This is a genomic window from Rathayibacter sp. AY1D1, from assembly GCF_002932635.1.
Lineage (GTDB): Bacteria > Actinomycetota > Actinomycetes > Actinomycetales > Microbacteriaceae > Rathayibacter.
Genome location: NZ_PSVY01000012.1, coordinates 1 through 57,671, shown reverse-complemented (window position 1 = coordinate 57,671; position 57,671 = coordinate 1). Strand labels below are relative to the sequence as shown.

Sequence of the window (57,671 nt, the reverse complement as noted above, 5' to 3'; positions counted from 1 at the left end):
GCGCCGAGACGATCGCCGCCGCCGCCCTGCACCGCGCCACCCGCCGCGGCGAGGAGGAGGCGGTCGCCCGCCCCATCGACCTCGAGACCGCCGTCGACGTGCTCGGCGGCAAGATCGAGTTCGAGTCGGGGGAGGAGGGCCGCGAGGACGAGATCCTCGACCACCTGCTCCGTCAGGCCACCGCCGAGACCGTCCGCGCCCACCTGCGCGGCGTCGACCTCGGGCCGCTCGTCGAGGCGGTCGAGAACGGCGCGATGATCACGACCGGCGAGCAGGTGACCGCCCGCGAGTTCCTGGCCGGCCTGCCGCTGCTGGGCGAGGCCCGCGTGTACGACGAGGTCGCCGAGCGCCTCGACGCCGTGGGGGAGGGGCGCCGCGCCGGAGCGGTCGAGCTCGCCCTCGAGGGCCTCTATCTCTCGCGCAAGCTGAGCAAGGAGACGGGCGGGGGCGAGGCCGTCTATGGCTGATGCTCCGCGCGGCAACCGGCGGCTGAAGCGCGACGCGCGCTACGCGAAGTACGACGGGGGACCCGATCCGCTCGCTCCTCCGGTCGACCTGAAGGAGGCCCTCGACGCGATCGGCGAGGACGTGATGGGCGGCACCTCGCCCGAGCGCGCCCTGCGCGAGTTCCTCCGCCGGGGCACCCGCGACCGCGAGGGCCTGGACGACCTGGCCGCCCGCGTCGCCGAGCGGCGTCGCGAGCTCACGCAGAGGAACAACCTCGACGGCACGCTCCGCGAGATCCGCGAGCTCCTCGACAGGGCCGTCCTCGCCGAGCGCAAGCAGCTCGCCCGCGACACGCAGATGGACGACGGCGACCGCGCGCTCGCCGAGATCCAGCTCGACAGCCTCCCGCCCTCGCCGGCCGCGGCCGTCTCGGAGCTCCGCGACTACCGCTGGCAGAGCCCCGAGGCGCGCGCCGACTTCGAGCGGATCCGCGAGCTCCTGGGCCGCGAGATGCTCGATCAGCGCTTCGAGGGGATGAAGCAGGCCCTCGAGAACGCGAGCGACGAGGACCGCGCCGCGATCGACGCGATGCTCCGCGACCTGAACGAGCTGCTCGAGGCGCACGCGCGCGGGGAGGACACCCCCGAGCAGTTCGACGCCTTCATGGAGCAGCACGGCGAGTACTTCCCCGAGGGCCCGGAGTCGGTGGACGAGCTGATCGACGCGCTCGCCGCCCGCGCGGCCGCGGCTCAGCGGATGCGCAACTCGATGACCGCCGAGCAGCGCGCCGAGCTCGACGCCCTCGCCCAGGAGGCCTTCGGCACGCCGGAGCTCATGCAGTCCCTCGGCCGCCTCGACGAGACCCTACGGGGGCTCCGTCCCGGCGAGGACTGGGGCGGCTCCGAGCGGGTGGACGGCGAGCAGGGGCTCGGCCTCGGCGACGGGACGGGCGTGTTCCAGGAGCTGGCCGACCTCGACGCCCTCGCCGACCAGCTCGCGCAGACGGACCGCTCCTCCCTCGACGACCTCGACCTCGACCTGCTGGCGAAGCGCCTCGGCGAGGACGCCTCCGTCGACGCGCAGACGCTGAAGCGCCTGGAGCGGGCCCTGCGCGACTCCGGGACTTTGCGCCGCGGCTCCGACGGCCGCCTCGCCCTCAGCCCGAAGGCCATGCGCCAGCTCGGCAAAGCGCTCCTGCGCGACATCGCCGAGACCGTCTCCGGCCGTCAGGGCGCCCGCGACGTCCGGCGCGCGGGCGCGGCGGGCGAGCGCTCCGGAGCGACGCGCTCGTGGGAGTTCGGCGACACCGAGGCCTGGGACATCCCCCGCACGGTGACCAACGCCCTCACCCGCACCGCCGGCGAGGGCCGGCCGGTCGGCTCGGGGGTGCGCATCCTGATCGACGACGTCGAGGTGCAGGAGACGGAGGCGCGCACGCAGGCCTGTGTCGCGCTCCTCGTCGACACCTCGTTCTCGATGGCGATGGACGGCCGCTGGGTGCCGATGAAGCGCACCGCGCTCGCCCTGCACACCCTGATCAGCAGCCGGTTCCGCGGAGACGCGCTGCAGCTCGTCGCCTTCGGCCGACGCGCCGAGGTGATGGACGTCGAGCAGCTGGTGGGCCTGGACGCCGAGTGGGACAAGGGCACGAACCTGCACCACGCGCTGCTGCTGGCCAACCGGCACTTCCGCAAGCACCCGAACGCGCAGCCGGTGCTGCTCATCGTCACCGACGGCGAGCCGACCGCGCACCTCGAGCCCGACGGCGGCGTCTTCTTCGACTACCCGCCGGACCCGCTGACGGTCGCCGTCTCGGTCCGCGAGCTCGACGCGTCGCTCCGCCTCGGCGCGCACACCACGTTCTTCCGCCTGGGCGACGACCCGGGCCTCGCCCGCTTCATCGACTCGCTCGCCCGCCGGGTCGGCGGCTCGGTGGTGAACCCGGAGGCGGAGGACCTGGGAGCGGCCGTCGTCTCCTCCTACCTCGGCGCTCGCGGCGCGGGTCCGGGAGGCGGCGGGACGCCGGGCGAGGAGCTGTTCGGCCGCGGCTGGAGCTTCTGAGCCGCTCAGGATGCAGGAGGGACCCGCTCCCGCGCCTGAGGATCAGCGCGTCTCCGCCGCTCCGGAGGCGTTCGTCCTGAGTTCCGACCGCGCCCGGCTCAGAACAGCGGCCAGGGCACCGCGGGCATCCCGCCCCGCGGGCCCGGGAAGCGGCCGAAGGAGCCGAGCCGCTCGCAGCGCTTCGCGAACGCGGCGACCTCGTCCTCGGTGAGCAGCTCCGAGAGCGCCTCGCCGAGCGGTCCGTCGATCTGCGCGCGCAGGAGCGCCAGCGCCGTCAGCTCCTCCTCGAGCAGCGGTTCGCCGATCCAGCCCCAGAGGACCGTGCGCAGCTTGTGCTCGGAGTGGAAGGTGAGGCCGTGGTCGACCCCGTAGCGGTGGCCGTCGGGCAGCGCGAGCACGTGCCCGCCCTTCCGGTCCGCGTTGTTGGCGACCACGTCGAACACGGCCATCCGGCGCAGCGCCGTCGAGTCCTCGTGCACGAGGGAGATGTCGCGGTCCTCCTCGTCGCTGCCGTCGAGGACGTGCCGCCATCCGTCGGGCACGGCGTCGGCGGGCACCAGGTCGACCGCGTCCTGGTCCGGATCGATGTCCTGCCAGAGCTGGACCATGCCCGGCCCGAGAGGACCGTCGCGGAGCCACGTGCGCGGCACCACGTTCCAGCCGAGCGCCTCCGAGACGAGGTACGCGGCGACCTCGCGGCCCGCGAGCACGCCGTCCGGGAAGTCCCACAGCGGCTTCTCGCCCGAGATCGGCTTGTAGACGACGGACGTCTCGCCGAGCTGCGCGAGGAACGTCGCGTTCGAGGCGATCGTGATCCGGCCGGCCAGCTCCAGCTCGCCGTCGAGCCCGCCCGGGTCGCTCATGCGAGCGGGCAGTCGTGCCCGTCGGGATCCATCGGCTCGCCGCAGCGGGGGCAGAGCGGACGTCCGGCGCCGACGACCTCGAGGGTGCGCTTCGCGAAGGCGCGCGCCGTTCCGACCGGGATCTTCACCTGCAGCATCTCGGTGGGCTCGGGCTCCTCCTCGGAGTCGTCCTCCGCCTCGGTCAGCGGGTAGGCCTCGATCACGATCTGCGCGGTGGACGGGTCCCAGCCGAGGCTGAGACCGCCGACGCGGAACTCGGGCTCCACGGGCTGGTCGAGCGGGTCGTTGTCGACGAGCTCCGGGGGAGTGCCGGCGGGGACGCTGACCGGGTTGCCCTGGGCGGTCATCAGCTGGTCGAGGATCTCGTCGATCTTCTCGGCGAGGAGGGCCGACTGCTGCTTCTCGAGGCCGACGCTGACCACGCGGGGCCCGGTCTTGGCCTGGAGGTAGAAGGAGCGCGAGCCGGGTGAGCCGACGGTCCCCACGACGACGCGATCGGGCCAGTCGAATCCGTGCACGATCGGAGGCATGCCCCCAGTCTACGAGCGCCCGCCTCCGCAGTGGCTGCGCGCGTCGGGCTCGGGCGGCCTGCTGATCGAGCCGCCGTCTCTTCTGCTGGCCGAGCCCCCCGCGGAGCGGGCGCATCGAGATCCACCGCCGCCGAGCACCCGCATCCCTGCCGCTCGATCGAGCCCTGAAGCGGCCCTCCCGAACCCGCGCCTACTCGTGCCCCGCCCCGCCACCCACGGCGGCGTCCGCCACGGGGGCCGCCTTCCGCAGCCAGCCCAGGTCCCCGGCGTCCGTGTTCATCGCGACGACCTCGGGCCGACCCGCGCCGTAGCGGATGATCGACACCGACGCCGGTCCGACGCTGAGCCTCTGGAACAGGTCGAGGTGCATGCCGAGCGCGTCCGCGAGGATCGCCTTGATCGTGTCTCCGTGGCTGACCGCCGCCCACACCGCGCCGGCCCCGTGCTCCTCCGCCACCGCCGCGTCGTGCCGCCGGATCGCCGATACGGCCCGGGCCTGCATCGCGAGCATCCCCTCGCCGCCGGGGAACACCACCGCGGAGGGCTGGTTCTGCACCGTCGCCCAGAGCGGCTCCGTCGCGAGATCCCGCAGCGAGCGCCCCGACCAGTCGCCGTAGTCGCACTCGGTGATGCCCTTGTCGATCACGGTCGCCGGCGATCCCGTCTGCCGCTCGAGGACGAAGCGCGTGGTCTGCCGGCACCGCTCGAGCGGGCTCGACACCACGGTCGCGAGCTCGACCGCCGCCAGCCGCTCCCCGGTGCGCGCCGCCTGCGTGCGTCCGACGTCGTCGAGCCGCACTCCGGCGGTGCGTCCGGCGAGGATCCCCGCGGTGTTCGCGGTGGTGCGTCCGTGCCGGACGAGGAGGAGCGTGGGCATGGGGCCAGCGTAGGCGGCCGTGCTCCCGCCCCGCCCCGTCGAGCCGCCGGGGCCGCGCCGGCGCGTTCAGCTTGACTCCATCGCGGGACGGATGCCCCGACCGCAGCGCCTGCCTAGGGTGGAGGAGCGGCCGCCCACCGCGGCCCGGAAGGGACACACATGGACGGGACGACGCCCCCCGGCATTCCCCAGGACGGCACGGATACCGAGACCGCCGCCGCGCGCACCGCCGCCGACGGCACCGCTGCCGAGCACACCGACTCCGCGCGCACCGACCCCGCGACCCCCGCGTGGGCCGCCCCCGAGGCCTCCGGCCGCCACGGCGAGGTCGCCCTGCGGATCCGCGGCCTCCGCAAGCGCTTCGGCGACAAGGAGGCCGTGAAGGACATCGACCTCGACGTCCCCGCCGGGTCCTTCTTCGGGCTCGTCGGCCCCAACGGCGCGGGCAAGACGACGACCCTCTCGATGGCCACGGCCCTGCTCCGCCCCGACAGCGGCGTCGTCACGATCCACGAGGTCGACGTCTGGAAGGACACCCTCGAGGCGAAGCGGCTGATCGGCGTCCTGGCCGACGGCGTCAAGCTGTTCGACCGCCTCACCGGTCTCCAGCTCGTCACCTACTACGGCCTGCTCTGCGGGCTCGAGCGCTCCGTCGTCGTCGAGCGGACCGACGACCTCCTCGCCCTGCTCGGCCTCGATCCGGCCGACCGCACGCTCGTCGTGGACTACTCCGCGGGCATGACCAAGAAGATCGCGCTCGCCTGCGCGCTCGTGCGCGCCCCGCGCCTCCTGGTGCTCGACGAGCCGTTCGAGTCGGTCGACCCGGTCTCGGCGGCGAACATCCGCGACATCCTGACCGGCTTCGTCGCGTCGGGCGGCACGGTCATCGTCTCGTCCCACTCCATGGACCTCGTCGAGCGGATGTGCGACCGGGTCGCCGTCATCGCCGACGGCCGCGTGCTCGCCTCCGGCACCCTCGAGGAAGTCCGCGCCGGCTCCAGCCTCGAGGAGCGCTTCGTCGAGCTGGTCGGCGGCCGCACCCACCAGGAGGGACCGGCATGGTTGCGCATCTCCTGAGGCTGCGGCTGCTCCTGCTCCGCAACTCGCTGACGCGGAACGTGTGGCAGCTGATCGGCGTGATCCTCGGCGGTCTCTACGCGATCGCGGTGCTCGGCCTGGTCGCGGCCGGCCTGGTCGCGCTCGGAGGCACGGACCCGGCGTTCGCGAACGTCGCGATCGTCCTCGGCGGCTCCGCTCTGATCCTCGGCTGGGTGCTCGGGCCGATCTTCCTGTCCGGCTCCGACCAGAGCCTCGACCTGCCCACCCTCGCGACCTTCCCGATCCCGCTGCGGACCCTCCTCCTCGGGCTCGCCGCCGCGGGCCTCGCGGGCATCCCCGGCGTGGTGACCACGCTCGGGGCGCTCGCCTCCGCCGCCGCCTGGTGGAGCCGTCCGATCGGCATCCTGCCCGGCCTCGTCGCCGCGGTGATCGGCGTCGCGACCTGCGTGGTCGCGTCCCGCCTGATCGGCGCGCTCACCACGGGCCTGGGCTCGAGCCGCCGCTACCGCGAGGTGATCGGCGGCGTCGTGCTCGTCGTCGTCATCCTGCTCGGACCGCTCTTCTTCGGCCTGACCAACGTGATCCGCGACGGCCTGGACGTCCTGCCCGTGATCGCGGGCGCCCTCGGCTGGTCGCCGCTCGGCGCGATCTGGGCCGTCCCCGGATCCGTCGTCGCGGGCGACTGGGTCGCGGCGATCGCGCGCCTGCTGATCGGGCTCGCGACGCTGACCGTCCTCGTCTGGGCGTGGGCCCGGGCGCTGCGGCACGCGCTCGCGGAGCCCGCCGCGTCCGGCGCGCACTCCGCCTCCGGATCCGCGGGCCTCGGCCTGTTCGGGCGCTTCCCCGGCACCCCGACCGGCGCCGTCGCCGCGCGTGCCCTCGGCTACTGGTGGCGCGACCCGCGCTACAGCCGCGGGCTCCTCGTCATCCCCGCCGTCGTCGTCCTCGCGGTCTTCTACTCCGCGATCGGCAGCGGCGGCGACACCTTCGTGCTGCTCTCGGCCGTGCTCGTCGGCCTGATCTTCGGCGTGACCCTCTGCGCCGACGTGTCGTACGACGGCACCGCCTGGGCGGCGCACGTCAGCTCCGGAGTGACGGGGTCGGCCGACCGCGCCGGTCGCGTCGTCGCCGCCGCGATCATCGGCGTCCCTGCGGTGGTCGTCGTGGCGGTGGGCACCGCGCTGTACGCGGGACGCGCCGACGCGATCCCGGCCGTGCTGGGCATGGCGCTGGCCCTCGTTCTCAGCGGGTTCGGGGTGTCGAGCGTCGCCTCGTCGCTCGTCGTCTACCCCGTGCCCGGGCCGGGGGACAGCCCGCTGAAGACGCCGCCGGGCTCCGGGATGATCTCGAGCGTCGTGATGCTGGGGAGCATGGCCGCGACCGGCCTGCTGGCGCTCCCGTCGATCGTCCTCGGCGCGATCTCGCTCATCGGCGGCGACCCGGCCTTCGGCCTGATCGGACTGGCGGCCGCCCTCGTGCTGGGCACCGTCTTCGCGCTGGTGGGCATCCGCGTCGGCGGTCGGATCGTCGACCGCCGAGCGCCGGAGCTGTTCGCCGCCCTCGTGACGATCGGCTGACGCGGGTGGCGGGGCGCGGGTGGGCGGTGCCCGCCCGCTCCCCGTCTCCGCCCCGCTCCCCGCCCCCGCGAGTGCGCGGAAGTCGTCGCACTCGAGCTCGAGTGCGACAACTCCTGCACACTCGCGGGAGCGCCGAATGCCGAGTGCCGAGCACTCAAGAGTCGTCGTAGTCGAGCGCGAGCACGATGACTTCTGCGCACTCGAGGGTCGCTCGAGTGGACGAGTGTCGAGTCTCCAAGAGTCGTCGCAGTCGAGGGCGAGTGCGACAACTCCTGCGTGCTTGCGAGTGCGACGACTCCTGCGCACTCGCGGGAGCCGACGAGGACCGCGCGCACTCGCGAGTGGCCGCGCGCCCGCGAAGGCCCGCACACGGGAGCCGCGGCAGAATGTGGACATGCGCAGCCTCGAAGTCCTCCTCGATCCGGAGTCGGAGGCTCGCGTCCGCAGCCAGTGGGAGGCGCTCGAGGCGGCCGGCATCCCGAGCCTCGCACTGCACACGTCCGCCAGCAACCGCCCGCACCTCACCCTGGTCGCCGGGCCCGAGCTGACCGCCCCGGAGCCGGGCGCGCTCGGTCCGCTGCCGGCGACGGCCGACCTCGGTGCCGTCCTCCTCTTCCCGCACGCCGGGCGCTTCGTCCTCGCCTGGGGAGTGGTCCGCTCGCCCGCCCTCGACGCTCTGCACGACCGGGCCACGCGCCTCGTGCCGGGCGGCGTCGACACCTCGCTGCCGGACGCCTGGACGCCGCACATCAGCGTCTCGCGCCGCCTCCGCGCCGAGCAGCTCGGCGACGCCGTCCCCCTCCTCGGCGAGCCGTTCACCGTCGGCCTCGCGGGCGTCCGCTTCTGGGACGGCGACACCCGCACCCTCACCGACCTCTGATCCGGGCGCCGCAGAAGACCCCCGACCTCCCCGCAGCCGCCTCCCCAGCTCCCTCCCTGCGGCCCTTCTCCACAGTTCCCCGGACCCCCGGGGCGGCGTCGGAGGCGGCGGGTAGAGTTCCCCGGGTGACAGAGCCCACCGCGACAGCCCTCCCCGCCCCGCCGCTCGCCGACCCCTCGGCGGAGTCCCGCGGCGGCGTCCGGAGCGACGCGGCGAGCGGCGCCCCGGGATCCGGATCCTCCGAGGCGCAGGCGATCCTCGAGAAGGTCTTCGGCTACGGCTCCTTCCGCGGCGAGCAGCAGGCCATCGTCGAGCAGGTCATCGGAGGCGGCGACGCCGTCGTCCTGATGCCCACCGGCGGCGGCAAGTCGCTCTGCTACCAGATCCCCGCCATCGTGCGCCCCGGCACCGGCGTGGTCGTGTCCCCGCTCATCGCGCTGATGCAGGACCAGGTCGACGCCCTCCGCGCGAACGGCGTCCGCGCCGAGTTCCTCAACTCCACCCAGGACGCGGGCGAGCGCAGCCGCGTCGAGCGCGCCTACCTCGACGGCGAGCTCGACCTGCTCTACGTCGCCCCGGAGCGCCTGGGCAACGAGGGCATGAAGCAGTTCCTCGCCCGCGGCCGGATCGCCCTCTTCGCGATCGACGAGGCCCACTGCGTCAGCCAGTGGGGCCACGACTTCCGCCCCGACTACCTCGCACTGGGCGAGCTCGCCGAGCGCTGGCCCGACGTCCCGCGCATCGCCCTCACCGCGACCGCCACCGAGGCGACGCACCGCGAGATCACCTCGCGCCTGCACCTCGGCGCCGCCCGCCACTTCGTCTCGAGCTTCGACCGCCCGAACATCCAGTACCGGATCGTCAACAAGGTCGAGCCGCGCAAGCAGCTGATTGACTTCCTGCGGCGCGAGCACGCGCACGACGCGGGCATCGTCTACGCCCTCTCCCGCAAGAGCGTCGAGGCGACGGCCGAGGCGCTGCGCTCGGCGGGCTTCGACGCCGTCGCGTACCACGCGGGCCTCGACTCGCGGGTGCGCGCCGCCGCCCAGTCGCGGTTCCTCCGCGAGGAGGGCGTCATCGTCTGCGCGACCATCGCCTTCGGCATGGGGATCGACAAGCCGGACGTGCGGTTCGTCGCGCACATCGACCTGCCCAAGTCGGTCGAGGGCTACTACCAGGAGACGGGTCGCGCCGGCCGCGACGGACTGCCGTCCACCGCCTGGCTCGCCTACGGCCTGCAGGACGTGGTGCAGCAGCGCCGGATGATCGACGAGTCGCCGGGAGACCTGGCGCACCGTCGGCGGATGTCCGCGCACCTGGACGCGATGCTCGCGCTCTCCGAGACGGTCCAGTGCCGCCGGGTGAACCTGCTCGCCTACTTCGGCCAGGAGAGCACCGCCTGCGGCAACTGCGACACCTGCCTCGAGCCGCCCGCCTCCTGGGACGGCACCGTCGCGGCGCAGAAGTTCCTGTCGACGGTCGTCCGCCTCAAGCGGGAGCGCAACCAGCAGTTCGGCGCCGGACACATCATCGACGTCCTCCGCGGCAAGACCACGCCGCGCACCACTCAGCACCAGCACGACGGCCTGGCCACCTGGGGCATCGGCGCCGAGCTCAGCGACACCCAGTGGCGCGGAGTCGCCCGCCAGCTCCTCGCGCAGGGCCTGCTCGGCGTGAACGACGACGGCTTCGGCACTCTCGTGCTCACGCCCGCGTCCGGCTCCGTCCTCAGCGGCGAGCGGAAGGTCGAGCTGCGGCAGGAGCCGGAGAAGCCGGCCCGCTCCAGCGGATCCTCCCGCTCCGGGCGGTCCACCGTCGCCGAGCTGTCGGGCGAGGCTCAGCCGCTGTTCGAGCGGCTCCGGGAGTGGCGCGCCGCGCAGGCCCGCGCGCAGGCGGTCCCGGCCTACATCGTCTTCAACGACGCGACCCTCCGCGAGATCGCGACCGCCGAGCCGGCGACGATGGACGCGCTCAGCATCATCGGCGGCGTCGGCCAGAAGAAGCTGCTCACCTACGGCGAGGCCGTGCTCGCCGTCGTCGCGGGGGAGAGCCCCGAGATCGCCGTCCCGGAACCCGGTGAGGAGGCTCCCGCTCCCCGCCGCGCGCCGGCCGCCCGTGGCGGGTCGTCCCGCTCGCAAGGGGCGAAGCCCTCGTTCGGCCGCGAGTCGTCCGGTCCGCCGGTGTCCGCCGCGCAGCCGCCGGAGGACGACTGGGTGCCGCCGGACGAGCCCGACTGGGAGCCCGGCTGGGACAGCTACTGATCCGTCGCTGAGGCGCGCGATTCACCGCCCGCGACGGAGGCGGGCGTCGGCGCGGGCGATCGTGTCCCGGCGTCCGCGTCGACGATCGTCCCCACCTCGTCACCGACGCGAGCGTCCTCGGCCCGACGCACCGACGAGCGCCCTCAGCCGTTCGCGCCCGTCGACGCCATCCACCCGCCGAGCAGCGTGCAGCAGAACGACACCGCGAGACCCGCCACCGGCACCCAGAACGCGATGCGCCGCCGCACCAGCAACACGATCGAGACGACCAGCGCCGCGACGAACGGGACCCACACTCCTCCTGCGGCGAGGACCATCCCGCCCTCGATCAGGCCGATGTCGCAGGCGTTCGATCCGCCGCACGAGTCGCTGGCCATCGCGAAGAACAGCCCGAAGAACGACAGCAGCAGCGTCACCGCGGAGGCCACGAGGATCAGCACGATCGTCAGCACCAGATCCCAGACGCGGACCGGGCGCCGATGGGGCACCCCGGATCCCGGCGCGGCCGGAGGCGCGGGAGGCGCGGCCGCGACGTCCACGGGCGGCGCACCCGGAGTCCGGGGAGGCGCTGCCGCGACGTCCGCGGGCGGCCCGGCCGCCGGCTGTCGGGCGGGCGGAGGGGGAGGCAGCGGCGGCTCGCTCATGCCGAGAGACTAGCGAGGCGGCCTCCGGTGCGGCGTCCCTCCTCCGCAGAAGCAGCCCGCAGGGACAGTCCGTTCAGCACACGGACGAGCCTCCCCCTCCTCCGCTCCCGTCGGCAGGGACAGCCCGTCCAGCGCACAGACGAGGCGCCCCGCCTCCGCCTGGTCGGTTCCGACAACGCGCTTCCGCCTCCGCCCGGCGCAGTTTGTGCCCGGGCGACGGAACGTTTCCGCCGCGCCGCCGCGCGACCTACCGTGCGAGGACCGCCTCCGCTGCCGCGCCCGTCGGCGCACGACGCACCGGGAGCGGCCCGAACCGCAGACGGTCGAAGGGACACGAACACCATGGTCAGCACCGCTCCCCACCCCCGCTCCGCCGCCGACGCCGCCGACCGGGCGGCCACCGGGCGCACGCGGGCCCGGCGCTCCCGCTCGGGCTCCATCGCGCCCACGCCGCCGGTGGACTCCCTCGGCTCCGAGGTCGACGCGCGCCTGGACGAGGACGGCGCCCCCGCCGTCGAGGTCGCCGCCCTCGGCGAGACCCTGCTCGGCGCCTGGCGCGAGCAGCGCCTCGCCAGCCGCGCTCTGACCGCCCGCCCCGAGCTGCACCGCACCGACGGCCTCCCGATGAAGGAGCACCGCCTCCGCGTCTCGGAGCAGATGCGCGTGCTCGCGGCCGAGGGCGGCGTGCACCGCGCCTTCCCGGTCGACCTCGGCGGCGAGGCCGACCACGGCGGCAACATCGCCGGCTTCGAGGAGCTGGTCACCGCCGACCCCTCGCTGCAGATCAAGTCCGGCGTGCAGTGGGGGCTCTTCGGCGCCGCGGTCCTGCACCTGGGCACCCGCCCGCACCACGAGAAGTGGCTGCCGGGGATCATGAGCCTCGAGATCCCGGGCGCCTTCGCGATGACCGAGACCGGGCACGGCTCCGACGTCGCGTCGATCGCCACGACCGCCACCTACGAGGACGGCGAGTTCGTGCTGCGGACGCCGTTCCGCGCGGCCTGGAAGGACTACCTCGGCAACGCTGCGGTGGACGGGCGCGCGGCGGTCGTCTTCGCGCAGCTGGTCACCCTCGGCGTGAACCACGGCGTCCACGCCTTCTTCGTCCCGATCCGCGACGAGCAGGGCGCGTTCCTGCCCGGCATCGGCGGGGAGGACGACGGCCTCAAGGGCGGTCTGAACGGGATCGACAACGGCCGCCTCCACTTCGACGGGGTCCGCGTCCCGCGCGAGAACCTGCTGAACCGCTACGGCGACGTCGCCGCCGACGGCACCTACTCCTCGCCGATCGCGAGCCCGGGCCGCCGCTTCTTCACCATGCTCGGCACGCTGGTGCAGGGCCGCGTCTCGCTCGACGGAGCCTCGGTCGCCGCGGCGAAGATCGCGCTGACGGTCGCCGTCACCTACGGCGACCAGCGCCGCCAGTTCACCGGCGGCGGCGAGCGGGAGGAGGTGCTGCTCGACTACCAGCGGCACCAGCGCCGCCTCCTGCCGCGCCTGGCCACCACCTACGCCGCCGCCTTCGCGCACGAGAAGCTGCTGACGGCGTTCGACGAGGTCTTCTCCGGCGCGAACGACACCGAGCAGTCGCGGCAGGACCTCGAGACCCTCGCCGCGGGGCTGAAGGCGCTCTCGACCTGGCACGCTCTCGACACGCTGCAGGAGGCGCGCGAGGCCTGCGGAGGCGCGGGCTTCCTCGCGGAGAACCGGCTCACGCAGCTGCGCGCCGACCTCGACGTGTACGCGACCTTCGAGGGCGACAACACCGTGCTCCTCCAGCTGGTCGCCAAGCGCCTGCTGACCGACGTCGGACGCCGCTTCAAGGGCGCCCAGCCCGCGGAGCTGGCGCGGTACGCCGCCTCGCAGGTCGCGGGGGCGACCGTCGACAACTCGGGTCTGCGCCGTCTGGCCCAGGTCGTCGCCGATCGCGGATCGACGGCCCGCTCGGTCGGCCAGCTGCGGGAGGACCAGCGCGAGCTGCTCACCGGCCGCGTCGAGAGCATGGTCGCGGGGATCGCCTCACGGCTGCGCCCGGCGTCGAAGCTGCCCTCCGACGAGGCGGCCCGCCTGTTCAACGCGCACCAGAGCGAGCTCATCGAGGCGGCGCGCGCGCACGCCGAGCTGCTGCAGTGGGAGGCGTTCACGGAGGCGCTCGCCGGCGTCGAGGACGCGGGCACGCGCACCGTCCTCACCTGGCTCCGCGACCTGTTCGGCCTGGGCCTGATCGAGAAGCACCTCGACTGGTACCTCATCCACGGGCGCCTGTCGTCGCAGCGAGCGGTCGCGGTGACGTCCTACATCGACCGGCTGCTCGCCCGCATCCGCCCGCACGCCGCCGACCTGGTCGCGTCGTTCGGCTACGGGCCCGAGCACGTGCGCGCGGCGATCGCGACCGGCGCCGAGGCGGAGCGCCAGGAGGAGGCGCACGCCTGGTACGAGGCCGCCCGCGCCTCCGGCACCCTCCCCACTCCGGAGAAGCGCCGCTGAGCCCCTCCTCGAGATGCCGCTCCGGTACGCGACACGTCGCGCGAGGCGCACCGGAGTGGCATCCCGTGGCGACAGGACGGGGAGGGGCGCGTCAGGACGCGAGGAACGCCAGCGCCTGGTCGCGCTCGGCGCGCAGCTCGAGCACGGACTCGTCGATCCGCGCGCGGGAGTGCGCGTCGATCTCGAGCCCCTCGATGATCCGCCACTCGCCGTCGACGGAGCGGACCGGGAACGAGGAGATCAGCCCCTCCTCCACCCCGTAGGAGCCGTCCGACTCGACGGCGGCCGAGGTCCACGACGTGCCGTCGACCCAGTCGCGCACGTGATCGATCGCGGCGGAGGCGGCGGACGCGGCCGAGGAGGCTCCGCGGACCTCGATGATCTCGGCGCCGCGCTTGGCGACCCGCGGCTCGAACTCCGTGTGCAGCCACTCCGCGTCGACCAGCTCGGGCACCGGCCGTCCGCCGACGGTGGCGTGCGTCGCGTCGGGGTACTGCGAGGCGGAGTGGTTGCCCCAGATCGCGACGCCCTCGATCGCGTCGACGGGGGCGTCGAGCTTCGCGGCGAGCTGCGCGACCGCCCGGTTGTGGTCGAGGCGCGTCATCGCGGTGAAGCGGCCGGCGGGGATGTCCGGGGCGCTGCGCCGCGCGATCCAGGCGTTGGTGTTCGCCGGGTTGCCGACGACCAGCACGCGGATGTCGGAGGCGGCGTGCGCGTTCAACGCGGCGCCCTGGGGCCCGAAGATGCCCGCGTTCGCGGCGAGCAGGTCGGCGCGCTCCATGCCCGCGCTGCGCGGCCGGGCGCCCACGAGGAGGGCGACGCTCGCGCCGTCGAACGCCGCGGCCGGGTCGTCCGTCGCCTCGATCCCGCGGAGGAGGGGGAAGGCGCCGTCCTGCAGCTCGAGCGCCGTGCCCGCGGCCGCGCGGAGGCCGGAGGGGATCTCGAGCAGGTTCAGGCGGACGGGGACGTCCGGCCCGAGGAGCTGACCCGAGGCGATGCGGAACAGGAGCGCGTAGCCGATGGCGCCTCCCGCTCCCGTGACCGTGACCGTGACCGGAGTGCGCTGCTGGTTCATGCGCCGAGCGTATTCCCGCCGGCTGGGGGAGGGGGAGGAGTCAGCCGGACGGCGGGCCCTCGGCGGGAGGCGCCGTCGACCCGCGGAGCACGAGCTTATTGCGCAGCCGCACGTGCTGCTCGGCCACGCTCCCGCCGTCGATCAGCGTCAGGAGCGCCCGGGCGGCCGCGCGCCCCACGCGGTGCAGCGGCTGCCTCACCGTCGTGAGCGCGGGGACCACCCGGGAGGCGTCGGGCACGTCGTCGTAGCCCACGACCGACAGCTGCCCCGGCACCGAGAGGCCCAGCGCCCGGGCCGCCTCGATCACGGCGATGGCGGAGGCGTCGTTCGCGGCGAGGACCGCCGTCGGGCGGTCGGGCAGCAGCAGCAGCTCGTGGGCGGCGGCGAGGGAGGGGTCGTGCCGGTAGTAGCCGACCCGTACGAGCGCGGGGTCGTAGGGGAGGCCGGCGTCCGCGAGCGCCCGCTGGTAGCCGGCGCCGCGCCGGTGCGACGACTCCAGGTCGGGGCGGCCCGCGACGAAGCCGATGCGGCGATGGCCGAGCCCGATCAGGTGGCTCGTCGCCAGCTGCGCTCCGCCGAAGTCGTCGGTCGCCACCGAATGCAGCTCGGTCTGCGCGGTCAGCGGATCCACGACGACGAGCGGCAGGTCCGACGAGGGGATCACGCCGGAGGGAGTCACCAGGATCGCTCCCGCTACGTGCGCCTCGGTGAGGCGCCGCAGGGACTCCTGCTCCCAGCCCGCCCGGCCCCGGCGGCTCGCCCCGCTGCCGGCGAGGAGGTCGAACCGGGTCCCCCGGAGCGCCGTCGCCACTCCCTGCAGCACCTCCGTGCCGAACGGCTCGAAGTCGCCCAGGAGCACGCCGATGACGCCCGAGCGCTCCGCGCACTCCGTCGTCACGACCTCCTGCTCGGCCTCCGCCGTCGCCGCCCCTGCGGACATCCTCGTCCCCTCCCGCCGTCCCCGCCCGGCCGCGGCGGAACGCGGTGATCGCCTCGCTGCGCTGCTCCGGACGGTTGAGAACACGTCCTTGCAATCGGGAATGTTCCCGGTAACATTGCCCGCAAGACTAGCTGAGGGAAAGCTCAGCAGTCGAGAGAGACGAGTGTCGGGCAGCCTTTCTCCCCTCAGTGCTGAGGGGGTCGAGAGCTGGAGCTCGCGTGGCCACGCTGTGGAAGCCGCCGCGCACGAGCCGTCCGCCGCTCTCCGCGCGTCCTGCGCTCCAGGCGCGGCCGAACGCCCCTCGGGCTGCGCCGCGCTCCGTCCTCTCGCGGCCTCGGGCCGCGCCACCACTCCGCGCCGTCCGGCGCTCGACCTGATCGGCGACGATGCCGATCGAGTGAGGAACACCATGTCCACGCGACGCACCCCCCGACCCCTCTGGCTCGTCCGCTCGGGCGCCGCTCTCGCCGGCTGCCTGCTCCTGTCCGGCGTCGCCGCCGCGGCTGCGGCCGCCGACACCGAGTACGGCTCCGACGACGTCGACGTGAACGTCAGCATCGAGGAGCTGGAGCAGCCCGGCGCCCTCTCGATGTCGATCGACGGCACCTCCGCCACGCTCGCCGAGGAGGGCTCCACCCCGACCGTGCGCGCCTTCACGGGGCAGCTGCCCGACGTGACCGTGACGGACACCCGGACCGTCGACGAGATCCCGGCCGGAGCCGGCTGGTACGTCCTCGGCTCGGCGAGCGCCTTCACCGGCGACGCGGACCAGGAGGACATCTCCTCCGACCACCTCGGCTGGACGCCGGTCCTCGTGGACGGCGGCGAGTCGGGCCTCGTGTCCGAGGGCGACCCGGTCGACACGATCCTCGACGAGGGTGCCGACGCCGTGGGCCTGTTCGACCAGGAGCTGCTCGCGCTGTCGCTCGACTCGCAGGAGACCGCGACGGACGGGTCCTGGACCGTGTCCGCGGGCCTCACCCTGAAGACCGAGGCCGACGTCGCCCCCGGCGACTACTCCTCCGTCCTGACGCTGTCGCTGTTCGAATGACCCCGATGCGCGCAGTCGCCTCCACGGCGATCGGCGCCCTCCTCGCGGCGGGCCTGCTCGCCTCCGGCGCGGCTCCGGCGACCGCGGCCGGCGCCTGGTCGCCGAAGGCCTCCTACACGTCGACGGACCGCGGCGACGGCACCTACTCCGTGCCGCTGCTGAACGCCGACGTGCCCGACGTCAGCGTCGAGCGCGTGCCCGCGTCCGAGAACGACGAGGGCCGCGACATCTACTACATGATCAGCACCACGATGCACCTCAGCCCGGGCGCCCCGATCATGAAGTCCTACGACCTCGTCAACTGGGAGATCGTCAACTACGTCTTCGACCGGCTCGAGATCGGCGACCGCTTCTCGCTCCGGAACGGGCAGAACTCCTACGGCAACGGCCAGTGGGCCTCGTCGCTCCGGTACCACGACGGCCGCTACTACGCGGTCTTCAACACCAACAACCTCGGCGGCTCCTACCTCTACTCGACCGACGACATCGAGGACGGAGCCTGGACCCGCACGGCCCTCGGCCGCGCCTTCCACGACCCGTCGCTCTTCTTCGACGACGCGGACGGCGGCACGCCGTACATCTTCTACGGCTCCGGATCCACCAGCGCCGTGAAGCTGAGCGAGGACCTGACGACCGTCGTCGCCGAGTACCCGAACATCCTCCGCACCTCGGACTACCCGGGAGCCGGCTACCTCGGCGGCCTGTTCGAGGGCGCGCAGGTGCAGTACATCGACGGGCAGTACTACATCGTCATCATCACGTGGCCCTCGGGCCAGGGCCGCCAGGTGGCGCTGTTCCGCTCGTCCGAGCTGCTGGGCCGCTACGCGACCGCCGACGGCAGCAACCCCTACGAGGGAAAAGGCGTGCTGAACTCCAGCGGGTTCGCCCAGGGGAGCCTCGTGCCGATCGCGAAGGAGGACGGCTCGACCGCCTGGCACGGCATGTTCTTCCGCGACAGCTTCCCGACCGGCCGCATCCCCGGGCTCATCCCGGCGACGTGGAAGGACGGCTGGCCGACGTTCGGGACGAACGGCTCGGTGCCGGTGGGCGGGAGCTTCCCGAAGCCGATCCGCCTCAGCCCCGAGGAGGAGCTGTTCGAGCGGCAGAAGAGCATCGTCGTCTCGGACGACTTCGACAACGACGCCCCGGCGAAGGCCTACCAGGACGAGTCGTGGACGATCCCGCCCGCGCCCTCCTACGACGCGTCGCTGCTCGGCGTGCAGCTGCTCCAGAACCCGGGAGCGGAGTCGGGGACGGCGCCGTGGGCAGGCCAGTTCGGCGCGACGCTGTCGGCCGACACGACCGACCCGGCGTCCGGCACCGCCGCGCTCCGCGTGGGCACCCGCACGCTCAACGGCTCAGGCCCGAGCCAGGTGCTCGCGAACAAGCTGCAGCGCGGCGTGACCTACACCGTGTCCGCGAAGGTGAAGTACACGACCGGCCCCGCGTCGGTCCGCTTCAACCTCTGCGCCGACTTCGGCGCGGGACCCGTGACGATGGCCTCCGCCGCCGTCACGCAGGGGCAGTGGACGACGATCACGGGGACCTACACGGTGCCCGAGACCGCGAACGTCGGCAGCGTGAAGTTCGCCGTCGAGACGCCGTGGGGCAATCCGCAGCCGGCGTCCTCGAGCACCGAGTACCTGCTCGACGACGTCTCGCTCGTCGGCGCCGCTCCCACCCTCGAGCGCCCGACGGCCGCCGAGATCGAGCCGAACGGCTCGACCCTCGCCCTCCCCTGGCAGTGGAACCACGCCCCCGACAACCGCTACTGGTCGCTGACCGAGCGCGAGGGCTGGCTCCGCCTCACCAACGGGAAGGTGCTCAGCGGAACGGCCGCGCACACGCGTCTCTCGGGCTCGCCCGAGATGACGTACCTGGAGGAGGCGCGCAACACGCTCTCCCAGCGCATCGTGGCTCCGAAGCAGTCGGCGGAGGCGGCGTTCGACGTCTCCGGGATGAAGGACGGCGACGTCGCCGGCCTCGCGGCCTACAACCGCGGCTTCTCCTACGTCGCGGTCAAGCGCGTGGACGGCGTCACCACCGTCGGCGTCGTGAACCGCAGCCAGCCGTTCGCGACCACGTTCGACCAGGCGGCCGTGGAGTCCTTCCTCCCCGGCACCACCGCCGCCCTCGGCGACGCCTCGCAGGTGCGCCTGAAGGCCGACCTCGAGCTCTCGGCCCCGGCCGGACAGCTCTGGACGACCTTCTCGTACAGCCTCGACGGGACGAGCTGGACGAAGCTCGGCAGCCGCGTCGGCCCGCAGACCCTCGACGGTCAGCTCACGCACTTCATGGGCCACCGCCTCGGGCTGTTCAGCTACGCGACGAAGACCGCCGGCGGCCACGTCGACGTCGACGAGTTCCTCCTGAGCGACACCCTCTCCTCGGAGGGGAAGGCGCTCGACCGCTCGCAGCTCGACGCGGCCGTCGCTCACGCGGCGACGCTCCGCTCCGACGACTACCCGGCCGACGCCTGGTCCGACCTCCAGTCGGTCCTCGCGAAGGCGCAGGCGGTCGGCACCGCGGGAACGCAGAACCAGATCGACGCCCCGGAGCGCGCGCTCAGCTACCAGCTGGCCCGCCTCGGGACGCTGAAGGAGGCGTCGCTCGACGTGACCGCCGCCGCCGCGACCCGCTGCATCGCGGGGAAGGTCGTCGTGACCGTGCGGGCGACCAACGCCGACGACGTGCCCGTCGCCCTCCGGATGGAGAGCGCCTCCGGCACGAAGACGGTCGCCGCGCTCGCACCCGGCGCCACGACGAGCCACGCCTTCACCACGCGGGCGGCCTCGGTCCCCGCCGCCGAGGTGGTCGTGACCGCGACCGCCACCCTCGACGGCGAGCCGGTGACGACCACGGTGAGAGCGCCCCACCCGGCCGCGTCCTGCGGCTGAGCACTCCGGGGGCGGCCCGCGCGGCCGCCCCCGCCCCCGAACGCGTCAGCGGCACCCGTCGCCGACGATCTCCTGCACGACACGATCAAGGAGGATCCGTGAGATCACCACAACGAGAAGCCGCTCCGAAGGGGCGGTTGCGGCTGAGGCTGCTGGCCACGGCCGCGCTGACCGCGCTCCTGGTGGCCCCCTTCGCCGCCCAGACCTCGTCCGCCGCTGAGGCGGAGCTCATCGTCAACGGCGGCTTCGAGAGCGGCATCAGCAGCTGGTTCGTCAACAACGGCAACGCCGCCGACGCCGGCACCATCGCGACGACCACGGATGCGCGCACCGGCACCGCCGCAGCGCTCGTCACCGGCCGCACGACCACCGGCGCGGGCGCCATGCAGGACCTCAGCGGCAAGGTCGTCGCCGGCCAGACCTACCAGGTCAAGGCGCAGATCAAGTACGAGAACGCCGCGAGCCCCGCGACCAAGCAGTTCTTCGCCACCATGCACTACGGCGGAGGCACCTACACGAACCTCGCGAGCGTCACCGCCACGAAGGGGCAGTGGGCGACGATCAACGGATCGTTCACCATCCCCGCCGGGCAGAGCGTCGCGACCGCGCGCCTCTTCTTCGAGACGCCGTGGACCGCGACTCCCTCGGCCGCGCCCGAGACGCACCTCATGGACTACAAGCTCGACGACGTCTCGCTGGTCGGAGCGGCGCCGCCCGCGCCCGCCTCGCGCACCATCGAGGTCGTGGGCAAGATCCCGGGCGACCACAACCCGCTCATGGGCTGGAAGTTCGGCGCCGACGGCTTCGGCTTCGTCGAGAACGGCCGCGTGTACATGTACATGACGAACGACACCCAGGGCTACGCTCCGAACCCCGCCACGGGCGTCTCGGCGGGCATCGACTACGGCAAGATCAACCAGATCACCGTGATCTCCTCGGACGACCTCGTCAACTGGACCGACCACGGCGAGATCCAGGTCGCCGGCTCCACCGGAGTCGCGCCCTACACCGGCAACTCGTGGGCTCCCGGCATGGCGAAGAAGACCGTGAACGGCGTCGACAAGTACTTCCTCTACTACGCCAACGGCGGCGGCTCCAGCAACGTGATCACCGGCGACTCGCCGGTGGGCCCGTGGACCAGCCAGCGGACCTCCACGCTCATCAACGCGTCCACCCCGGGCGCCGAGGCGGTCGCGTGGAAGTTCGACCCGGCACCGCTCGTCGACGACGACGGCCAGGGCTACCTGTTCTTCGGAGGCGGACCCGCCTCGACCGCGCTCCCCGCGGCCGAGCGTTTCAACAACCCGAAGAACATCCGCGTGATCGAGCTCGGCGACGACATGATCTCGACCCAGGGCACTTCCGCCGTCGTGGACGCGCCCGTCGCGTTCGAGGCGGCCCAGGTGTTCAAGCGCCAGGACAAGTACTACCTCTCGTACTCGTCCCACTTCGGCGGCAACGACTTCGGCGGCAACCAGACCCGCGAGCCCGGCTACCCGGGCGGCGGCGAGATCGGCTACATGATCTCGGACGACCCGATGTCCTGGCCCAAGGAGAATTACGCCGGCGTGATGTTCCCGAACCAGAGCCGCTTCTTCGGAGCCGGCACCGGCGGCAACAACCACCAGTCGGTCTTCGAGCTGGGCGGCAAGTACTACTTCACCTACCACGCGCCGACGCTCAACAAGCGGATCAACGGCGACACCACCCAGGGGTACCGCAGCCCGCACATCCAGGAGCTGCAGTTCAACGCCGACGGCACGGTGCAGCAGGTGGTCGGCGACTACAAGGGCGTCGACCAGGTGAAGGACTTCGATCCGTACCGCACCTTCCCGGCCGAGACCATCGGCTGGAGCAAGGGCATCGCGACGGCACCGCTCGGCACCCCCGCCGCGGGCGCGACCCAGAACCTCGTGCTGAAGGACCTCGACAACGGCGACTGGACCGCGCTGTCGGCCGTCGACTTCGGGGACACCGGAGCCGCGACGTTCACCGCGAAGGCCAAGGCGCTGCAGGCCGGCGGCACCGTCACCGTCCGCCTCGACTCCGAGACCGGGCCCGTCGCGGGCACCGTCGCGGTGAACGGGACGACCGGTGAGTGGACCGACGTCAGCGCAGCGCTGACCGGAGCGACCGGAGTGCACGACGTGTTCTTCAGCTACTCCGGACCCTCCGGCGACCTGTTCGAGCTCGACACCTTCGCCTTCACCGAGGGCGAGGCGGCTCCGGCACTCGACATCACGGCGAGCGCGGCGACCCGCTGCATCGCGGGCAAGGCGATCGTCACCGTCCAGGCGAGCAACGGCTCCGACGTCCCCGTCGGCGTGACCTTCACGTCGACGTCCGGCACGAAGTCGTTCACCTCGGTGGCGCCCGGCAAGACCGTGTCGCACGCCTTCACCACCCGTCAGGCGAACCTGCCCGCCGGTGCGGTGACCGTCGAGGCCACGGCCACGATGAACGGCGCCCCCGTCGAGACGGAGGTGAGCGCTCCGTACGCGGCGCGCCCGTGCTCGTAGCGCACGGCTGAACCACCGGGGAGCGCCCCCGGCCCTGCGGGGCCGGGGGCGCTCCTGCGCGTGCGGGGGAGATCTCGATACGCCTCCGGGGCTGCTCGATCAGCATGTTCGCCGTACTGCTGGTCGAGCAGCGGCGCCTCGAGACCCCAGCTCGGTCAGCGGGCGTCGGCCAGGCGCATCGTTCCGCCGGCCTGGGCGGCGAAGGCGCGGGCGGTCGCCGCGATGGTGCGCTGCATGACCCGCGCCGCGGCGGTCGGCGCGAGGTCCGCCGGGCGCGCAAGGCTGATCGTCCGGGTCAGGGTGGGCTTCTCGAGCGTCGGCTCCTCGAGGCGGATCGAGCGCAGCCCCGGGCGCCCCTGCAGCACCATCGCCGGGACGACCGCGACGCCGAGGCCCCGCTCGGCGAAGCGCAGCACCGCGTCCATCTCGGCGCCCTCCAGCACCACGTCCGGCTCCAGGCCCGCGGCGGCGAACGCGGCGTCGGTCGTGCGGCGCAGGTCGTAGCTGGAGTTGAAGACGATCTGCGGGAGGCGGGCGACCGCCGCCAGGTCGAGCGCACCGGTCGCGGCGAGGGGAGGCTCCGCGGCGGAGGAGACCACGACGAGCTCCTCGACGAGCAGCGGCGTCACCGTGAAGGCGCCGGGAGCGGCCGCGGTCGAGGTCGTCACCAGCGCCAGGTCGAGCTCGCCCCGTGCCAGCCGGTCGAAGAGGCTCCGCGACCCGTCCTCGGCGAGGTGCAGCTCCACGGCGGGATGCGCGGAGTGGAACGCGTGCAGCACCTCCGCGACGAGGCTGATGCAGAGCGTCGGCGTCGCGCCGAACCGCACCCGGCCGCGCTCGAGTCCGGCCAGCTCGGCCAGCTCGCGGCGCACCGATCCGGCGTCGGCGAGCATGCGCCGGGCGAGCGGCAGCAGCAGCTCCCCGGCCGGTGTGAGGGTGCTGCCGGAACGCGCCCGGTTGAAGAGCTCGGAGCCGAGGTCCTGCTCCAGCGCGGCGATCCGGCGGCTCAGCGAGGGCTGCGCGAGATGCAGCTCCTCGGCGGCGCGGGTGAAGCTGCCGAGGCGGGCGACCTCGATGAATCCGGTGAGCTGCTCGAGATCCACATGCATACCCTATGCGCATGGCCGTGCCCAGCATTATGCATTGGAGTAATCGAAGTGCCGTGCCTAGCGTGGAGGCATGACCACTTCAGAGACCACCGCACCGGAGCGCCGGATCTCCACCTCCGTCCTCGTCATCGGCACCGGCGGATCGGGCCTGCGCGCCGCGATCGAGCTCGCCGAGGCGGGCGTCGACGTCCTCGCGCTCGGCAAGCGCTCGAAGTCGGACGCGCACACCTCCCTCGCCGCCGGCGGCATCAACGCCGCCCTCGCCACGATGGACCCCGACGACAGCTGGCAGCAGCACGCGGCCGACACCATCACCGAGTCCTACCAGCTCGCCAACCCGCACACGGTCGAGATCGTCACCTCCAACGCCGCCCGCGGCATCCAGGACCTCGAGCGCTACGGCATGCCGTTCGCCCGCGAGGACGACGGCCGCATCTCGCAGCGCTTCTTCGGCGCGCACACCTACCGCCGGACCGCCTTCGCGGGCGACTACACCGGCCTCGAGATCCAGCGCACGCTCGTCAACCGGGCCGCCCAGCTCGAGATCCCGATCCTGGACACCGTGTACGTCACGCGCATCCTCGTCAACGAGGACGGAACAGTGTTCGGCGCCTACGGCTTCGACCTCGTCGACGGCACCCGCTACCTGATCCACGCGGATGCGGTGATCCTCGCCGCGGGCGGCCACAACCGCATCTGGCGCCGCACCTCCTCCCGCCGCGACGAGAACACGGGCGACTCGTTCCGCCTGGCCGTCGAGGCCGGCGGCCGCCTGCGCGACCCCGAGCTCGTCCAGTTCCACCCGTCGGGCATCATCGAGCCCGAGAACGCGGCGGGCACGCTGATCTCCGAGGCCGCGCGCGGCGAGGGCGGCATCCTCCGCAACGGCCTCGGCGAGCGCTTCATGGGCAAGTACGACGCCGAGCGCCTCGAGCTCTCGACCCGCGACCGCGTCGCCCTCGCCTGCTACACCGAGATCAAGGAGGGTCGCGGCACGCCGAACGGCGGGGTCTGGCTCGACGTCTCGCACCTGCCGCGCGAGACGATCATGACCCGGCTGCCGCGGGTGTACCAGACGATGCTCGAGCTGCAGATGCTCGACATCACGAAGGACCCGATCGAGATCGCGCCCACGGCGCACTACTCGATGGGCGGGGTCTGGGTGCGCTCGGACGACCACAGCACCGACGTCCCCGGGCTCTACGCGATCGGAGAGGCCTCCAGTGGACTGCACGGCGCCAACCGCCTCGGCGGCAACTCGCTGATCGAGCTGCTGGTGTTCGGCCGCATCGTCGGGCAGGCGGCGGCGGAGTACTCCGCCTCACTGACCGCCCAGACGCGCTCGGCCGCGTCCGTCCAGGTCGCCCGCGACGAGATCGCCGGCCTGCTCGCGGCCGACGGCACCGAGAACGTCCGCGCCCTGCAGCGCGCGATCCGCAACACGATGACCGAGCACGCCGGAGTCGTCCGCGACGAGGAGGGCCTGCTCGCCGGGCTCGCCGAGCTGGACGCGATCGAGGCGCGCATCGCCGACATCGGCGTGCACCCGGACATCGCCGGCTTCCAGGACCTCGCCCACGCCTTCGACCTCAAGTCGGCCGCGATGGCCGCGCGGGCCACCCTCGAGGCCGCCCTCGAGCGCCGGGAGAGCCGCGGCTGCCACAACCGCAGCGACTACCCGGACATCGACCCGGCCCTCCAGGTGAACCTCGTCTGGTCGCCCTCCACGGGGATCACCCGCGAGGAGATCCCCGCGGTGCCGGAGGAGATCCAGGCGCTGATCAGCGGCGAGGTCGCCACCGCGGGCAAGCTGCTCGAGTAGCAGGAACCGCGAGGGCACGACGCCGGCTCCCTTCCGAGGGGCCGGCGTCGTGCTGTGCGCGGCGCTCGCCGTCCTGATCGTCACCGCTGACCCGCCGGCGCCGCGCCGGTCCACGGTGAAGCCGCGGAGCATCCGTCGAGGAGGAGCGGACGATGCAGCCCGGAGGCCGGCGCCCGCGTCCGCGCGGGAGGCGGCAGCGCATCCCCGCCGGACGCCCGGCCGCTCTCGACTCGCCGACGGCGCGGTCCTACAGTGGCTGCGACGACCCTCGACTCCCGCCGCGGGACCGACGGCGCCGTCGCGAGCGGAGGGAAGCCGTGTCCTCGACCGCCCCCGTGCCCGGAGCCGACGCCGACACCTCGACGAGGCTCCGCGACTTCCACCAGATCCTCCTCAACACCGCCGTCGCGAACGTGACGACGAGCTTCCTCTGGTTCGCGCTCACGTTCTGGGTGTACCTCGAGACGCGCTCCGTCCTGGCGACCGGGATCATCGGCGGCGCCTACATGCTGCTCGTCGCGGTCTTCGCGATGGCCTTCGGCACGATCGTGGACCGGCACCGCAAGTTCCGCGTCATGGTGTTCGCCGGCGCGGTCACGCTGGTGTCCTTCGGCGTCGCAGGCGGTCTCTTCCTCGCGCTGCCCGAGGCGGCGCTCCTGGACTTCCGCGCCCCGTGGTTCTGGGTGTTCTCGGGCACGATCCTCTTCGGCGCCGTCATCGAGAACATGCGCAACATCGCCCTGTCCACGACGGTGACCCTGCTGGTCCCGGTGGAGGGGCACGCCCGCGCGAACGGCCTCGTCGGCACGGTCCAGGGCCTCGCCTTCGTGGTGACGAGCGTCTTCAGCGGGCTCGCCATCGGCCTGCTCGGCATGGGGTGGACGCTGGTGATCGCGATCGGCCTCTCCGCCGCCGCGCTCCTGCACCTCCTCTTCCTGCGCATCCCGGAGGACCGGCCCGCACCGACGGGGGAGAGGGCGCCGCTGATCGATCTCCGCGGCAGCATCACCGCGGTGCGGGCGGCGACCGGGCTGTTCGCGCTCATCGTCTTCTCGACGTTCAACAACCTGATCGGCGGCGTCTACATGGCGCTGATGGACCCGTACGGCCTCGAGCTGTTCCCGGTCGAGCTGTGGGGCGTGGTGCTCGGAGTGACGGCGACCGGTTTCGTCATCGGCGGTCTGCTCGTCGCGAGGTTCGGTCTCGGGAGGAACCCGATCCGGACGATGCTGCTGCTCGTGATGGCGATGGGCCTGATCGGCGCGGTCTTCACCCTCCGCGACTGGTGGTGGCTCTACGCCGGCGGCATCTGGATCTACATGACCCTGATCCCGGCGGTCGAGGCCGCCGAGCAGACGGTGATCCAGAAGGTCGTCCCCTTCGAGACCCAGGGGCGCGTCTTCGGCTTCGCGGCGGCGTTCGAGTCGGCCGCCGCTCCGATCACGTCGTTCCTCATCGCCCCGATCGCCGAGTTCGCGCTCATCCCGTACATGGAGTCGCCGGCCGGGCGCTCGGCGTTCGGCGGGCTGCTCGGCGACGGCATCGGCCGGGGGATCGCGCTGGTGTTCCTGGTCGGCGGAGTCGTCATGATCATCGCGGCCGGCGCGGCGATGCTCACCCGCTCCTACCGCGTCATGTCGGCGCAGTACCTGCGGGAGGCCGCGGCGAGCGGGGAGGCGGAGCCCGTCCGCACGGAGGCGCCGGAGACGCACCGGACCGCGCCGAGCACCGTCGAGCAGAACCGCTAGCGCCCGCAGACGCCGCCCGTCATGCGCCTCCGGGGGGTCCGGCGGACCGGACGGCGCGGACACGAGGGGGACGTGCCGGACGCCCCCTCCCCAGGGTGCGGCGTCCGGCACGTCGGCTGCGACCACCCGGTCGAGGGGCCCTCCTCGACTCCCGAGCGCTCCGCTGCCCCGCGCCTCCGGAGGGAGACATCGGGGCATGCGGCGCCGGCGGGGGGGAGGGCTCTGGTTCCCCGCCCCGCCGGCGCCGGCCGCCCGCGAGGGGCGGCGAGGATGCTCGTTCGGGCGTGCCTCGAGTGACGGCTACATGCCGTCACTGAGCATGGACTGCACCAGCTTCACGTGGCGCTCGAGGTTCAGCTGGCTGAACTCGCTGTTGTAGTTGAGGCCGTAGTTCAAGATGTGACCCGGGGTGCACTGGATTGTCGCGTCCGGTCCGTCCCAGGTGCGCAGCAGTGCCAGGGCCGAGTCCCAGCTGCTGTTCTCGCAGTTCGTGTTGAAGGTGGTCGACGTGCCCAAGCCCACGGTGTGCGAGATCTCGTGCATGGCGGTGCCCTCCACCATGTAGACGCGCTCCTTGCCGAAGCGGATCTGGCCGTAGATGTTCGCATCGGCCGTCGGGGTTCCGGGGCTGTACGAGACGGTCAGGGAGCGGGAGATGTTGCTGAGGCGGTTGTAGCGCGCCACGGCGCGGTCCATCGCGTCGGTGATGCGGGCGTAGGCGTCGGCCTCGTCCGCGGTCGGGCTCGCGACGCGGTTCAGCGTCCAGGTGATCTTCTGCACGGTCGGATCGGTCAGTGCCCAGCGCTGGGCCTTGGAGCCGGTGCAGGTCCACTGCTGAATGGGGGAGCCGTCGATCTGGCGGAAGTCCTTGTTGTCGAGGCAGAGGTCGCTGTGCCGATTGGCGATCTCGGCGTAGCCTCCGCCGACGGAGGTGATCCGCCACTGCTGGGCGGTGCTGCCGTTGCAGCTCCACTGCCGCACCTCCGAGCCCGGAGTGGTGCCGAAGTCGAAGTTGTCGAGGCAGAGGTTGCTGAAGGTGTTCTTGATCTCGGCGTAGCCGGTGCCGAGGTCGGTGACCTGCCAGCGCTGGTTGCTCCCCTCGGTGCAGCTCCACTGCCGCACCTCGGCTCCGGGCTGAGTGCCGAAGTCGAAGTCGTCGAGACACATGCTGCTGTGCTGGTTGCGGATCTCCTGCGCCGATCCGAGGCCGACCGGGGCGGTGGCTGCAGAGGCGGGCGAGCTGATGCCGAAGGTCGTGATGCCGACGACGGCCGCGATCAGGGCGCCGATCAGGCGCTTGGAGGGGTGGGACTTCGTTGTCCGGGACATGGGTGCCTTTCACAGACATCCGGCGTCCCCGAAGGGACGCGGATGAGGGTCGCAGGAAGGAGCCGTGTCCGAAGGGATCGGAGCACGGCAGAGGATGCGCCGGAGCGACCGGGATGGTGATCCGGTCGTCCCGCCGCGGGACGCGTCAGCGCCGACGCTCCGAGTGGGATGGGAAGCTGATCACGACCTGCATGTTGACGTGGACAACCATCGACCGGTCGCGGAGCCGGTGTCAAGTGCCGGTCTCGAGCGGATCCGGTCCGAGCCCCGCCGGGCGAGGGTGATCCGTCCACGCGGATCCCCGTGCTCGCAGGGAGAGAGCGCTCACACCCGCCGTCGCTGCGGCATCGCCCGGGAATCCGCCATTGTTACCGTTAACAAAAGTCGGTACGGTGTCACCTGAAGTGGGCAAGCGCGTCCTCGCGCCTCGCGTCCCACTCCGACCGGTTCGAAGGCGAACCTGAGAGGAACGTCGATGATGACGACAGCACCACCCTCCCGCCGCACCCTCCCGCCGCAGGCCCACGCCCGGCCCCGATGACTGTCGGCCCGGCCGACACCTTCCACGCGGTGACCGCGGTCGGCGCCCGCAGCGCGCGACGTCTCGTCCTCGCACCCACGTCGACCTCCGCCTCCGGATCACGGGTCGCCAGGCCCGCGTCCCGGGCCGCCTTCCGGCGATTCCCTCCCCGCCAGACGGACGCCGGACTCACCACTCCGCCGGCCGATCGCGCGGGCTCCGTCCTCCCCCTCCGACCCCTCACCTGAAGGACCCCCCATGTCACGAACCCCCCGGCAGGAGCGCACCCGGCGCTCACGCCTCCCCCGAGCGGGCGCCGCGCTGACGCTCGCCATCGCCTGCCTCGGCGGCGTACTCGGACCGATCGGCGCCGCCGGCGCCGCAGAGACCGTCCCCGCTCCCGCGCTGCAGTACTCGTTCGACGGCATCGGCGCGACGCTCGCCAATGGAGCCGTCGTCGCCGACTCCGCTCCGGGCAACCACCCCGGCACCCTGATCAACTCCGGCGCGACCAGCGTCGCGGGTCCCTCCGGCGCCTCCACCGACCGCGCTCTCTCGCTCCCGGGCGGATCGAGCACGTCGGCCGCGCCGCACGTCCGGATCGCCCCGGGCCTGATCCCCGCCGGCACGCAGGACGTCACGATGTCCGCCTGGCTGCGCTGGAGCGGTGCTCCGGACTGCACCTGGCCCTTCACGCTCGGCTCCAGCGTCGACTCCCACGTCCTCTCCACCACGAAGTGCGGACCGGCCGGCTTCGGCGCGATCAAGAGCGGCTCCGAGGTGCGGGCCGCAGGCAACACTCCGGTCGCCGCGAACCGCTGGGTGCACATGGCGGTCGTCGTCAAGGGCGGTCAGTCGGTCTCGACCTACTTCGACGGAGCTCTCGTCGGCCAGGGCAGCACGACCTTCACCGCCGCGTCCGCGATCGGCACGTCCACGTTCTCCGGCTTCCTCGGCAAATCGTTCTACGGCGCGGACGCCTACTGGGCCGGTGCCATCGACGACATGCAGGTCTGGACCTCCGCGCTCACCGCCGGCCAGGTGCAGCAGAGCGCCGCATCCGTGCACTCGGTTCTCGCGAACCAGGACGCCGCCGTCTCGCTCGGCGACACCTCGAACGTGACCTCGAACCTCGCCCTCCCCACGACCGGCGCCAACGGCTCCACGATCACCTGGACGTCGAGCGCCCCCGGCGTCGTCAGCACCAGCGGCGTCGTCACCCGGCCCGCCGCGGGCAGCCCGGACGCCACCGTCACGCTGACCCCGACCGCCGTCCACGGCGGCATCGCCGTCGTCGGCCGTGCCACCACCGTGTTCGTCCCGGCGTACGCCGCCGGTGACAGCGCCGAGGCCGAGCTCGCCCGGGCCGTCGCCGACGGCATCAGCAACGATCCCGCTCTCGCCGGACCGGTGCGCGGCAGCCTGAACCTGCCCTCGACCGGAGCCGACGTCGCCGCCACCGCCGCGCGCGCGAACAGCTCCAGCGCCGTGGTCAGCTGGACCTCGTCGAACGAGGCCGTCATCACCTCCGCCGACAAGGGCACCGCGCCGAACGTCGTCGCGAAGGGCTCGCTCACGCGCCCGTCCGCCGACACCACCGTCACCCTCACCGCGACGGTCACGGTGCCCGGCACCACGCCCCTCGTGCGGACGCTCACGCGCACCGTTCCGGCCGCGGCTCCCGTGGCCGCGAGCGACCTCGACGCGTACCTGTTCGCGTACTTCACCGGCGACAGCATCGAAGGCGAGAAGATCCGCTTCGCGACCTCCGACGGCAACGACTCGCTCACGTGGAAGACCCTGAACGACGCCCAGCCGATCCTCACCTCCACCATGGGCACGAAGGGGCTGCGCGACCCGTTCGTCTTCCGCTCGAAGGAGGGCGACCGCTTCTTCCTGATGGCCACCGACCTCTCCGTCGGCACCACCGGCTTCGGCGGATCGACCAACCGCGGCAGCCGCTACCTCGAGATCTGGGAGTCCACGGACCTCGTCAACTGGGGCCAGCAGCGCCACGTCGAGGTCAACCTGCCCAACGCGGGCATGACCTGGGCACCGGAGGCCACCTACGACCCCACCATCGACGCCTACGTCGTCTACTGGACCTCGGCCCTCTTCACCGACAGCACGCGCAACGTCGAGGACGGCAACGGACCGCAGATCCTCACGTCCACCACCCGCGACTTCCGCGACTTCACCACCCCCGAGGTCTGGTTCAAGGCCGCTGACGTCCCCTCGCTCAACAAGAGCAACGGACTGATCGACGCCACGATGCTCAAGGACGGCGACACCTACTACCGCTTCACGAAGGCGACCCAGACCAGCGGCTGCCCCTCGCCCGACATCATCGGACAGAAGTCGACGAACCTCCGCGCCACCACCGCCTCCGGTGCGTGGAGCCTCATCGACACCTGCATCGGCCGCACCGCCGGAACGCCGGAGGTCGAGGGTCCCGAGATCTTCAAGACCAACGAGGGCGACCGGGCGGGGTACAAGTACTTCCTCTGGACCGACAACTACGGCGGACGCGGCTACATCCCGCTCGGCACGAACTCGCTCGAGGGCGACATCCAGTGGACGATCCCCAGCAGCTTCTCGCTGCCGACGTCGCCCCGCCACGGATCCGTCGTCTCCATCACTGCGAAGGAGCGCGACGGGCTCGCCGCGAAGTGGAACCCGTCGCTCCTGGTGACCTCGATCGACGCCGTGGCGCGGACCGTTCAGGCCGGATCGACCACCGTCGACCTGCCCGCCACGGTGGGCGCGACGTTCAAGGACGGCCACCGTGAGACGGTCGCCGTGACGTGGGCGACCGCCGATCTCAGCTCGCTGAAGAAGGCGGGCGACACCGTGCAGGTGCGCGGACAGCTCGCCAACTCGGCAGCGACGCCGGCCATCGCCACCATCACCGCCACGGCTCCTCCCGGACCGTCGCTGACGGCCTCGGCCGCGAGCCGCTGCGTCGCCGGCAAGGTGACGGTCACCGCGACCGGCACCAACACGAGCGGCTCCACGGTCGAGATGACCGTCGGCTCGCAGTGGGGGAGCAGGACCTTCGCCGGGGTCGCTCCCGGCAAGTCCGTGTCCGCCGCCTTCACCACCCGGGCGACCTCGGTCACCGCGGGCGAGGTGAGCGTCGCCTCGAAGGACGCGAACGGCACCAGGACGGCCACCGCGCCGTACTCGGCGCTCACCTGCCGCTAGGCCGGTGACAGGGGAGGGGCGGCGTCCAGCCGCCCCTCCCCTGACCTCCTCCGTTCCGGGGCCTCCGGCCACCGGAGCAGGGGAGCATGGACCCTGGGTCCGTGCTCCCCGCATCCACCTCTCCCACGGAAGTAGACGAACAATGCGGTTCCGACGCACGACGGCCCTCCTGGTCGCCGCGAGCCTGACAGCGGGAGGGGCTGCGCTCGGCGCGGCACCCGCACAGGCCGCGGTGCCCAGCCCGGTCCTCTCCTACGACTTCTCCTCGTCCGCCGCCGTCGGCTCCGCCGTGGGCGCGGGCACGACCCTGACCGACTCCGCTGCCGGCCGCTCCGCCACCGTGCGCGGGACCGGAGCGACGACCGTCGCCGGTCCGCGCGGCGGCACCGACCGCGCACTCCGCCTCCCCGGCGGCGCCGCAGGCAGCTCCGCCGCCTACGCCGAGATCGCGCCGGGACTGACCACGGCGGCCACCACCGACGTGACCATGTCGGCCTGGCTGCGCTGGGAGGGGAACCAGAACTGCAGCTGGGCGTACGCGCTCGGGCAGTCGACCGAGCGGTACCTCTTCACCACGCCCCAGTGCGGAAGCAGCCTGATCGGTGCCGTGAAGAACGGCTCGGAGCAGCGCGCGGCCGACTCCGGTCCCGCCGCCACCGGCCGCTGGAGCCACGTCGCCGTGGTCCTGCGCAGCGGCGTCAGCGTCTCGACCTACGTCGACGGCCGGCTCGCCCAGACCACCCCGACCTCCGCGACCGGAGCGGCGACTGTCGGCACCTCCGCCTTCTCCGGCCTCCTCGGCAAGTCGTTCTACGGCCCCGACCCTCTCTTCGCCGGGGCGATGGACGACGTGCACGTCTACTCCTCCGCACTGACCCAGGACCAGGTGCGCGAGGACGCGGCTCCGGCCGCTGCCGCGATCGCTGCATCGGACGCCGCCGCGGCGACCATCGCCGTGACCGGACCCGTCACCAGCGACCTCTCCCTCCCGACCCGCGGCGCGGGCGGCTCCGTCCTCACCTGGGCGAGCAGCGACCCCGCGGTGATCGGCACCGACGGCTCCGTGCGCCGCCCGGCACCCGGCTCGGCGAACGCCACCGTGACCCTGACCCCGACCGCGACGTTCGCCGGATCCGCCGCCACCGGCACCGCGCGAACCGTCACCGTCGCCGCCGACACCGAGGCCGACGCCACGGCGCGCCTGCGCACCGCCCTCGTCGTCCCGCCGACCGTCGCCTCCGGAACCGCTCTTCCCACGGTCGCCGGCTACACCGTGTCGTGGAGCGCGGACGGTGCCGGCCTGTCCGGCAGCCGCCTCGTGAACGACTCGGCGACCGACCGGGCACTCGCGCTCACCGCCTCCGTGAAGGTCGGCGCCACCACGCTGACGAAGACCTTCCGCACCACCGTCCTCAGCGCCTCCACGGCGAAGACCGTGGTGTCGTACACCCGGACGCCGACCGGCGAGGACAAGGCGAACCAGGACACGATCGCCCGCGGCCTCCACCTGGCACTCGGCTCGTCCGTCGCCGACGCAGCACCGCTCTCGGGCAACTCGGGAGTCCTCTTCGCCGACGGGGTCTTCCTCGGAACCGACAAGGCCGACAACCGCGGCCTCGCGAACCCCTCGCTGTTCACCTTCGCCGACGGCACCGTCGGCGTGATCGCCACGCGCGTCCTGCAGTCGGGCGCGTCCGACGGCACCGGGGCCTCGAGCGCTCTGATCTTCAAGGCCACGGACGCCACCGCGTCCGACTTCACCGAGCTCGGCCTCATCGACCTCGGCACCACCGGCGGCGTCGTCGCGCCGAAGGCCGTCTTCGACACGGACCAGAACCGCTACCTCGTCTCCTGGACCGATTCCTCCGGGGCGGCGAAGTACACGACCGTCACTGACCTCGCCCGCACCGAGCTCCGCGCGCAGGCGTTCTGGCCGAAGGACGGCGGCCGTCGCAGCGTCGTCGTGACCGACGGGAACCGCGGTGCGGTCCTCGGAGGAAGCCCCGCCACCGTCGCCGCTCCCGACCTCTCCGGAGTCCCGGGCCGCGTCGCCGACGCTCTGCCGGGCGGCGCGCTGACGGTCTCCGGCTCCGTCGCCGACTCGCTCGTGAAGAAGTTCGGCCGCACGGTCAACACCGGATCCTCGGTCGCACCGCAGACGATCGATCAGGGCGACACCTCCGCCCTGTCCGGAGTGAAGGCGCAGCTCTCCTACAACGACGGCTCGACCGGCAGCCTCGGCATCGACTGGAACCAGCAGCAGCTCGCCGACCTCGCCGCGAAGGGCCCGGGAACGTACGACCTCTCCGGGACCGTCCGCCAGCGGCAGTACAACGAGCCGTTCGCCTACAACCGCGCGGATCCGACGATCTACCGCTACGAGCGCAACGGGAAGACGCAGTACCTCTTCACCGCCACGGACGACACGAACAACAACAACGTCGCCTCGCAGCACCTGCCGATCCGGGTCGCCGACAGCATCGACCAGCTCAGCGACGACAACGGCGGACGAGCCCGTGAGGTGGACCTCCTCAACCGCACCACGCGGATGGACCGCACCGCCGAGGGCAAGGTGATCGCGGGCTGCTACTGGGCCCCCGAGATCCACGAGATCGGCGGCAAGCTCTCCATCCTGTTCGCCCCGTGCTTCAACCCGGACAACGACCAGTCGAACCAGAACGGTCAGTGGTTCACGGTGCAGGCGCACATCATGCAGCTGCGCGACGGCGGAGACCCCGCGAACCCCTCCGACTGGAGCGCGCCGCGCGCCGTCGTGAAGAGCGACGGGAGCGCCCTCGGACGCCCCGGCACGGGACGCAACATCAGCCTCGACATGACCTACTTCGAGTCCGGTGGAACTGCGTACTACGCCTGGTCCCAGCGCTACGTCGACAACGGAGTGAGCGACCCGGCGACCTGGATCGCCAAGGTCGATCCCGCGAACCCCACCCGCGTCATCGGCGAGCCGACCCCGATCATCGTGCCCTCGCTGACGTTCGAGGACCACCTGTCCGAGGGAGCGTTCGCGATCCAGCGCGACGGGAGGATCACGCTCGTCTACTCCAGCAGCGGCGTCAGCCCGAAGTACATCGTGGGCGGCGCCTGGGCGAAGGAGGGCAGTGACCTGACCGACATCGCGAGCTGGACCAAGTACGACGCCCCGCTCCTGCAGAGCGTTCCCATGCCCGACGGCGTCCTCGACTACCGCACCTACGAGCAGGGTCCCGGCCACGGAGCCGTCACCCAGGACGAGGACGGCAACGACGTGTACGTCTACCACACCTGGGGCAACGGAGTCGGGGGTGACGGCCGCGACACCCGTCTCGCCCGCATCCACTACGCCGCCGACGGCCGGCCGGTCTTCGATCTGACGCCGACGGAGGAGGTCGCACCCGCGAACCGGACTGTGACCGCGAAGGTCACCGTCACGTCGCCGCTGACCGTGACCGCCACGGCGTCGACCCGCTGCGTCAGCGGGAAGGTCGTCCTGACCACTGTGGTCAAGAACGACAGCCGCTCGATCATGGACATCACGACCGTCACCGCCTTCGGCTCGAAGACCGTGACCGGAGTCGCTCCGGGATCGTCCGCGTCGAGCGCCGTCACCACCCGAGCGGTCTCGATCCCCGCGGGGTCGGTGGCCGCGACAGGAAAGGCCGTCGTCGACGGGAAGACCATCAGCACGCAGACGAGCGTCGACTACTCGGCACGCAGCTGCCGTTGAGAAGGCGGGGGAGCGGGCGCCACGATCGCCCGCTCCTCCGCTGTCCCGCCCCGACCGGCACTGCGCCCGACCTGCAGCGCCGCCACCTCTGGAGGACGACCGACGAGATGCACCACAGAGTGAGAACCAGGACCGTCCCGACCACCGGGCTCGTGCTGACGAAGGTCGTGCAGTCGCACCCCCTCACCGAGGAGAAGGACGACGGAGCGGCCGGGAGCGCAGCTGCCGTCGGAGGACACGACCTCCTGCTGATCAACGGCAACGCCCTCCCTCTCTCCTGAGCCCCCCTGCGCCGTACGGACGGGTCCTCGACCCTGATCGCCCGACGATCCCGCCGCGGCGGCATCACCACCGGCTGCGGACCGGGGCGGCGATCGGGCCGTATCCTGCTGTCCGGACCGATCGCTGATGTGCGAACCTCTCCTGAGCGGACTCCCGGATGCGGGCCGACCGTGACCGGTCCGGCCCGTTCCTCTCGTTGCAGCAGGAGACCGCCGTTCCCCAGGAGATACCCGTGATGCGCCTCGATCGATTCCTCGTGTCCCTGGCACGCTCTGCGCGGTGCACGAACCGCTGCGGAGCCTGCGGGCTCGACTGCAGCATCGACGTCTTCATCCTGATCGCGCTCGCGACCGGAGAGAACCGCGACGAGACCCGCCTGCGAGCAGTCCTCGACCTCCGCTCCGGCGACCGTGTCGAGGTCCTCGAGGTGCGCAAGCGGCTCCTCCGGCTCTCCCGCCGGGGCCTGGTGCTCCTGGAGAGAGGCAGGAGGACCGCACTGCAGCGCATCGAGCGCTTCTCGATCACGCGCGACGGCCGGGCCTTCCTGGCGTCCCACGCGAGAGCGCTGGACCTCCTCGCCGAGGAGATCCACGTCGCGCTGCTGTCCCGCTGACGAGCGGAGTGCCTGTGCGGGCGCACGCGGGACGTCTCCTGGTCGGCCGTCGTCGGACCGGTCGTGTCGGTGACGCTCCGCGTGGCGCGACTTCGACATGGACGTCGCCTCCGGCTGCGTCCTGAGCGCTCCGGGGCAGCACGAGGCGTCGCCGACCATCCTGGGCGCCGCGTTCGCGACCGTGCTGCCGTGGCGCGACGCGATGGCGGCGCTCCTCGAGGAGGCCGTCCCTGCTGCATCCTCAGCAGTGCGAGGCCGGCCTGGGGCTCGCCTCGACCCAGGAGCCGGGTCCGGGGACAGGCCTGTCCTGATCCTCGACCGCAGAAGGAAGAGTCTCGGTCCCGGTCGAGCTCCTCCGACCGGGATCCGCCTCGCGCCGGAAAGTGCCCTTCGTGCATCACCCCGTGCTGGAGAGCTGGATGATCTCGGAGATCACCGCGGCTCGAGTGTCGTCCGGTATCCGATCGCCTCCGAGGGAGTGGTGTGACCACAGGCCGTCAGCGGCAAGACAGGCGATGAACTGGCGGAGAGCGATCGGATCGGTCGCGGTCTCCTCTGCGGAGGGCGTCCACCTTCGGCGCACCTCCGCTACCGGCGCTCGGAGAGCGGTGTCGCTGCCCGTGGCCTGGAGGAGTCCGATCTGCATGTGCGTCGACGGCGTCAGGGCGACGGTGACGTAGGCACTCACGCGCTCCGTCAAGGTGGCCTCGTCCGCCGTCTTCCCCGCGACGTCGATCAGCTGGGCTTCCCAGCCGGCCGCGACGTGCTCCTGGAGAGCATGGGCGAGATCGGCTCGATCGCGGAAGTGGTACATCATTCCGCCGCGTGTCAGCCCAGCCTCTTCGGCAGTCGCTTCGAGCGTGACGCGGACAGATCCTTCCCGCGCCGCGGCGCGTACCGTGGCGTCGAGGATCCGAGTCCGGTTGTTGGGTCGCGTCGCGCGAGGAGACGTCCGAGGAGAGGGCAGGACCTCCTCACCGCTGGGTGGGTTCGATTCCATGTCGTGATCGATTCCGCCGCTCCCTCGGTCCGAGTGAGCGGCTAGGGACGGCGGGTGCTGACGCGGCCCGGAGGGTGTCGACGCGGCCGCACGAGCGGGTGCGACAGCGTCGGCCGCCAGTCTGCCATCCTCTCCTGCCGACGTCGGAAGGTGAGGCCCGACCCCCTCGGTGTCGAACTGTCCTGACGACGGCGCTGGTGCCTCTTCGTCAACCTGGTCTTCGTCGCCTTCGGCCTCGTCGGCGGGGCTCTCGTGCTCCGCGAGAGCAAGGCGGAAGGAGACAACCGCTACGACGTCTGGGGAACCGTCACGGTGACCCTGGGACTGGGCGCGATCGTCTACGGGTTCACGCGGGCTGAGCACGGATGGGGCGCGATCGACACCGTCGCCTTCCTCGCACTCGGCATCGTCCTGCTGACCGTCTTCGTGCTCATCGAACGCAAGGTCGACCAGCCGTTGCTGCCCCTGCGCGTCATCCTGCGTCGTGTGCGAGGCGGCGCGATCCTGATCCAGGCCGCCAATGGCGCCGTGATGATCGGGGCCATCCTCTATCTCGCGTTCTACTTCCAGATCGTGCTCGGAATGGGACCGCTGATGGCAGGGCTCGCGAACCTCGCCATGACCGTCGCGATCATGGCGTTCTCGCCCGTCACCACGAAGATCCTCAACACGTTCGGCCCCCGACCCCTGATGATCGTCGGGCCGCTCGTCTCGGCAGCAGGGCTCTTCCTGCTCCTCGGCATCACCCCGGACGGAAACTACTTCCTCCAGGTCCTGCCCGCCCTGGTCGTGCTCGGAATCGGACTCTCCATGCTCTTCGTGCCCGTCCAGAACCTCGCCCTTCTCGGGGTCGAGAACGAGGACGCCGGAGTGGCCTCCGCCGTCGTCAACTCCGTCTTCCACATCGGCGGGTCCATCGGTCTCGCGGTGTTCACCGTGTTCTACGCGAGCACCGCGGACTCCGCCATCGCGTCCGGAACGGCCGAGCTCACCGCATTCACCGACGGCTACAAGGCCGTGTTCCTGGCCGCAGCAGTGACCATGGTCGCGGCCTCTCTCACCGGATTCCTCCTCACCCGAGGGAAGAAGGAAGACCTGAACCCCGCCTGGGACGAGGCGGAGGCCGCCCTCGTCCACTGAGACGATGCCGAAGGGGCGGGCCGGTTCGTGCAGCAGCGGCAGACCGGCTCGCCTCTTCCCGTCCGACTCACGACACCCCGTACGTCGCCGACCGACGACCTCCCCTCGATGGGGAGTCGTTCGTGGATCGCAACGGTCCGGTCGTCCGACGCGGCCGCGTCATCCGGTGGGTCCTCTCCCGCGATGCCGGCTGCACCGCCGAGATCATCGAGGGTCGCGACCCGGTCGCCCGGCACATCACCGCAGACCGGAACGACGACGCCCGGCCGCCCTCAGGTGAGAGGCGGCCGGGCGTCGTCGGTCGGAGGACCCGGTCAGGTCAGCCGCAGCGGAGCGCCGGGTAGGCGGCGCTCACGGGAGCGGAGGCGCTGCCGACGGTGGCGACCCCCTGGACGGTGCCGGCGGCGACCGAGGCGGCCCGCGTGGTCACGGCCAGCGAGGCGGTCCGGCCCGCATCGATCTGCTGCGTCTTCGCGCCCCACAGGGTGTTCCAGCGGAGGTCGGCGGTCGACGCGGCCTTGTTGACAGTGGTCAGCGTGACCACCACCTTGCCCGCGACGCAGCGAGCCGCTGCAGTGGCGGTGACGGGCACAGCCGGCGCCTTCACGGTGATCGTCGCCGTGACGGTGCGGTTGGCCGAGGCCACCTCCTGCTCCTTCGAGAGCGAGAGGTCGAGCCGGCCGCTCGCGCGGATGTTCACGCCCTTGAACCAGGTGTTGCGGTCCGAGTCGAACAGGCCGCCCGCGTTCTGCGGGTCGGTCGCCGTGTGCGGGTCCGGGTAGGGGCGGGCGTGGTAGGCGAGGAGCAGGTTGCCCGACTCGTCCTCGACGAACGAGTTGTGCCCGGTGCCGGCCTGCTGGCGCGAGAAGTACTGCGTCTCGTCCGCGCCGAGGCGGCCCAGGTAGGTGTCCTCGGTGTCCAGCACGGGGAACGCGGTCTGCGTCCACGTCGCGGGGTTGAGGAGGTCGGCACTCGCGTCGGCCGTGAGCAGGCCGAGCGAGTAGTACTTGTCGACCGTTCCGCCCGAGTAGGTGAGGTACATGCGTCCTCCCTTGGACACGATGAACGGCGCCTCGACGACGCCCTGGTCGTTGCCCTCGGTGGTGTCGGACGGGGTCGGCGAGCGCTTGCCCGACTCCCACGGCTGGCTCTCGCCGTAGATGCGGGTGACCGCACCGGTCACCAGCGGGACGGTGCCCTTGGGCCCCATCGTCGCCTTGGCGAGGGAGAGCGTGTTGCCGTTGGGCAGGACCCAGTAGCCCTGGGTGGCGCCGTTCTCCTGGCGGTCGATGTAGCTGACGTCGAAGGCCGCGCCCTCGAGGACGACCGGCTCGCCCCACTTCGTCTGGTCGAGGAATCCGCCCTCGGCGATCGAGGCGTCGGTCCCGGTGTAGGGGATCAGGACGGTGTTGTCGCACCAGCCGCCCACAGGCGCGTAGCCCTTGTTCATGCCGGCGACGATCCACCAGGTGCCGTTGATCTTGTGGAACTCCTGCGCCCAGATGTATCCGCCCCAGCCGTAGAAGGTGTTCGGGTACTGGCTCTGGCGACCGGGCGTGCCGGCGTCGGGGTCGATCACGATCTGCTCGGGAGCGGAGTCGAGACCGGCGATGGTCTTCGAGCGCTTGAGGCCGATCTTGCGGTAGCTGGAGCTCTCCTCGATCGGGCCGAGCGAGTCCTGACCGTAGTGCGAGCCCGTGAGGTAGTAGTAGCCGTCGTCCTCGTTGAAGAAGACGTGCGGATCCGCGCGGGCCTCGTTGACCATCGCCTCGGGGTCCTGCTGGACGGAGCCGGTGACCCGGTAGGTCCCGGGACGCGAGGTGTCGACGGCGGTGGTCAGATCGTCCTGCCAGTCGACGTTGAGCGACTTGGTCGAGCCGTCGTTGTACTCCATCACGGCCTGCCCCGGGAGCGCTGCGGCGATCGCAGCGGATCCGGCGCCGGAGTCGACGGAGCCGCTGAGCGACTTCACACCGGTGTTCTTCAGGTCGACGTACTCGCGGTAGAACGTGCTGAACTCGGTCGAGGTCAGCGCCGTCTCGCCGGCCTGGCCCTGGGTGAACCCGGCGGGGAGACCCGAGCCCTGGACACCGGGGACGCGGGCGTCGGCGCGGGTGGTCGCTCCGGGAGCGGTGCCGGAGGCGAGGTCCGTGAACAGCGTCACGCGGCCCTCGGTGGTGAGCAGATCGGTCCAGAACAGCTTGTAGACGCCGAGGGCGGAGTCGAAGACGATCCGCGGGTCGGTCACGACCGAGCCCGGCGCGACCCGGAGGACGCGCTGGTCGCGGAACGTGCGGCCGTCGGCGGAGCTCCAGAGGTAGACGGAGTCCGTGGCGTTGTTCTGCGACGAGACCGCGCCGAGCGAGCCGTCCTTCGAGCGGAACAGCAGCGGCGAGCCCATCTGGGCGTTCGGGCGCTGCGCCTGATCGCCGTCCTTGAGGACGGAGAGGATCGACTGCGAGCGGTTCAGCGGCTCCCAGGTGGTCGCGCCGGCGGGCAGTGCGGCCGTGAAGAGCGAGTCCGCGCGACGGTCGTCGTTGTACGCCAGCGGGTCGTCCTTCACTCCGTTCGTCGTGGTGACGGTCTTGACGGAGGTGGCGATGCGCCCGCCGGGCACGGCGAGGGTGCTGTCCCACGCGTAGGTCTGCCCGGCGACGGCTGCCTGGAGGCGGACGGCGACGGGAGCGGTGAGGCCCGAGAGGTTCACGGCGCCGGTGGAGGAGACGCGCGCGGCGCCGGCGCCGGAGGCGGTCCACGTCACGGTGTTCCCGAGGACCTGCGCGGGCAGGTCGCCGAGCACGGTCGTGGGGACGTCGAGTGCGGCGCGCAGGTCGGTCGCCACGGTGCTGCTCGTCGCGCCCAGCTCGGCCCCGGTCAGGGCGCGGTCGTAGACGCGCAGATTGTCGAGGAGTCCGGTGAAGTACTCCCCGCCGCCCCAGTTGGCCTTGCCGATCTGCAGGACTCCGCCGGTCGATCCGAGGACCGTCGCGAGCGAGGGGCCGGCCGTCGTGACGGCGACGGGCTTCGCGTCGACGTAGAGGCGGGCGGTGCCGGCGCTCAGCACGAGATCGACGTGCTTCCACTCCGTGCTGCTCGGGCCGGTGAGGTTGCCCGAGGAGTCGCGGGCGCCGCTGTTGGCGTACCGCTCGACGGTGATGCCGTTCGTCCTGTCGAGGACGCCGACGTACTTCTCCTGGGCGTAGTCCTGGGTCGCGGCCGAGCGAGCGGCGAAGACCGACCAGCCGACGTTGTCCGCGGCGGCGGGCTTGGAGTCGTACGACAGAGTGACGGAGTCGCGACCCTTCAGCAGCGGCTGCCCGTCGGTCGCAGTGAGGTCGAGCCAGAACGAGGACGACAGCGAGACGGCGCTGCCCTGCCCGGTGCGGCCGGCGACGAGGGTCGGCGTGCCCTTCACGGCGGCGCGGGTCGACCTGTCGGTGAAGGCGCCTCCGCTCGGGGCGGTGTCGAAGGTGAAGTCCGCGAGCAGGCTCTGCGCGGGAGTGGTCGCCGCTGTCGCGGCGACGGCGACCGGCACGGCGGCGCCGGCGGCGAGGGCGATCGTCGCGGATGCGGCGAGGGTGGCGGCGAGCAGGCGCGAGGGCCTGCCTCCGCCCGGGGGTCGTGACGTCATCGTCGACGTGTCCTCTCGGGTTCTGCAGCGAACCGGTGGGCGGACGGGGGATCCCGCCTGCGGTGTGGTCTTCGCACGGTACCGGCGATTGTTCACGGTAACAAGGGAGCACGACCGACAGTTGCGAAATTCCCACACCCGTCGGTCGGCCCTTTCATGCAGAAAGCCGTAGCGGGCGGACCGACAGCTCCGCGCCCGCCCCCGCCCCCGCCCCGCCCGGTCAGTGCCCGCGCGCGATCCACTCCTCGCGGTGCGGCGCCTCCGCTCCGATCGTCGTCGAGTCGCCGTGGCCGGTCCGGACCACCGTCGCGGCGGGCAGCGTCAGCAGGCGCTCCGTGATCGAGTCGATGATCGTCGGGAAGTCGCTGTACGAGCGGCCGGTGGCCCCCGGCCCGCCCTGGAAGAGCGTGTCGCCGGTGAACACCGTGCCGAGCGCCTCGGCGACGAAGCAGACGGCGCCGGGGGTGTGGCCCGGGGTGTGCCGCACCTCGAGCTCGACGCCGGCGACGGGCACGATCCGCCCGTCGACCAGGGCGCCGCTCGGGGCCGTACCGGGGTGCACGGCGTCCCACAGCATCCGGTCGGCCTCGTGGAGCAGCACCGGGGCGCCGGTCGCAGCGCGGACTCCCTCGACCGCGTCGAGGTGGTCGTCGTGCCCGTGGGTCAGCAGCACGGCGAGGAGTCGGCGCTCGCCGACGGCCGCGAGGATCGCGTCCGCGTCGTGGGCGGCGTCGATGACGACGCACTCGGAGTCGTCGCCGACGATCCAGACGTTGTTGTCGACGGCCCAGGTGCCGCCGTCGAGGCTGAAGGTGCCGCTCGTGACGAGCTGCTCGATCCGCGCGCCCATCAGAGCACCACCACCGAGCGGAGCACGTCGCCGCCGGCCATCGTGGCGAAGGCCTCCTCGATGTCCTCGATCCCGATCCGCTCGCTCACGAACTCGTCCAGGGGCAGGCGGCCCTGGAGGTAGAGGCCGGTCAGCATCGGGAAGTCCCTCTCCGGCAGGCAGTCGCCGTACCAGCTCGACTTCAGCGAGCCGCCGCGGCCGAAGACGTCGAGCAGGGGGATCTCGAGCGTCATCTCAGGAGTCGGCACCCCGACCAGCACCACGGTCCCGGCGAGGTCGCGGGCGTAGAACGCCTGGCGCCAGGTCTCGGGGCGGCCCACGGCGTCGATGACGACGTCCGCTCCGAAGCCGTTCGTCAGGGCCTGCACGGCGGCGACGACGCCCGCCTCGTCGAGGCCGCTGGAGTCGATGACGTGCGTGGCGCCGAGCTTCTCGGCCGCGACCAGCTTCTTGGGGTCCCGGTCGATCGCGATGACCGTGCCGGCGCCCGCGAGAGCGGCGCCGACCACGGCGGCCGTGCCGACTCCTCCGCAGCCGATGACCGCGACGGAGTCGCCGCGCGTCACGTTCCCGGTGTTCATCGCCGCGCCGAGGCCGGCCATGATCCCGCAGCCGAGCAGGCCCACCGCGGCGGGGTCCGCCTCCGGATCGACCTTCGTGCACTGCTTCGCGTGCACGAGGGTCTTCTCGGCGAAGGCGCCGATCCCGAGGGCGGGGCTGAGCTCGGTGCCGTCCTCCAGGGTCATCCGCTGAGTCGCGTTGAAGGTGTCGAAGCAGTACCAGGGCTCGGCCCGGGTGCAGGCCCGGCACTCGCCGCAGACCGCGCGCCAGTTGAGGACCACGAAGTCGCCGACCGCGACATGGGTGACTCCCTCTCCGATCGCGCTGACCCGTCCGGCCGCCTCGTGACCGAGGAGGAAGGGGAAGTCGTCGCTGATCCCGCCCTCGCGGTAGTGGAAGTCGGTGTGGCAGACACCGCAGGTCTCGATGTCGACCACGGCCTCGCCCGGGCCCGGATCGGGGACGACGATGTCGACGAGCTCCACGGGAGCGCCCTTCGACCGGGCGATGACGCCGCGCACAGTGGTGGGCATGGGGGCTCCTTCGACGGGGGCGTGCAGGTCCGCTCCACAGTAACGACCGCGGGAGGCGGGTGCGCCGGGTGGACGCGGGCGCTCCCGCCCACTCCGGGGCCGGGCCGCCCGCCTCGCGGACCGCGACCCTGACAGTCGGTAGGGTGCGGGCCATGCGCACTCTGTACCCCGAGATCGAGCCCCACGACTCCGGCATGCTCGACGTCGGCGACGGCCACTCGCTCTACTGGGAGGTCTCGGGCAACCCCGAGGGCAAGCCCGTCGTGTTCCTGCACGGCGGCCCCGGAGCCGGCACCTCGCCCGCCCACCGGCGGCTGTTCGACCCCGAGAAGTACCGCATCGTGCTGTTCGACCAGCGGATGTGCGGCCGCTCCACCCCGCACGCCGGCGAGCCGGAGGCCGACCTCTCGACCAACACCACCTGGTACCTGGTCGCCGACATCGAGCGCCTCCGCGAGCACCTCGGCGTCGAGCGCTGGCTCGTGCTCGGCGGCTCCTGGGGCTCGACCCTCGCCCTCGCCTACGCCGAGACCCACCCCGAGCGGGTCAGCGAGATCGTCCTCCGCGGGATCTTCACCCTCCGGCGCGCCGAGCTCGAGTGGTTCTACGAGGGCGGCGCCGCCGCGGTCTACCCGGACCTCTGGGAGGGCTACACCTCCGTCGTCCCGGCCGGCGAGCGGGGCAGCCTCATCGAGGCGTACTACCGCCTGCTCCACGACGCGGACCCCGCCGTGCACGGCCCCGCCGGCGTCGCCTGGACCACCTGGGAGGCGTCGACCATCACCCTCGTGCAGAAGCCGGAGCTGATCGCGGACTGGTCCGATCCCGTCTTCGCGCTCGCCTTCGCCCGCATCGAGAACCACTTCTTCGTGCACAGGGGCTGGTTGGAGGAGGGGCAGCTGATCCGCGACGCCGGCGTCCTCCGCGACATCCCGGCCGTCATCGTGCAGGGCCGCTACGACATGTGCACCCCGGCCTTCACGGCCTGGGACCTGCACCGGGCCTGGCCCGAGGCCGACTTCCGGATGATCGCCGACGCGGGCCACGCCTTCGACGAGCCGGGGATCCTCGACGCGCTGATCGAGGCGACGGACCGCTTCGCGTCCTGACGGGCGGGGCGGTCCGCGCCTCGCGGCCGGGATGCCCGGGCGCCCTTGCCTGAGCGTCCCGCGCCCGGTGCCGTCGTGTCCCGGGAGCGGGTCTACCCTGATCAGATGCGCGCGGACGACGCCTCCGGGATGGAGGACTGGCCCACCGGCCGGCTGCTCTCCACCGCCTCCCGGATGGTCGAGCACGCCTGGCACGGCGCCCTCGCCGAGATCGGCCTCACCCACGCCGGCCTGATCGTGCTGCACCTCCTGCAGGCGGGTCCCGTCGCGCAGAAGGAGCTGGCCGCCGCGGCCCACGTCGAGGTGCAGACCATGTCGCGCACCATCGAGCGCCTCGAGCGCGAGGGCCACGTCTCGCGCACCACGGATCCGTCGGACCGCCGCCGGCAGCTCGTCGCGCTCACCGACGTGGGCAGCGAGGCCTGGCGCCGGGCGCACCGCCTCGAGGTCGACATGTTCCCGGGCTCGCTCGAGCACGGCCCCCTGCGCGAGGCGCTGCTCGAGATCATCCGCTCGGCCAGCGAGTCGCGCTGGGGCTGACCGCAAGCCCGAGCGGAGCCCGTCCGCGGAGCGCTAGCTTCGTCGGCATGACCTTCAACGACGACTCCCAGCTCAGCGGCGGCAAGGTCCGCCGTCGCGGCCGCACCACCGGCATCGCCGTCGGCGGGGGCGCGGTGGGCGTGGTCGTGCTCGCGCTGCTCTCGCAGCTGCTCGGCGTGAACCTCTCGGGCCTCGGCGAGGTGTTCGGCGGAGGCGGGTCCTCGCCGGAGGGCGTCACCTCCACCGCGGTGGCCTGCGACAGCGGCGCCGACGCGAACACGCAGGTCGACTGCCGCCTCGAGGGTGCGGCGGAGTCGCTCGACCGCTACTGGGGCGAGCAGACGCCGACACTCGGAGTCGCCTACACGACCCCGACCGGCGTCGACCTGTTCGAGGACAGCACCACCACCGGCTGCGGGAGCGCGACCGCCGCGGTCGGCCCGTTCTACTGCCCGCCGGACCGGACGATCTACCTCGACACCGACTTCTTCGACGAGCTGCGCACCCGGTTCGACACCTCGGGCGGATCGCTCGCGCAGATGTACATCCTCGCCCACGAGTGGGGCCACCACATCCAGAACCTGACCGGCGCGATGGAGTCGGCGGACCGCTCCGGCACCGGCCCCGAGTCGGACTCGGTGCGCCTCGAGCTGCAGGCCGACTGCTTCGCCGGAGCCTGGGTGGGCGACGCCTCGACGGTGCCCGACGAGACCGGCACGCCCTACCTCAAGCCGGTGACGGCGCAGGAGTACCAGGACGCGCTCGGCGCCGCGGCCGCCGTCGGCGACGACCGCATCCAGGAGCAGGCCACCGGCACCGTCGATCCGGAGGGATGGACGCACGGCTCGGCCGAGCAGCGGCAGCGCTGGTTCCAGGCCGGCTTCGAGGGCGACGCCACCAGCTGCGACACCTTCGCGGCCGCGCAGCTCTGACCGGGCGCCGCTGAGGGCTCCTCGCCGCTCCCTAGGGACCCGCGCGGGTCAGGACACGGAGTCGGCCGGCTCCTCCATGTACCACTCGGTGAACGAGCGCGCCCGCCCGTCGGGGGCGAAGCGGATGACCCAGAGGTTCAGGTAGGTGCGGTCGCCCGGATAGACGGTGCGCGCCTCCACCACGGCGGTCTCCTCCGTCAGCGCGACCAGGCCCCACGCGAACGTCGGGCCGGCGGGCTCCTCCTCCGCCAGCCACCACTCGACGATCGCGTCGCGCGGAGTGATCGCGTCGCGGTGCGGCGCCGTGAAGTACTCGGCGTCCTCGGTGAACAGTGCGGCCACGTCTGCCGCGTCGTCCGTGGCCCAGGCCTTCTCGTAGCCGGCGATCCAGCTCTCGATGTCGATCATCCGCCCATCCTCGTCCTGCCCGACGCGCGCGGGAAGGAGGAGGAGGGAACAAAGCGGCGGCCCGAGCTGTTGAGCCCCGAGCCGGTCGAAAGCAGAGCCGAGCGATACGATCCCGCCGACGACGGCCCGCCCGCCGCCGCGGTCCGGGTGCGCGTCCGCCGCCGACACGAAGGACCGCCGTGACCGACTCCGACAGACGCTCCCTGACCCGCTCGCCGGACCCGCGCCTCATCACCGCCGTCCTCGCCTTCGCGGGCATGAGCGCCTCCTTCATGCAGACGCTGGTCGTCCCGATCCAGTCCGAGCTGCCGACGCTGCTCGGCGCCGACCGCACCGAGACCGCGTGGGTGATCACCGCGACGCTGCTGAGCGCCTGCATCCTCACCCCGGTCTCGGGCCGCCTCGGCGACCTCTACGGCAAGCGGCGGATGGCCGTGGCCGCGCTGGTCGTGCTCGTGATCGGCTCGATCGTGTGCGCCTTCGCGGGGGACGTGTGGACGCTGGTCGTGGGCCGGGCCCTCCAGGGCGCGGTGATGGGCGTCATCCCGCTCGGCATCTCGATCCTCCGCGACACACTCCACCGCGACCGGCTCCCCGGCGCGATCGCCCTGGTCAGCGCGACCCTCGGCATCGGCGGCGCGCTCGGCCTGCCGCTCAGCGCCCTCATCGCGCAGAACACCGACTGGCACGTCCTGTTCTGGATGTCCGCGGGCCTCGGTGTCCTCGACATCGTCCTCGTCCTCCTGGTCGTGCCGGTGTCGACGCTGCGCTCGCCGGGCACCTTCGACGTGGTCGGCACGATCGGCCTCGCCCTCGGACTGAGCGGCGTGCTGATCGCCGTCTCGCGCGGCAACGACTCCGGCTGGACCAGTCCCGCGATCCTGGGCTCCGGCCTCGGCGGCATCGCCGTCCTGCTCCTCTGGGGCTGGTACGAGCTGCGGCAGGAGAGCCCGCTCGTCGACCTCCGGGTGGCCGCCCGCCCCGCCGTCCTCTTCACCAACCTCGCCTCGGTGGCGGTCGGCTTCGCGTTCTTCGGCGCCCAGATCACGCTGCCGCAGCGCCTCGAGCTGCCGACCGCGTCCGGCGTCGGCTTCGGCCTGAGCCTGATCGTGGCGAGCCTCGTGCTCGCGCCCTCGGGCCTGGCGATGATGGCGACGTCCCCGCTCGCCGCCCGCCTCTCGGCGCAGTCCGGGCCGCGGCTCGTGCTGATCGCCGGCTCCGGGCTGATCGCGGTCTCGTACCTGCTGATCCTCCCGTTCGGCGGCGAGGTGTGGCAGATCCTGGTGATCAACGCCCTCATCGGCGTCGGCCTGGGCCTCGCCTACGCCGCGATGCCGACGCTCATCATGCACGCCGTCCCCGCCTCGGAGACCGCCGCCGCGAACGGGCTGAACTCGCTGATGCGCACCCTCGGCACGACGCTCTCCTCCGCCGTGACCGCGGGCGTGCTCGCGCAGCTGACCGTGTCCGTCGGCGACGTGCAGCTGCCGAGCTCGCAGGGCTTCGAGACCACGTTCGTGATCGGCGCGATCGGAGCGCTGGTCGCCGTCGCCGTCGGCCTGCTCATCCCGCGGGCGCCCCGCCCTGAGGCGCGACCCGCTCTGCCCTGACCGGCCCGCGCGTCGTCGGCCGCGAGTGCTCCTCGCCGAGGAGACCTGGTCGCGGCCGGCGACGCGCGGCCCGCTACTCGTCCTCGAGCAGCATCCGCTCGATCTGCAGCTCGCGCAGCCGCGTCGAGGCCTGCAGGTTCTCGCGCGCGGCGAGCACCAGGCGGCACAGCAGCACCAGCAGCACGATCGCGAGCACCGCGACCGCCGTCACGACGACTCCGTACAGCGCGGTCAGGACTCCCCAGGTCTGGATCATCCCTCGACGCTACGGAGCCGCACCCGCCCTCGCGTCCCCCGCCCGACGGAGTGCGCGGGGCGAGGCGAGCGGCCCGTGCAGGGGCAGCGGACGCGCAGAGCCCTGCCCGCAGGGGCTCAGCCCGCGAACGCCCCGCGGTACGCCCGCGCCGGGTGCGTCGCCGGCAGCTCGTCCGTCCCGAACAGCTTGCGGCGCAGCGTCCCCTCGGCGTACTCGGTCTGCGCGAGGCCCCGCTCCTGCAGCACCGGCATCACCCGGTCGACGAACTCCTCGTAGCTGCCGGGCAGGATCCAGTTGACGACGTTGATCCCGTCGATCCCCGCGTCGCGCCAGCCCGCCAGGTGGTCGGCGATCTGCTCCGGAGTGCCGACGACCCGTCCGCGCAGCTTCGCCGAGAGCCGGGCCAGGTCGCGGACGGTCGGCTCGCGGTCGGGGGAGGCGTCGCGGATCCACTGCAGGTGGCTCTGGCCGGCGTAGGTCTCGATCGCCGAGAGCGGCAGGTCGGGGTCGAGCTTCTCGCCCGTCGTCGGGTCGAAGCCGAGGTTCGAGTGCACGAGGAAGGCGTCGGAGGAGAGGTACTCGTCGATCTCGCGCTCAGCGCGGCGCGCCTCCTCCTCCGTGTCGCCGGTGATGAAGGAGAGCCCCAGGTAGAAGGAGGGCGCACCCGCGCCGCGACCGGCCGCCGCGGCGAGGGCCCGCGTGTCCTCGATCAGCTCGCGGGTCTTCTCCGGCGACCCCGAGAACACGAACTGCGCCTCCGCGTTCCGCGCGGCGAAGCGCCGGCCCGCGGGGGAGGAGCCGGCCTGGAAGAGCACGGGGGTGCGCTGCGGCGACGGAGCCGAGAGGTGCGGCCCCTGCACGCGGTAGCGCTTCCCGACGTGGTCGATGCGGTGGATGCGCGCCGGGTCGGCGAAGGAGCCGCTCTTGTCGCGCAGGAGCGCGCCGTCGTCCCACGAGCCCTCCCACAGCTTGTAGACCACGTCGAGGTACTCCTGCGCCCAGGCGTAGCGCTCGTCGTGCTCCTCGAGCCGGTCGTAGCCGAAGTTGCGGGCCGCGCCGTCGAGGGCGCTGGTGACGATGTTCCAGGCGATCCGCCCCTTCGAGAGGTGGTCGAGGGTCGAGACCTTCCGGGCGAAGTCGAACGGATGCGACTGCAGCACCGAGCTCGTGAACGCGAAGCCGAGGTGCTCGGTGCTCACCGCCAGGGCCGAGAGCAGCACCGACGGGTCGTTGCTGGGCAGCTGCAGCCCCTCGCGGGCGTTGACGTCCCAGTCGCCGTCCGCCGGACCGTAGAGCCCCGCCACGTCGGCGAAGAACATCGCGTCGAAGCGGCCGCGCTCCAGCGTCCGGGCGAGGTCGATCCAGAGCTGCACGTCGTCGAACTCGTGCTGCCGGGCGTCGGGGTGGCGCCAGAGGCCGTGCTGGATGTGGGAGGCGGTGTTCATGACGAACGCGCAGAAGCGCAGCGGGCGGGGCTCGGTGATCACGCTCCCAGGCTAGGCCGGGCGCCTCCCACCGGTCTCGAACGACTCCGCGCGTAGGGTGTCCGACTGTGGAATCCCGCATCCCCGAACCCGCGCACGCCGTCCCTCCGCTGACGGACGCCGTCGCCGAAGCGCTCGACGCGACCACTGTCGCCGAGATCCGCGCCCTGCGCGACGACTTCGCGCGCTTCATGCTCCAGTACAAGTTCGGGATGGACGAGATCGTCACGAAGGTGTCGATCCTGCAGGAGGAGTTCCGCGAGCTGCAGGAGTACAACCCGATCGAGCACGTCACGAGCCGGCTCAAGTCGGCCGACAGCCTGATCGAGAAGATCGAGCGCAAGGGCTGCGAGACGACCTTCGACGGCATCGCCGACGCGATCACCGACATCGCCGGCGTGCGGATCACCTGCAGCTTCGTCTCGGACGTCTACCGCGTCTTCGACCTGCTCACCTCGCAGTCCGACGTGACGGTGCTCGAGGTGAAGGACTACATCGCCGAGCCGAAGGAGAACGGCTACAAGAGCCTGCACGCGATCGTCGAGGTGCCCGTGTTCCTCTCCGGCGGATCGGTCGACGTCTGCGTCGAGGTGCAGTTCCGGACCATCGCGATGGACTTCTGGGCGAGCCTGGAGCACAAGATCTACTACAAGTACGACCGCCAGGTCCCGCAGGAGCTCCTCGACGGCCTCGCCGACGCGGCCCGCACCGCCGCCACCCTCGACGCCGACATGGAGCGCCTCCACCGCCAGGTCCGCGGCCCGCTGCCCGGGGCGCGCACCTACGACGTCTGACGCGCCGCCCCACGCCCCCGATCGGGCCGCCCAGACTCCTGCCGATCGAGCAGCCCGCGCAACGGGCGTCTCGAGATCCCCCTACGGAGTCAGCAGCGGCAGCAGCGCCAGCAGCAGCACCGCGGAGCCGTTCAGCGTCGCGTGCGAGACGATCGCCGCTCCGAGCCGCCCGGTGATCGTCGCGATCCAGCCGTGCACGAGTCCCGCGGTGACCGTGGTCACGCCGAGCGTCACGATCGTCGCCGGGTTCACCATCTGGTGCCCGTGCAGCAGGGCGAAGACCGCCGTGGACGCCAGGATGCTGAACGCCATCGCCCAGACGCGGCGGCCGCGGGTGGGCGCCGACTCCGCGGAGCCCCGGAGCATCCGGTTCCGCACCGCGCGCATCACGACGCCGCGGCAGAGGACCTCCTCGACCAGCGGCGCGACGACGACGGGGATGAGGACCGAGCTCAGCACGAACCACAGCGGATCGGGGTCGATGTCGAGGTTCCCCTGCGCGTCCTGGAGGAGCGGAGCGAACGCGGCGAGCACGAACAGGATCACGACGCGCACCGCGATGCCGAGCCCGATCCCGATGGGCACGTCGATCCAGCGGAACCGCAGCCCGAAGTCGGCCGCCATCGTGCCCAGCCCGCGCAGCCGAGACGCCGCGAACGGGACGATCAGCGCGACGAGGTAGCTCGCGAGCGCCCCCGCGAAGGCGAGTCCGGCGGAGTAGGGGAGCACGCCGAACCCGAACAGCAGGATGAGCACGGCCAGCGGCAGGACGATCCCGACGATCGTGAGCACGGCGGTCGGCAGGCCCCAGCGGACCCGAGGATCGGGCAGGTAGAGGAGGGAGGAGTAGGGCGCCTGGACCGAGGGGAGGGGCTCGGCCGACCACGAGGGCGCCGCAGCGGAGTCGGGCGCGAGCGTCGCGGGATCGGGCGGCGGGAAGGCGTCGGGTTGCATGGCCGGGCCAGCCTACGCAGACCGCCTGGACGGGATCCGGGCCGCAGTCACTGCTCGGCGCGGGCCGGAACGGGAGGGATGTGCGGCGGGTCGCGGCGGCGGGGACCTCCGGGTACGAAGAAACCCCCGCCATGTAGAAGCTAGGCGAGGGTTCCAGTGGCTCCGACGGGCGTCGATCCCGTGACCTCACGATTTTCAGTCGTGCGCTCTACCAACTGAGCTACAGAGCCGTTGCGACGTGATGTCGCTGGAGAGGTGATCTCCTGAAAAAGGCCCTTCCTCTCGGAAGGGCCTCTTTGCGACCCTGACGGGACTTGAACCCGCGACCTCCGCCGTGACAGGGCGGCACGCTAACCAACTGCGCTACAGGGCCTCGTTGCGAAGACAAGCATACTGCCTTCGAGGCTGTTCTATTTTCACGCCCCGACCCTCTCGAGCCGATGCACTTTCCGGTGGTGCTGGTACTTCTGGTGGTGCTGGTAGTACCGACCCATCCGTGACCCCAACGGGATTCGAACCCGTGCTGCCGCCGTGAAAGGGCGGTGTCCTAGGCCACTAAACGATGGGGCCGGAGACTCGCGGGGCGACCCTGCGGCCGACCCCCCATGACTACCGACACGCAAGCATAGGGGGCCGCGGCGCAGGATGCAAAATCGACGGTTCCGCAGGCGGCGTGCACCCCGTCCGGGGTTGACCCGGGTCTAGGAGATCGGGCAGGGCCGCGGTTAGGGTGGGGCGGAATCGCTCTTCCCCCCACCCGCCCGCCGGAGCCGCACCGCCGCGGAGGGAGGGCCCCCTATCCCCGAGGTCCCATGCCCCACTCCCTGCGCCGTCCGCGTTCCGCTCGCCTCCCCGGCGCGCCGCGACTCGGGCGACTCCGAGGTGCTGCCCTGGCCTCCGCCGTCGTCGCGCTCGTCGCCGGCCTGCTCGTCGCCACTCCCGCCCAGGCGGTCGAGTACCCGTCGTGGGCCGACGTCGAGGCGGCGAAGGGCGACACCGCCGCCGCGGCCGCTCAGGTCGACCGGATCACGTCCCTGATCGGCGACCTCCAGAGCGAGGTCGCCTCCGCCCAGCAGCTCGCGCAGCAGCGCGGCGACGAGCACTTCGCCGCTCAGCAGGCGTTCGACGAGGCCTCGGACCAGTCGAAGAAGCTCGAGGACCGGGCCGCCGCCAGCGCCGAGGAGGCCGACAAGGCCTCGCAGCAGGCGGGCCTGCTCGCCGCGCAGCTCTACCGCAGCACCGGCACCGACCTGTCCGTCAACATCTTCCTCGACCAGAAGGCCGGCCAGGCCGACCAGCTGCTGTCGAAGATCGGGAGCATGACCAAGCTGGTCGAGCGCTCCTCCGCGATCTACGAGCAGGCCAGCACCGCCCGGAACACCGCGTCGTCCCTCGCCGACCAGGCCGAGGTCGCGCAGACGGAGCGCGAGCGCCTCCGCGTCGCCGCCGAGCAGAAGCTGGCCGAGGCGACCGCCGCCCAGGAGGCGTCCGAGGCCGCGCTCGCCGAGCAGCAGGAGCAGAGCGTCGTGCTCGAGCAGCAGCTCGCCGCGCTCCGCGACACCGAGTCGAAGACCGTGGCCGAGTACGAGGCCGGCGTCGCCGCCCGCGAGGCCGAGCGCCTCCGGAAGCTCGCCGAGGAGGAGGCCGCCCGTCAGGCCGCCGCCCAGGCCGAGGCCGCGCGCCGCGAGGCCGCCCGGGCCGCAGCCGCGTCCAGCGGCGGAAGCGGTGGCGGCGGCGGGTACGTCGCCCCCTCGGGCGGCGGCGGCTCCAGCGCCGTCAGCGACTCCGGCTGGGTCCGTCCTGCCGGGGGCCGCATCACCGGCACCTTCGGCCCGCGCGACAGCATCTCGACCGGCGGAGGATCCTCCGGCTCGTACCACCGCGGCACCGACCTCGCGGGCGGCTGCGGCATCCCGATCTTCGCGGCGCACAGCGGCACCGTCTCCTACGCGGGCCCCAACGGCACCTACGGCAACTGGGTGCTGATCGACCACGGCAGCGGCATCAGCACCGGCTACGCCCACATCATGTCCGGCGGGATCTACGTCCGCGTCGGCCAGCAGGTCCAGGCGGGCGAGCAGATCGCCGCCGTCGGCTCGACCGGCGCGTCCACCGGCTGCCACCTGCACTTCGAGACCCGCGTCAACGGCTCCGCCGTCGACGCCCAACCTTTCATGGCCCAACGAGGAGTCACCCTTGGCTGACGCACAGACGACCGCACGCACCTTCACCCCGGCACCCCGGGAGCGCGCCTGGAAGGGCCGCCTCCCGCTCGTCATCTCCGCCGCCTTCGCGGTCACGGCGGTCACCGCGTCCCTCGGCATCACCCCGGCCCTCGCCGACGACGCGAAGTACCCCTCGTGGGACGACGTGCAGAACGCCAAGAAGGACGAGGCGAGCAAGCAGGCCGAGATCGACTCGATCACCGGCCTCATCGCGAGCCTGCAGACCGCGGTCGACGAGAAGTCGATCACCGCGATGAAGAAGGCCGAGGCCTGGCGCCAGGCCAAGGAGGCGCTCGACGCCGCAGCGAAGGCCGTCGCCGACCTCGAGGAGAAGGCGACCACCGCCTCCGCCAAGGCCCAGACCTCGAAGATGCGCGCCGGCCTGCTGGCCGCGCACCTCTCTCGCGCCGCCGGAAGCGACCTCTCCGCCAGCCTCGTCGCCAAGGGCAAGGACGCGGGCGACCTGCTCTACCAGCTCGGCGCGATGTCGCAGCTCTCGGAGCAGTCGCAGAAGGTCTACGCCGACGCCCTCGCCGACAAGCAGAACGCGGAGTCGCTCGGCGATCAGGCCGACCGCGCCGTCACCGAGCACCAGGCGCTCTCGGACGAGGCCGACGCCGCCCGCAAGGACGCCGACGCGGCCGCCGAGTCGGCCCGCGCGTCGCTCTCGGCGCAGGAGGAGAAGTCGCAGGAGCTGGTCGCCCAGCTCGCGCTGCTGAAGGACTCCTCGGTCGAGGCCGAGACCCAGTACCTCGCGGGCGAGCAGAAGCGCCAGGCCGACGAGGCCGCCGCTCAGGCGCAGGCCGAGGCGGAGGCCGCCGCTCAGGCGCAGTCCACCGCCCGCTCCGCCCAGCAGCAGTCCTCGGCGCAGGCCGACACCGCCGCCCCGTCGCGTCAGACCGCGTCCCTCCCGCAGCCCGCCGCGCCGCAGCCCGCGCAGCAGCAGCCCGCTCCTGCTCCGGCCCAGCCCGCTGCTCAGCCGGTCGCCCAGCCGGCGGCTCAGCCGCTCCCGCAGCCGGTGACCGCTCCGGTCCTGGTGCCGACCAGCGGCGCCGTCGAGAACGCGATCTCGTACGCGATGGCTCAGCTCGGCGAGGAGTACGTCCTCGGCGGCATGGGCCCGGACCAGTGGGACTGCTCGGGCCTCACCAAAGCCTCGTACGCGTCCTCGGGCATCTACATCGGCACCCACTCGGCGACGAACCAGTACAACACCATGGCCGGCGCCGGCAAGCTCGTCCCCTACAGCCAGCGCCAGCGCGGCGACCTGATCTTCTGGGGTGGCGGCGGGGACTACTACCACGTGGCCATCTACCTCGGGAACAACCAGATCATCGAGGCCGCCGACTACGGCAAGCCCGTGCGCATCTGGAACACCTGGGGCACGCCCGCCGGCATGGTCGGCCGCCCGGCCGCCTGAGCCGCGGCCGCACAGCACAACGAGAGAACCCCCTCCTGTCGAGACGACGGGAGGGGGTTCCTTCGTCGGTGCGAGGGGTCAGTGACCCTCTTCGGCCAGCTTCTTGATGCCGTCCTGGACGATCTGCTCCGCCTCGGCGGCGTCGCCCCACGCGTCGACCTTGACCCACTTGCCGGGCTCGAGGTCCTTGTAGCGCTCGAAGAAGTGCTTGATCTCGTTCTTCGTCTGCTCCGGGACGTCGCCGATGTCCTGGATGTGCTGCCAGCGCGGGTCCTTCGCGGGGACCACGATCACCTTCGCGTCGGAGCCGGCCTCGTCGCTCATGTTGAGCACGCCGACCGGGCGGACGGAGACGCCCACGCCTGGGAAGACGGGGTACTCGAGCAGCACCAGCGCGTCGACGGGGTCGCCGTCGAGGCCGAGGGTGTTCTCGAAGTACCCGTAGTCCGTCGGGTAGACGAAGGAGGTGAAGAGCACGCGGTCGAGGTAGACGCGACCGGTCTCGTGGTCGACCTCGTACTTGTTGCGGCTCCCCTTGGGGATCTCGACGACGACGTCGTATGCGGCCATGCTCTCTCCTTGAGTCGGTGGCGCCGTGAGCGGCGCATCGGCGGACGGATCGGCCTCCGGAACGCTCGCGCGGGTGCGCGCGCGGGAGGGGCGGATCGCTGGCATTACGTTACTTGATGTGCCCGATCGCCCCCGCCTGACCCCCGCCGTCGCCGATCTGCGGCGGGCGGTGCGCGAGAGCCTTGACGGGCTCGACCCCGGAGCGCTCGTGCTGGTCGCGCTGAGCGGGGGAGCGGACTCGCTCGCGCTCGCGGCGGCGGTCGCCTTCGAGGCCCCGCGGGGCGGGAGGCGGGCCGGCGCGGTGATCGTCGACCACGGGCTGCAGGAGGCGTCGGCGGAGGTCGCGCGGCGGGCCGCGGAGCAGGCGCACGGGCTGGGGCTCGCGCCGGTGCTGCGCGAGGTGGTGACGGTGTCCGCCGAGGGCGGTCCGGAGGCGGCCGCCCGCAGCGCGCGCTACCGCGCCTTCGACGACGCGCTGACCGCGACGGGCGCCGCCGCGATCCTCCTGGGCCACACCCTCGACGACCAGGCCGAGACGGTGCTGTTGGGCCTGGCACGAGGAGCCGGTGCGGCCTCGCTGCACGGGATGGCGCCGGTGAGCGGGCCGCTGCGTCGGCCGATTCTGGGCCTGCGCCGCGAGACGACCCGTCTCGCCTGCTCCGACCAGGGGCTCGTGCCGTGGGACGACCCGCACAACGACGACCCCCGCTACTCGCGGGTCCGGGTGCGGAACCGCGTGCTGCCCGTGCTGGAGGACGAGCTCGGGCCGGGAGTGGCGCAGGCCCTGGCGCGCACGGCCGAGCAGCTGCGGGAGGACGGGGACGCGCTCGACGCGCTCGCCCTCGACTGGGCGCTCGAGCTGGTGGGCCAGGACGAGGCGGGGCACGTCACGGTCGACGCGCGCGGGCTCGCCGCGGACCCGCCGGCGCTGCGGCAGCGGATCATCCGCCTGGTCGTGGCGAACGAGTTCGGAGTCGCGCTCTCGCGCTCGCAGACGCTGGCGGTCGCCGCGCTGGTCACCGACTGGCACGGCCAGAAGGGCGTCGACCTCCCCGGCGTCCTCGCCACCCGCCGCGGCACCACCCTCGTCTTCGCACCCGCGGCCCCCTGACCCGTTCCCGCGACCCCCGGTCCC

Annotated in this window: 42 protein-coding genes and 3 tRNA genes (1 of these 45 running past the window's edge); 25 read left to right on the top strand and 20 right to left on the bottom strand. The window is 72.4% G+C overall.

Annotation, left to right across the window (positions count from 1 at the left end):
- A protein-coding gene (locus tag C5C56_RS09825) for a magnesium chelatase (RefSeq protein ID WP_104258216.1) crosses the window boundary here: on the top strand, nt 1–467 show its end. The gene continues 916 nt to the left of window position 1, outside the view; only the last 467 of its 1,383 coding nucleotides appear in the window; the start codon falls outside the window, past its left edge; it ends in the stop codon at nt 465–467.
- Nucleotides 460–2,508 (top strand): VWA domain-containing protein, encoded by a 2,049-nt coding sequence (locus C5C56_RS09820; protein WP_104319494.1) that lies wholly within the window; start codon nt 460–462, stop codon nt 2,506–2,508. The genes C5C56_RS09825 and C5C56_RS09820 overlap by 8 nt, the downstream gene beginning before the upstream one ends.
- Nucleotides 2,509–2,606: 98 nt before the next feature.
- Here C5C56_RS09820 and C5C56_RS09815 read toward each other — a convergent pair whose 3' ends face one another.
- The 3 genes from C5C56_RS09815 to C5C56_RS09805 all read right to left on the bottom strand — a co-directional run bounded on the left by C5C56_RS09815 (nt 2,607) and on the right by C5C56_RS09805 (nt 4,778).
- Nucleotides 2,607–3,371, bottom strand: a complete 765-nt coding sequence (locus tag C5C56_RS09815) for an SCO1664 family protein (RefSeq protein WP_104226043.1) — start codon at nt 3,369–3,371, stop codon at nt 2,607–2,609.
- Nucleotides 3,368–3,901 carry a DUF3090 domain-containing protein gene (locus tag C5C56_RS09810; protein WP_104225051.1) on the bottom strand — a complete coding sequence of 178 codons (534 nt, stop codon included), beginning with the start codon at nt 3,899–3,901 and terminating at the stop codon, nt 3,368–3,370. Before C5C56_RS09810 ends, C5C56_RS09815 begins: the two co-directional genes overlap by 4 nt.
- A gap of 190 nt (nt 3,902–4,091) precedes the next feature.
- On the bottom strand, nt 4,092–4,778 hold the full coding sequence (locus tag C5C56_RS09805; protein ID WP_104226042.1) for a histidine phosphatase family protein: 687 nt from the start codon (nt 4,776–4,778) through the stop codon (nt 4,092–4,094).
- Nucleotides 4,779–4,937: 159 nt separating this feature from the next.
- On the opposite strand from C5C56_RS09805, the gene C5C56_RS09800 reads away from it, so the two are divergent.
- The 4 genes from C5C56_RS09800 (at nt 4,938) to recQ (ending at nt 10,555) form a co-directional block, all read left to right on the top strand.
- The gene (locus tag C5C56_RS09800) at nt 4,938–5,855 is read left to right on the top strand and encodes an ABC transporter ATP-binding protein (protein ID WP_104319493.1); all 918 of its coding nucleotides are present in this window, start codon (nt 4,938–4,940) and stop codon (nt 5,853–5,855) included.
- The gene (locus C5C56_RS09795) at nt 5,837–7,414 is read left to right on the top strand and encodes a transporter (protein WP_104319492.1); all 1,578 of its coding nucleotides are present in this window, start codon (nt 5,837–5,839) and stop codon (nt 7,412–7,414) included. The genes C5C56_RS09800 and C5C56_RS09795 overlap by 19 nt, the downstream gene beginning before the upstream one ends.
- Nucleotides 7,415–7,808: 394 nt before the next feature.
- Nucleotides 7,809–8,294, top strand: a complete 486-nt coding sequence (locus C5C56_RS17840) for a 2'-5' RNA ligase family protein (protein WP_104226039.1) — start codon at nt 7,809–7,811, stop codon at nt 8,292–8,294.
- 125 nt (nt 8,295–8,419) lie between these two features.
- Nucleotides 8,420–10,555 (top strand): DNA helicase RecQ, encoded by a 2,136-nt coding sequence (gene recQ / locus C5C56_RS09790; RefSeq protein WP_181132675.1) that lies wholly within the window; start codon nt 8,420–8,422, stop codon nt 10,553–10,555.
- A gap of 143 nt (nt 10,556–10,698) precedes the next feature.
- Here the strand turns inward: recQ and C5C56_RS09785 are convergent, their stop codons facing one another.
- Complete coding sequence (locus tag C5C56_RS09785; RefSeq protein WP_219813884.1) at nt 10,699–11,199, bottom strand: DUF6264 family protein; 501 nt, start codon at nt 11,197–11,199, stop codon at nt 10,699–10,701.
- Between the two features lie 342 nt (nt 11,200–11,541).
- Here C5C56_RS09785 and C5C56_RS09780 point away from each other — a divergent pair, with 342 nt between their 5' ends.
- Nucleotides 11,542–13,686: an acyl-CoA dehydrogenase gene (locus tag C5C56_RS09780; protein WP_104319491.1), complete on the top strand. Its 2,145-nt coding sequence runs from the start codon at nt 11,542–11,544 to the stop codon at nt 13,684–13,686.
- A gap of 91 nt (nt 13,687–13,777) precedes the next feature.
- On the opposite strand, the gene C5C56_RS09775 is transcribed toward C5C56_RS09780, so the two are convergent.
- On the bottom strand, nt 13,778–14,761 hold the full coding sequence (locus tag C5C56_RS09775; protein ID WP_104224379.1) for a malate dehydrogenase: 984 nt from the start codon (nt 14,759–14,761) through the stop codon (nt 13,778–13,780).
- A gap of 40 nt (nt 14,762–14,801) precedes the next feature.
- On the bottom strand, nt 14,802–15,701 hold the full coding sequence (locus C5C56_RS09770; protein ID WP_104226034.1) for a LacI family DNA-binding transcriptional regulator: 900 nt from the start codon (nt 15,699–15,701) through the stop codon (nt 14,802–14,804).
- 409 nt (nt 15,702–16,110) lie between these two features.
- Between C5C56_RS09770 and C5C56_RS09765 the strand changes: the two genes are divergently transcribed.
- From C5C56_RS09765 to C5C56_RS09755, 3 genes are all read left to right on the top strand, one after another.
- Nucleotides 16,111–16,752: a hypothetical protein gene (locus C5C56_RS09765; RefSeq protein WP_104233676.1), complete on the top strand. Its 642-nt coding sequence runs from the start codon at nt 16,111–16,113 to the stop codon at nt 16,750–16,752.
- A gap of 5 nt (nt 16,753–16,757) precedes the next feature.
- Nucleotides 16,758–19,649 carry a family 43 glycosylhydrolase gene (locus C5C56_RS09760; RefSeq protein ID WP_258065649.1) on the top strand — a complete coding sequence of 964 codons (2,892 nt, stop codon included), beginning with the start codon at nt 16,758–16,760 and terminating at the stop codon, nt 19,647–19,649.
- A gap of 98 nt (nt 19,650–19,747) precedes the next feature.
- Nucleotides 19,748–22,168, top strand: a complete 2,421-nt coding sequence (locus C5C56_RS09755) for a family 43 glycosylhydrolase (protein ID WP_219812654.1) — start codon at nt 19,748–19,750, stop codon at nt 22,166–22,168.
- 155 nt (nt 22,169–22,323) lie between these two features.
- Here C5C56_RS09755 and C5C56_RS09750 read toward each other — a convergent pair whose 3' ends face one another.
- A complete protein-coding gene (locus C5C56_RS09750; protein WP_104319489.1) occupies nt 22,324–23,277 on the bottom strand; it encodes a LysR family transcriptional regulator in 954 nt (317 codons plus the stop codon).
- A 70-nt stretch (nt 23,278–23,347) separates the two neighbouring features.
- Between C5C56_RS09750 and C5C56_RS09745 the strand changes: the two genes are divergently transcribed.
- The gene (locus C5C56_RS09745) at nt 23,348–25,099 is read left to right on the top strand and encodes an L-aspartate oxidase (RefSeq protein WP_104247858.1); all 1,752 of its coding nucleotides are present in this window, start codon (nt 23,348–23,350) and stop codon (nt 25,097–25,099) included.
- A gap of 317 nt (nt 25,100–25,416) precedes the next feature.
- The gene (locus tag C5C56_RS09740; protein WP_374953805.1) at nt 25,417–26,847 is read left to right on the top strand and encodes an MFS transporter; all 1,431 of its coding nucleotides are present in this window, start codon (nt 25,417–25,419) and stop codon (nt 26,845–26,847) included.
- 300 nt (nt 26,848–27,147) lie between these two features.
- Here C5C56_RS09740 and C5C56_RS09735 read toward each other — a convergent pair whose 3' ends face one another.
- On the bottom strand, nt 27,148–28,176 hold the full coding sequence (locus tag C5C56_RS09735; protein ID WP_104226029.1) for an RICIN domain-containing protein: 1,029 nt from the start codon (nt 28,174–28,176) through the stop codon (nt 27,148–27,150).
- A gap of 778 nt (nt 28,177–28,954) precedes the next feature.
- Here C5C56_RS09735 and C5C56_RS09730 point away from each other — a divergent pair.
- From C5C56_RS09730 to C5C56_RS09720, 4 genes are all read left to right on the top strand, one after another.
- Nucleotides 28,955–31,900: an immunoglobulin-like domain-containing protein gene (locus C5C56_RS09730; protein ID WP_104319487.1), complete on the top strand. Its 2,946-nt coding sequence runs from the start codon at nt 28,955–28,957 to the stop codon at nt 31,898–31,900.
- 142 nt (nt 31,901–32,042) lie between these two features.
- Nucleotides 32,043–35,624: a family 43 glycosylhydrolase gene (locus C5C56_RS09725; RefSeq protein ID WP_104319486.1), complete on the top strand. Its 3,582-nt coding sequence runs from the start codon at nt 32,043–32,045 to the stop codon at nt 35,622–35,624.
- Nucleotides 35,625–35,743: 119 nt separating this feature from the next.
- Complete coding sequence (locus C5C56_RS17835; protein ID WP_181027229.1) at nt 35,744–35,905, top strand: hypothetical protein; 162 nt, start codon at nt 35,744–35,746, stop codon at nt 35,903–35,905.
- Between the two features lie 233 nt (nt 35,906–36,138).
- Nucleotides 36,139–36,519 (top strand): hypothetical protein, encoded by a 381-nt coding sequence (locus C5C56_RS09720; protein WP_104249689.1) that lies wholly within the window; start codon nt 36,139–36,141, stop codon nt 36,517–36,519.
- 397 nt (nt 36,520–36,916) lie between these two features.
- Here the strand turns inward: C5C56_RS09720 and C5C56_RS09715 are convergent, their stop codons facing one another.
- On the bottom strand, nt 36,917–37,519 hold the full coding sequence (locus C5C56_RS09715) for a TetR/AcrR family transcriptional regulator (RefSeq protein WP_104269126.1): 603 nt from the start codon (nt 37,517–37,519) through the stop codon (nt 36,917–36,919).
- A 252-nt stretch (nt 37,520–37,771) separates the two neighbouring features.
- On the opposite strand from C5C56_RS09715, the gene C5C56_RS09710 reads away from it, so the two are divergent.
- On the top strand, nt 37,772–38,659 hold the full coding sequence (locus tag C5C56_RS09710; RefSeq protein ID WP_374954275.1) for an MFS transporter: 888 nt from the start codon (nt 37,772–37,774) through the stop codon (nt 38,657–38,659).
- A 319-nt stretch (nt 38,660–38,978) separates the two neighbouring features.
- Here the strand turns inward: C5C56_RS09710 and C5C56_RS09705 are convergent, their stop codons facing one another.
- From C5C56_RS09705 to C5C56_RS09695, 3 genes are all read right to left on the bottom strand, one after another.
- Nucleotides 38,979–42,290, bottom strand: coding sequence for a family 43 glycosylhydrolase (locus tag C5C56_RS09705; RefSeq protein WP_104261158.1), 3,312 nt, complete (start codon nt 42,288–42,290; stop codon nt 38,979–38,981).
- Between the two features lie 220 nt (nt 42,291–42,510).
- Entirely contained in the window at nt 42,511–43,140 is a 630-nt protein-coding gene (locus C5C56_RS09700) for an MBL fold metallo-hydrolase (RefSeq protein ID WP_104319484.1), read from the bottom strand.
- Nucleotides 43,140–44,234 (bottom strand): S-(hydroxymethyl)mycothiol dehydrogenase, encoded by a 1,095-nt coding sequence (locus tag C5C56_RS09695; RefSeq protein ID WP_104226021.1) that lies wholly within the window; start codon nt 44,232–44,234, stop codon nt 43,140–43,142. The genes C5C56_RS09700 and C5C56_RS09695 overlap by 1 nt, the downstream gene beginning before the upstream one ends.
- A 152-nt stretch (nt 44,235–44,386) precedes the next feature.
- Between C5C56_RS09695 and pip the strand changes: the two genes are divergently transcribed.
- The 3 genes from pip (at nt 44,387) to C5C56_RS09680 (ending at nt 46,815) form a co-directional block, all read left to right on the top strand.
- Nucleotides 44,387–45,343 (top strand): prolyl aminopeptidase, encoded by a 957-nt coding sequence (gene pip / locus C5C56_RS09690; protein ID WP_104224398.1) that lies wholly within the window; start codon nt 44,387–44,389, stop codon nt 45,341–45,343.
- Nucleotides 45,344–45,448: 105 nt separating this feature from the next.
- Nucleotides 45,449–45,883, top strand: coding sequence for a MarR family winged helix-turn-helix transcriptional regulator (locus C5C56_RS09685; protein WP_104247849.1), 435 nt, complete (start codon nt 45,449–45,451; stop codon nt 45,881–45,883).
- A gap of 47 nt (nt 45,884–45,930) precedes the next feature.
- Nucleotides 45,931–46,815, top strand: a complete 885-nt coding sequence (locus C5C56_RS09680; protein ID WP_104224400.1) for a neutral zinc metallopeptidase — start codon at nt 45,931–45,933, stop codon at nt 46,813–46,815.
- 48 nt (nt 46,816–46,863) lie between these two features.
- On the opposite strand, the gene C5C56_RS09675 is transcribed toward C5C56_RS09680, so the two are convergent.
- On the bottom strand, nt 46,864–47,223 hold the full coding sequence (locus tag C5C56_RS09675; protein ID WP_104319483.1) for a hypothetical protein: 360 nt from the start codon (nt 47,221–47,223) through the stop codon (nt 46,864–46,866).
- A gap of 179 nt (nt 47,224–47,402) precedes the next feature.
- On the opposite strand from C5C56_RS09675, the gene C5C56_RS09670 reads away from it, so the two are divergent.
- The gene (locus C5C56_RS09670) at nt 47,403–48,833 is read left to right on the top strand and encodes an MFS transporter (RefSeq protein ID WP_258065648.1); all 1,431 of its coding nucleotides are present in this window, start codon (nt 47,403–47,405) and stop codon (nt 48,831–48,833) included.
- A 73-nt stretch (nt 48,834–48,906) separates the two neighbouring features.
- Here the strand turns inward: C5C56_RS09670 and C5C56_RS09665 are convergent, their stop codons facing one another.
- Nucleotides 48,907–49,089 (bottom strand): hypothetical protein, encoded by a 183-nt coding sequence (locus C5C56_RS09665; protein WP_104224402.1) that lies wholly within the window; start codon nt 49,087–49,089, stop codon nt 48,907–48,909.
- Between the two features lie 116 nt (nt 49,090–49,205).
- Nucleotides 49,206–50,534 (bottom strand): NtaA/DmoA family FMN-dependent monooxygenase, encoded by a 1,329-nt coding sequence (locus tag C5C56_RS09660; RefSeq protein WP_374954276.1) that lies wholly within the window; start codon nt 50,532–50,534, stop codon nt 49,206–49,208.
- A gap of 230 nt (nt 50,535–50,764) precedes the next feature.
- Here C5C56_RS09660 and C5C56_RS09655 point away from each other — a divergent pair, with 230 nt between their 5' ends.
- Nucleotides 50,765–51,367 (top strand): GTP pyrophosphokinase family protein, encoded by a 603-nt coding sequence (locus C5C56_RS09655; RefSeq protein ID WP_104224409.1) that lies wholly within the window; start codon nt 50,765–50,767, stop codon nt 51,365–51,367.
- Between the two features lie 81 nt (nt 51,368–51,448).
- On the opposite strand, the gene C5C56_RS09650 is transcribed toward C5C56_RS09655, so the two are convergent.
- The 4 genes from C5C56_RS09650 to C5C56_RS09635 all read right to left on the bottom strand — a co-directional run bounded on the left by C5C56_RS09650 (nt 51,449) and on the right by C5C56_RS09635 (nt 52,891).
- The gene (locus tag C5C56_RS09650; RefSeq protein WP_104319482.1) at nt 51,449–52,321 is read right to left on the bottom strand and encodes a CPBP family intramembrane glutamic endopeptidase; all 873 of its coding nucleotides are present in this window, start codon (nt 52,319–52,321) and stop codon (nt 51,449–51,451) included.
- A 157-nt stretch (nt 52,322–52,478) separates the two neighbouring features.
- A tRNA-Phe gene (locus C5C56_RS09645) sits at nt 52,479–52,551 on the bottom strand.
- Nucleotides 52,552–52,620: 69 nt separating this feature from the next.
- Nucleotides 52,621–52,694 (bottom strand) — tRNA-Asp (locus C5C56_RS09640).
- A gap of 124 nt (nt 52,695–52,818) precedes the next feature.
- Nucleotides 52,819–52,891: transfer RNA gene (locus C5C56_RS09635), tRNA-Glu, on the bottom strand.
- Between the two features lie 242 nt (nt 52,892–53,133).
- Between C5C56_RS09635 and C5C56_RS09630 the strand changes: the two genes are divergently transcribed.
- Nucleotides 53,134–54,525: a peptidoglycan DD-metalloendopeptidase family protein gene (locus tag C5C56_RS09630; RefSeq protein ID WP_104226018.1), complete on the top strand. Its 1,392-nt coding sequence runs from the start codon at nt 53,134–53,136 to the stop codon at nt 54,523–54,525.
- Entirely contained in the window at nt 54,518–55,966 is a 1,449-nt protein-coding gene (locus tag C5C56_RS09625) for an NlpC/P60 family protein (RefSeq protein WP_258065647.1), read from the top strand. Before C5C56_RS09630 ends, C5C56_RS09625 begins: the two co-directional genes overlap by 8 nt.
- A gap of 78 nt (nt 55,967–56,044) precedes the next feature.
- Here C5C56_RS09625 and ppa read toward each other — a convergent pair whose 3' ends face one another.
- Nucleotides 56,045–56,536 (bottom strand): inorganic diphosphatase, encoded by a 492-nt coding sequence (gene ppa / locus C5C56_RS09620; RefSeq protein WP_068255683.1) that lies wholly within the window; start codon nt 56,534–56,536, stop codon nt 56,045–56,047.
- Nucleotides 56,537–56,654: 118 nt separating this feature from the next.
- Between ppa and tilS the strand changes: the two genes are divergently transcribed.
- On the top strand, nt 56,655–57,647 hold the full coding sequence (tilS, locus tag C5C56_RS09615) for a tRNA lysidine(34) synthetase TilS (protein WP_104272967.1): 993 nt from the start codon (nt 56,655–56,657) through the stop codon (nt 57,645–57,647).
- Nucleotides 57,648–57,671: the final 24 nt, after the last annotated feature.

Coding starts and splice junctions, on each gene's coding strand:
- C5C56_RS09800 (WP_104319493.1), top strand. CDS start 4,938: ATGGACGGGACGACGCCCCCCGGCATTCCCCAGGACGGCACGGATACC.
- C5C56_RS09705 (WP_104261158.1), bottom strand. CDS start 42,290: ATGACGTCACGACCCCCGGGCGGAGGCAGGCCCTCGCGCCTGCTCGCC.
- ppa (WP_068255683.1), bottom strand. CDS start 56,536: ATGGCCGCATACGACGTCGTCGTCGAGATCCCCAAGGGGAGCCGCAAC.
- C5C56_RS09725 (WP_104319486.1), top strand. CDS start 32,043: ATGCGGTTCCGACGCACGACGGCCCTCCTGGTCGCCGCGAGCCTGACA.
- C5C56_RS09665 (WP_104224402.1), bottom strand. CDS start 49,089: ATGATCCAGACCTGGGGAGTCCTGACCGCGCTGTACGGAGTCGTCGTG.
- C5C56_RS17840 (WP_104226039.1), top strand. CDS start 7,809: ATGCGCAGCCTCGAAGTCCTCCTCGATCCGGAGTCGGAGGCTCGCGTC.
- C5C56_RS09685 (WP_104247849.1), top strand. CDS start 45,449: ATGCGCGCGGACGACGCCTCCGGGATGGAGGACTGGCCCACCGGCCGG.
- C5C56_RS09780 (WP_104319491.1), top strand. CDS start 11,542: ATGGTCAGCACCGCTCCCCACCCCCGCTCCGCCGCCGACGCCGCCGAC.
- C5C56_RS09810 (WP_104225051.1), bottom strand. CDS start 3,901: ATGCCTCCGATCGTGCACGGATTCGACTGGCCCGATCGCGTCGTCGTG.
- C5C56_RS09760 (WP_258065649.1), top strand. CDS start 16,758: ATGCGCGCAGTCGCCTCCACGGCGATCGGCGCCCTCCTCGCGGCGGGC.
- C5C56_RS09765 (WP_104233676.1), top strand. CDS start 16,111: ATGTCCACGCGACGCACCCCCCGACCCCTCTGGCTCGTCCGCTCGGGC.
- C5C56_RS09745 (WP_104247858.1), top strand. CDS start 23,348: ATGACCACTTCAGAGACCACCGCACCGGAGCGCCGGATCTCCACCTCC.
- C5C56_RS09785 (WP_219813884.1), bottom strand. CDS start 11,199: ATGAGCGAGCCGCCGCTGCCTCCCCCTCCGCCCGCCCGACAGCCGGCG.
- C5C56_RS09695 (WP_104226021.1), bottom strand. CDS start 44,234: ATGCCCACCACTGTGCGCGGCGTCATCGCCCGGTCGAAGGGCGCTCCC.
- C5C56_RS09735 (WP_104226029.1), bottom strand. CDS start 28,176: ATGTCCCGGACAACGAAGTCCCACCCCTCCAAGCGCCTGATCGGCGCC.
- C5C56_RS09805 (WP_104226042.1), bottom strand. CDS start 4,778: ATGCCCACGCTCCTCCTCGTCCGGCACGGACGCACCACCGCGAACACC.
- C5C56_RS09660 (WP_374954276.1), bottom strand. CDS start 50,534: ATGAACACCGCCTCCCACATCCAGCACGGCCTCTGGCGCCACCCCGAC.
- C5C56_RS09730 (WP_104319487.1), top strand. CDS start 28,955: ATGTCACGAACCCCCCGGCAGGAGCGCACCCGGCGCTCACGCCTCCCC.
- C5C56_RS09795 (WP_104319492.1), top strand. CDS start 5,837: ATGGTTGCGCATCTCCTGAGGCTGCGGCTGCTCCTGCTCCGCAACTCG.
- C5C56_RS09630 (WP_104226018.1), top strand. CDS start 53,134: ATGCCCCACTCCCTGCGCCGTCCGCGTTCCGCTCGCCTCCCCGGCGCG.
- C5C56_RS09650 (WP_104319482.1), bottom strand. CDS start 52,321: ATGCAACCCGACGCCTTCCCGCCGCCCGATCCCGCGACGCTCGCGCCC.
- C5C56_RS09820 (WP_104319494.1), top strand. CDS start 460: ATGGCTGATGCTCCGCGCGGCAACCGGCGGCTGAAGCGCGACGCGCGC.
- C5C56_RS09750 (WP_104319489.1), bottom strand. CDS start 23,277: ATGCATGTGGATCTCGAGCAGCTCACCGGATTCATCGAGGTCGCCCGC.
- C5C56_RS09775 (WP_104224379.1), bottom strand. CDS start 14,761: ATGAACCAGCAGCGCACTCCGGTCACGGTCACGGTCACGGGAGCGGGA.
- C5C56_RS09675 (WP_104319483.1), bottom strand. CDS start 47,223: ATGATCGACATCGAGAGCTGGATCGCCGGCTACGAGAAGGCCTGGGCC.
- C5C56_RS09770 (WP_104226034.1), bottom strand. CDS start 15,701: ATGTCCGCAGGGGCGGCGACGGCGGAGGCCGAGCAGGAGGTCGTGACG.
- C5C56_RS09655 (WP_104224409.1), top strand. CDS start 50,765: ATGCTCCAGTACAAGTTCGGGATGGACGAGATCGTCACGAAGGTGTCG.
- pip (WP_104224398.1), top strand. CDS start 44,387: ATGCGCACTCTGTACCCCGAGATCGAGCCCCACGACTCCGGCATGCTC.
- C5C56_RS09815 (WP_104226043.1), bottom strand. CDS start 3,371: ATGAGCGACCCGGGCGGGCTCGACGGCGAGCTGGAGCTGGCCGGCCGG.
- C5C56_RS09680 (WP_104224400.1), top strand. CDS start 45,931: ATGACCTTCAACGACGACTCCCAGCTCAGCGGCGGCAAGGTCCGCCGT.
- C5C56_RS09700 (WP_104319484.1), bottom strand. CDS start 43,140: ATGGGCGCGCGGATCGAGCAGCTCGTCACGAGCGGCACCTTCAGCCTC.
- C5C56_RS09715 (WP_104269126.1), bottom strand. CDS start 37,519: ATGGAATCGAACCCACCCAGCGGTGAGGAGGTCCTGCCCTCTCCTCGG.